Raw genomic sequence first — 56,201 nt, forward strand, 5'->3', positions numbered from 1 at the left:
AGCGGCGGCGGGATCCAGCGGAATGGTGCCCGGGCTCGCCGCGACCGTCGCCAGCGACCAATCGTCCTGGGTCACAGGGGCCTTGCGCCAGATCATGCGGAAGATCGTAAAACCAGCCAACCCCCAGAGGATGAGCGACAGAAAAAGGGCAAATCCCGACGGCCCGGCCGCTTCCATGAAGAAGGAAGCAAGCGGCGTACCGATCACCGAGCCAAAGCTGTAGGTCAGCGATAGCGCCGCGGCGACACCGACAAGCGATGTCTTGGGAAGACGGTCATTCGTATAGGCCAGCATGACGGCGTAAAGCGGAAAAATGCTCGTCCCGATAACCGCCGCCGTCAGCAAGAGAAGCGGCCAGGCGACATCTCCCGGTTCCAAAAGAAACCAGACCAATCCACTCCCTAGGGCGCCGAAAAGAGCAACCGAAAGGATGACGGCTCGCCGGTCGAAGCGATCAGATAGCCAACCGATGGGAAACTGAAAAAGCAGCCCGCAAAACATGGCGACCGACATGAACCCCGCAATGCTTTCCGCATCCAAGCCCATACGCGCGCCAAAAGTCGAACCCAGACCCAAAAAAGCACCCTGCCCCGCACTGATGACACCGATGCCAATCACGCCCAACGGCGTCTCGCGAAACAACCAAATCAACCCGAAGCTGTTCGCCTTTGTTGGCTCCTCGACGACAGGAGCGCTGGCGCGCGTCAGCGTGATCGGCACCAGCGCGAAGGAAAACATGATCGAAGCGATCACGAAGAGGTCGAAGCCCGAGGCCGGCGCGAGTCCCGAGATGATCGGCCCAACGATATAGCCGACAAAGGCGGCGCTGCCGTAAAGCGATAACAAGCGTCCCCGGTAACGGTTGTCTGCCCTGGCGTTCAACCAGCTTTCCACGACGATGTAGAGCCCCGCGAAGCAAAAGCCGGTGACGAAGCGCATCAAAGCCCAGGCATAAGGATCAACGATCAAGGCGTGGGCAAGCGCAATGCCCGAAACAATGGACCCGAAGGCGGCGAAGGTGCGGATATGGCCTGCGATCCAAACCACGCGCGGCGCCAGCAGCGCACCGAGACCGAAACCGGCAAAATAGGCTGCAGAAATCCAACCGATGGTCGGCAGCGAGAATCCTTCCAAATCCGCCCGCAGGCCCAGAACAACGAACTGTAGACTATTGCCCGCCAACAAAAGCGCGAAGCTGACGATAAGCGCCATAACCGAAAGCAGTAGCATACGCATCGCTCTAGAACTCCCATCCGGTTGCGCGATATCGCCGGTGCCGCCTATCCTGGCAACCTCATTGCCTGATCCCTTTGGCTTGAGCAACCACCAAACGACAGGGAGCAACCGAAATGCTGCGCACGACGATTGCGGGAAGCCTGCCAAAGCCGCATTGGCTGGCAGAACCTGAAAAGCTATGGGCCGCCTGGCAGTATGAAGGCGAAGCGCTTGTCCAGGCGCAACGCGACGCGGCCCTGACCTGGGTAAAGCATCAGGAAGATTGCGGCATCGATATCGTGACCGAGGGCGAGCAGTTCCGCATCCATTTTGTCCATGGCTTCTTGCAGCAAGTCGAAGGCATCGATTGGGATAAGAAGACAAAGATGGGAATCCGCGACAATCGCTACGAAGTCGATGTGCCGACGGTCACGGCACCGGTTAAGCGCAAAGGCTCCGTTCATGGCGCCCAGGCCGCGTTTGTACGCAGCCATACCAAAAACGAGCTGAAGTTCACCCTGCCTGGACCCATGACGATCTGTGACACGATCGCGGACGGTCACTACGGCCGTCGCGCGGACATGGCCATGGCCTTCGCGGAAATTCTCAACGAGGAAGCCCGCGAACTCGAGGCCCTTGGTGTCGATGTCATTCAGTTCGACGAACCGGCCTTCAACGTCTTCATGAAGGATGTCCAGGATTGGGGCGTGGTCGCCCTGGAGCGGGCCATAGAGGGTCTCTCCTGCAAGACGGCCGTCCACATCTGCTACGGCTACGGCATCAAGGCCAACATCGATTGGAAGAAGACCCTGGGCAGCGAGTGGCGCCAGTACGAAGAAATCTTCCCGGCACTCAACCGAAGCAAAGTCCAGCAGGTTTCCCTGGAATGCGCCAATTCAAAAGTGCCCTTGTCCCTTCTGGCATTGCTGGATCAAAAGGAGCTGCTTGTCGGCGCCATAGATGTGGCGTCACTGGATGTGGAAACACCCGAGCAGGTCGCGCAAACCTTGCGCCAGGCAATGGCCTACGCGGAGCCTGAACGTATCTTCCCCTGCACCAACTGTGGCATGGCACCGCTGCCCCGCCACGTAGCCGAGGGGAAACTAGAGGCCTTGGGCGCAGGCGCCAAGCTGCTTCGCCGGGACCTCGGCGTGGCCTGATGGTTGCTGAGTCTCAAAGCAACGGTCGACCACAGGGACGCGCCGCTGAAATTATCGAGGCTTTGAAACTATGCCCGCACCCGGAAGGCGGCTGGTTTGTTGAAACTTTTCGAGACACCGCCGCCGACGGACGTCGCGGTACCATAACCCAGATTTACTATCTGCTGGCCGCTGGAGAACGATCCGCTTGGCATCGGGTCACCGATGCCACGGAGATCTGGCACCACTATGACGGCGCGCCCTTGCAGCTATCCCTTGCGGATGAGGCCGCGGGGCGGCGGGTCGTGATACTGGGCAAGGACGTCCAAAACGGCGAGCAACTCAACGCCGTAGTGCCTTTGGGTTGCTGGCAGGCGGCTCACTCGCTAGGGGACTGGACTCTGGTCGGCTGCACGGTCGCACCCGCCTTTGAGTTTGCAGGCTTTGAAATGGCGCCGGACGGTTGGGAACCTTAATGACCGTCACCTTCCTTTTGACCCACTGTTCCGGTCAGTGCACCACACCACTTCCCGAATGACGCAGCACGTTGAACTGACCGTAGCTGTTGTTCAAATCTAGCTTGATCGCGCCGGTGGCCTTGGTGGATGCACTCCCGATCTCCGCCAATTCGAACTCGATCCCGTTGGGTATATCAATGCGCACCCTGTGTTCATCGCCGGTCGCCGGAGAGACTATCGGTTGTCCAACCGATGTGATCACCCCCTCGACGGAGACTTTGGCGCGGCGAGCATCGATATCGATCTCCAACTCTATCGCTTTGAACAGCGGTTCATGGATGTGGCTGGACATTGCGTGAAATACCCACCAGTGCGTTGCTGCTTCCTCGGTTTCACCACCATAAAGTACGGTCTGCAAAGCATGGCGCTGTTGTGCATTAGCGCGCTCGTCAATGATGGCTTGAAGGGTCCCGTTGCCTTCGAAGATCGGACCGGGCCAAGCGTAGAGCATGACCACACGCAGTCCATCCAACTCTACATCGCCATAATGCCCCTTGTTGACTTGCAGCGCTTCGAAACCACGACAATGGCCTTCGTTCGGCAAGGCCTCAAACTGACAGGGGCAACCCCAATCGCAATTGCAGTTTCCGAACTCCAAGCCCTCGATATACCAATCGATCATCTCCCACTCCTCTGACGGCGCCTCCCCCACGCTCCGACAACTCAATATTTCTCTCCAGGGTCGTTTATTGTCATATTATTGCATTTTTTTGAATATCGTGCGAGGCTCGCCGCTTGCCAACCCCAAGCAAGAGGGTGACCGACCGTGAGACCGAGAGGCGGTACGTTTGTCGCACTGCAAGGGAGCTCACCATGTCGAGTACAGATTGGGCTTTAAAGGCCGTTGAAATGGCAACGTGCAACTGCGATTGGGGCTGTCCCTGTCAGTTCAATGCTTTGCCGACCCACGGCGACTGTCGAGCCGTCGTTACCATTCGGATCGAAAAAGGCCACTTCGGTGATGTCTCGTTGGACGGCGTGACCTTTGCTTGCCTTTTCTCCTGGCCCGGACCGATTCACATGGGCCAAGGACAAGGCCAGCTTATCGTCGAGGAATCCGCGAGCCCCGACCAAAGAGCTGCGATCGAGAAAATCTACCGCGGCGAGGATACTGAGCCCGGCGCCACTGTCTTCAATGTTTTTTCCAATGTAATCGATAAGTACCATGAGACACTGACGAAGCCGATCACGTTTACCGCCGATATTGGTGAACGAACCGGAAGTGTTCGAATTCCTGGCATTGTCGAGGCGTCAGGGGAACCGATCCGTAATCCGGTAACCGGCCTGCCACACCGGGCCCGTGTAAACCTGCCACACGGGTTCGAGTACGATGTTGCGGAGTACGCCAGCGGGAGCGCGAAGACATTGAGCGGCCCCATCGAACTGCTTTGGAATTCAAGCCATGCCCATTTCACGCAACTCGATTGGACGCCCGCCGGCCCACGGCACGGATAGGCTTCTGCCACCGATCCAGCACAGGTCGAGCACTGCATGACCGGAATGGTCGCGATCCTCAAGCATGACCGTTGGATCGTTGGGGGTGCGCTTGTCCTTGTGACACTGGGATCCTGGGCCTATTTGCTGACCGGCGCGGGTATCTCGATGACCCCTGCGGATAAGCTCTGGAGCCCAGGCTACTTCCTGGCGATGCTGCTAATGTGGTGCGTCATGATGGTCGCCATGATGCTGCCGAGCGCAGCGCCCATGATCCTGACGTTCGCTGCGATCGGTCGCAAGCAAACCAAGTTTGGCGCGAGAAACCTGGCGTTGGTCCTTTTTACGTCCGGCTATCTTATCGTGTGGTGCGGATTCAGTTTGGGGGCAGTGTTTCTCCAATGGGCGCTGCAACGTGCCGGGTACCCCAGCATGATGCTGGCGGACAACGCGCCCCTTCTAAGCGGCGCGCTTTTGATCGCCGCAGGACTTTGGCAACTCACGCCCATCAAGCAGCAGTGTCTGCGCCATTGCCAAAGTCCGGTGAAATTCCTGATCCTGCGGTATCGCCCCGGTCTACCGGCAGCCCTCAAGATGGGGTGCCAGCACGGCCTATTCTGTCTGGGCTGCTGCTGGTTCCTGATGCTGCTTCTATTCTATGGCGGCGTGATGAACATCGCCTGGATTGGCGGATTGGCGCTGTTCGTACTCGTCGAGAAACTTACGCCTCCGGGACATTGGGTGACAAAAACGACGGGGTGGCTCCTCATAATCTGGGGCGTGATCTGGAGCGCCACCGGAATTCACCTGGTCAGTTAACCCTAGCGACTTTTTTAATGATTTTAACAATAGAGTCTCCTAGGATGCCGCGGGCAACGCAGGGAGTAGGCAGATGGAAAAAGGTAACGGCATTGTTTACGTCATAATCGGGGTCGTCTCCGCCTTGATTATGTATACCGTTGCAGTCCCGGGCGGCTGGGATTGGATCGAAGATGTGCTCTACTTCCAGTACTAACCTCAATCAGGGCGCGCCATGCTGCGCTGAATTCCTGCTGAGCGCGGCTTAATTCCCGCCACCCAGGATTGCGTCCGTCCTCGTATCACATCGCTTTTCGCGTGATGATCTCTACCGGCGTTACGGCACCCCCAGAAAGACCAGCGCGTAAGTTCCCGATTTTTTCCGGCGCCGTTTTACCCATCACAACATGGGCGCCGAGACTACGCGGTAGCTTTCCCTTGGATTCCTCTGCCATCCGCTCGAAGAACGCCAACGCTTCGGCCGTTCGTTCGTGTTCTGCCACCACATTCAAACCGGCGGCCTTCAGGGCCAAACGATACTCTTCCGGCTTTGCCAGAAAACTGATCCGCGCGTGGCTGGCCCAGGGAACCGGGTAGCTGATATCCGCCGTGCCAACCCGCATGACATCGTAAACCCCGAAAGCCGCACCGGGCTTGAGTACCCGCGCGACCTCACGAAACAAGGCCGCCTTGTCGGCAATATTCATCCCCACGTGGAGCATGTAACCACCGTCGAAGCTGTCCGCCTGAAAGGGCATGTCCAGCGCACTACCACAGTGCATTTCCACCGCATCCGTCAGTTTCGTAACCCGGTTTAACGTCTCGGCCACCCTGACGAAATCACCAACGAGATCGATCCCGGTAATGTGGCAGCTCTTTTGCTGCGCAATCGCCCTTGCAGGCCCGCCGACGCCCGCGCCCACGTCGAGCCACCGCTGACCCGCAAGAATGTTCAGGCGATCTGCAAGCTTCAACGTCGCATCGAGGCCGCCGATATGAAACTCATCGACGGGCGCCAAATCAACGGGAGACGGGCTTTGCCCGTCGAATCCCAACTCAGCAAGGGCCCGTCGAAAGCCCTCTTCAAGGTCTCCATGGCTGTAATGTGCGGCGACGTCGCTACTGCTTGATTCTGGCATCAATTCCTTGTCCTTGCCGAAAGGGCTGAGGTCTAAAACAGTGATTTTCGTTGCGTAGAACATAGCACTCAAGCTTAAATATTCGCTCAGTTTCCGAGCGCACGGCGTATTTGGCTTTGTCTAGCCTGGCTAAGTTGCTTAACCCCGTGGAACTCGGCGAATTGACATCCGCCAAGGTAGGGAACCTCGGCGGCTTTGCTATGACGAGGAGGGATTCCCCAATGACTAAAGGAACCGTAAAGTGGTTCAATGCGACCAAGGGATATGGCTTCATTACACCTGAGGACGACACCAAGGATGCATTCGTCCACATCTCCGCAGTTGAGCGCGCCGGACTTACCGGCCTCAAGGAAGGACAGGTCGTTAGCTACGATCTGGAAGCCGGCAAGAATGGTAAAATGTCGGCGCAGAACCTGCGGGTGGAGGAGTAAGCGCGTTTTTGCTTACGAGAATAAAGGCCCGTCGTTTTGCGGCGGGCCTTTATCTTTCAGCATCATTGCAACTCAATCTGCGACGAGCGTTTAGGGAAGAATCTCCGCTGGCGCGGACTTGCGGCAGACATACCAGCCGCCGCCGCTTTGCGTTTCAAACCCCGCCACGCCCCAACCGGTCGCAACTTCCGAACGATCGAAGGCAATGGCATAAAGCTGCACCTGGCCGATCAGATCGCTGCTGTCCATCGCGACGACCCGTTGCGTCGAACCGGACGTCACAACGGCAATCGGCAATCGGTCTACGAGAAATTCCGAACTGTTCTCCCGGTTGATCGTTACGCGCAGCACCGCATCTTTCCCGTCGCGCACGAAAGCGACCACATCGCGCCCAGGACTGATAGGCGAGCCCTCAGGCAGTTGCTTGCTGTATCCGTACAGCTTGCGCGGACCATCGCAGATCAAAGCAGGTCCGGCCGCATTGCGCACCTGGGCCGCTTCATCGGTCTGTGCGCGAAGGGGCGATGCGGTAAGAAAGGCCAGCAAGGCCAGGCCTGATGCCAGAAGGGCCGTCTTTATTCTCTGTCGGGGCCTGCTCATGATTCGATCCTTGCTCAATGATCCAAATACGCCGGATGCACGCTAACCTAGTCGGGAAATGTCCGATCGGCTAGAATAAGTCAGCGCCACAGAAAAAAGCCGTAATAGGCATATGGTGCAAGGTAGGAAAAATGGGGGGCAGGGTTGGACGCAGCCTATATCGCCAACATAGAAATCGTGGGCACGTGTAATCTTCGCTGCCCAGCTTGTGCCGTGGGCAATTACCCCGACGGCCAGCGTCAGCTAGGTAGCCTTGGCGGCACCATGCAGCTCGCCCGCTTCGAAGCCATTCTGGACAAGCTTGCTCTTGAATCGCCGGTTCCAAAAGAACAGCTCTTCGTGGCGCTCTACAGTTGGGGGGAGCCCCTGATCCACCCGAAAATCGACCTTCTCATCCGCGCCACCAAGGAGCGCGGATTCCAGGTCGGCGTTTCCAGCAACCTCAACTATGGCAACCATCTTGAAAAAATGATGTTGGCCGAGCCGACGGAGGTCTGCATCAGTCTCTCGGGTTTTCGGCAAGCGACCTACGGGCGGAGCCACCGCGGCGGCGATATAGAAATTGTCAAATCCAACATGCAGCGTCTCGCCGAAATCCGGGAGGCCAATGACCTCGATACAAAAATTATCGTGGCTTACCACCTCTATCGCCATAACTGCGGCCAGGATCTGTTTGAAATGGCAGAGTTGGCTGATCGGTTGCGTTTCACGTTGAACCCCGTATGGGCCCTGCTGTTACCCCTGGAAAAGCTTCTGGCCGCACGGGACGGAATGATTGCCCAAGCCGACCAGGAAACGGTCGCCAATCTGTTGCTCCACCCCGACGAGCAGTTTGCCATCGCCCGGGAAAATCTCGATCTCAAGGGCGGCTGCGATCTGCAAAGCAAGCGCATTGATGTGGATGTCGACGGCGCCGTGCGCCTGTGCTGCGCTACCTTTGAGCGCGGCACGAACATTGCGGCCGACTTCCTAGACCAGAGCCTGGACGACCTCCACCGGCGCAAAGAGCGCTCCAAACTATGCGACGACTGTATGGGTTGTGGTGCAAACCGTATCTTCATGGCCTCCGACATCGACCGCTGGATGGAGATTGGCGGGCCACGGATCGCTGCGCAAGGTTACCTCAATAACGCCGGCCTGGGCCGTTTGGACGCGCCAGACCTGCCGCGCGAACAGAACCTGCAAGCTGAACTTATCGCGGCCCACCATGCTGACGACAGGCGACGCTATGAAGCAGCCCATGCTGCCCTCGCCCGGCGTTTACGGCTCAAGTACGGATACGATGCCATTGACTTCTCCGCCTTTCGATCCCGCCTCACCCAACGGAGTGATACTGCTAAAGTGTGGCGGCGAGGCTTCCACGGGCCACTGGACCCCCTCCGTCTCTATTTCGTTCAAAACAGAGCGGCGCGGCGCTTTGGCCTAACTCCAACCCTTCATGGCGGAGACGACCTCCACGACCTTCTCGCACTCGCCAGGAATTGGGATGAAGGCGACACCCGATACCATGCGACGGCCCGAGAAATTGGGGATCATTGCCGACGGCTGCTGGATCGCTCCGCCGTCGCTTGATCGTTTGTTACAAATTTAGACATCACTTTAATGGCTTTGTCCCACTGTGTAGGGCCATATTTGTCCGGTATGGCGCTGTGAACTCGGAGACCACAATCCGGCGCGGCGCCAGACCTTGGGGGGCAAGAGTGGAGGCAGCCATGGCTGCGCATTTGGGTCAGAATTTGGTTGGTCAAAGTCTTGTTTGGCGGTTGCGACACCGATCAGGCATGCGTCGCATCATGGTGGGCGAATCTCGACGCTCGCGTTGGCGTCAGCTCTTTAGTGTTGTCACGTTGACATCGCTAAGACGCCCCAACCTGCAGCGACTTACACGACAACCAACGCCGCAAAGCTCAGTTAAGCCGGCTGCTTCCACCTTCTCACTTCTCCGTCAGGCGTGACAAATGGTTCCCGTGGCGTCGGCAGGTATCCTGCGACGCCACGCACGCTCATGAAAATAGAAAACGACCGTGTTGGCGAGCGGCTCCAGCAAGGCAACACCGGTCGCCACTGCGAGTGACCCGGTCAGGGCAAATGTAACCGCGAATCCAACAGTAAAATGCAGGACAGCGAAGGATGCGGTCTTCAGGATATCGCGCGCCATGCTCCTTCTTTCCTTCATTAGAATGATAATGATTCGCAAATATATTGCTAACCTGCGACATTCACAAGCACTTGCTCCAAAATAATCGTGAACGGGTCCGCCTCCAGATGCATAGCTGCTGCGCTTTCGTTTAAAAGGCGGTTTTCCGCCCTTGGCGCGGGCTTTCCCCGTCCCTATGATCGCGCCGAACGCACTCTAGAGATTGGATTCCAATGACGCCGTTTGCCATTGCAGGGATGCAACTGCACATCACCGCCGTGCAGGAGAACCTCAGCCACATGAAACATCAGCTCGATTTGCTGATGCTGCGCTTCCCGTGGGTACAGATGGTCATGTTCAGTGAACTGGCTCCCTTTGGGCCCTTGCAAAGCAATGCGGGATCGTTCGAGCGCACCGAAGAGGTTATGAGCGGTTGGGCGCGCCACCACGGAATCTGGTTGCTTTCCGGCTCCATGTTCGAAGGGACGCTGGATGGCAAGGTCTACAATACCACTAGCGTCTTCAATCCCCAGGGTGAAGTCGTCGGGCGCCATCGCAAGCTCTTTCCCTTTTGCCCTTACGAGCAGGATACCGCGCCCGGCACAGAGTTCCTGGTGTTCGATGTCCCTGAGGTCGGGCGATTCGGCGTATCCATCTGCTATGATATCTGGTTCCCGGAAACCACGCGCACACTGACGTCGATGGGCGCTGAAGTTTTACTGCACCCCGTACTGACAGGAACCCTGGACCGGGAGGTGGAGATTTCGATCGCGCGAGCGACAGCCGCCATGTTCCAGTGTTATGTCTTCGACATCAACGGCATTGGTGCGGGCGGCGTGGGTCGCTCGGCGGTGTTCGATCCCTCGGGCGCACAGATTCATCAGGCCGCCGGCCAGGAGGAGTACATTCCTCTGGAAATCGATCTTGATCAGGTGCGCAGGCAGCGGGAAGTCGGCTTGAAAGGGCTTGGCCAGCCGCTGAAAAGTTTCCGCGACCGTGCTGTTGAATTTGACGTCTACCGGAGAGATTGGACGCAATCTCAATATCTTGCTACGCTTGGTCCCCTAGAAATACCGAAGCGCGGATCACGCGCCGGATTGAACAGGCAGGGAGACACAAGCGATGCGCAAGGATCGGGCGCAAGTGATGCGCTGTCGGAAAATGACGCCCCCTCAACCGTTGGCGCGACTCTCAAAACCGTCGGCGGTTTCTAAGCCAAATCGGGAGAGCCGGCAGGCGCTCCGGCACCGCGTATGAGCAGCGAATTGACTTCCGGCTCAGGCCCGGCGCTCAACGAGTATTACAATGCCTCACAGTTACGCGCAGATTCCTGGAGCCGCTTGAAGGCGGATTCCGCGCGTTTAGCTGCGGCAGCCGCCAGCGCCGATACATCGAGCCTGCAACGCCGGGTCGCTGAAACCATGGCGATGCTCGAACCCATCGAGATTTACTGGGCCTTTCCGGGCCGCCACAACTTCAAGCACTTGCAACGGCTTTTCGAGTTGGGAGAGTACGTCGGCATGTCGCGCAGCATCGCCCGGATCGTGCGATCGCTGATGAGCAATGCCTACCGGCACAAAGCCATCCCACTTGGTCTGAACGGCGAAACCGAGGAGCAGGAGGACGCGGACAGCGTCATTGAATCCGCGGAGGAAGTTGCGCATCAGCGCCCCTACTTCGAGATTCTCGTGGTCGACAACATGACCCTGGGACAGGAACAGGCACTCCGCCATAGCCTGCGGAAGATGCGCCGCAGCGAGGATCAATTCATCTATGAAGCCGTGATCGTGCCCTCTTTCGAGGATGCGGTCATCGCCGTCCTGCAGAACCACAATATTCAGGCCGTCGTCGCCCGCTACGGTTTTTCCTATCGCTCGGTGCATAATTTTGCCCTGCTCCACCGCAGCCTGACGCGCATCGACGAACGGCATATCGCGGACCTGCAGAGCGAGGACTACGGCATCGCCCTGGCCCGTGTTTGCGAAACCCTGCGCCCGGAGTTGGATTTTTACCTGGTAACCGATCAATCGGTGGAAGACGTGGCGGGACGCGTCCCGCAAAACTGCCGCCGCGTCTTCTACAATCAGGAAGACTATGTCGAACTGCACCTCAATATCCTGCGGGGCATCAACAAGCGCTATAAATCGCCATTCTTCAGCGCCTTACGGGAATATGCCAGGCAACCAACCGGCGTGTTCCATGCCATGCCGATCTCGCGTGGGAAGTCGATCACGAAGTCCCATTGGATCAAGGATATGGGCGAGTTTTACGGCCTCAATATCTTCTTGGCGGAAACCTCGGCGACCTCGGGCGGGTTGGACTCGCTCCTCGACCCTCACGGCCCTATCAAAGAGGCACAGGAACTCGCAGCGCGGGCCTTTGGCGCGAAGCAGACTTACTTCGTCACCAACGGGACTTCGACCGCCAACAAAATCGTCGTTCAGTCCTTGATACGTCCCGGCGACATCGTGCTGGTGGACCGCGACTGCCACAAATCGCACCATTACGGCATGGTCCTGTCCGGCGCACAGGTCATCTACCTCGACTCCTACCCGCTCGACCAGTTCTCGATGTATGGCGCTGTGCCGCTTCGGGAAATCAAGCACCAATTGCTGAAGCTGAAGAAGGCCGGGAAACTTGACCGGGTAAAGCTGTTGCTTCTTACAAACTGCACCTTTGACGGCATCGTCTACAATGTAGAGCGGTTCATGCAGGAATGCCTTGCCATCAAGCCCGATCTCGTTTTCCTCTGGGATGAGGCTTGGTTCGCTTTCGCCCGATTTGGACCGACTTATCGCCAGCGCACGGCTATGCATTGCGCCAAGGCCTTGCGTGAACGCTATTGCAGCGACGACTACAGGGAAACCTACGTTGCCTGGAAGGAAGAGTTCGACAAACTCGACCCGGAGGACGAGGCGACATGGCTGGATCGGCCGCTCTTACCCGATCCCGATCAAGTCGTAATCCGGACTTACGCTTGCCAGTCGACGCACAAGACCCTGACCTCTTTGCGCCAAGGCTCGATGATCCATGTCTACGATCAGTCTTTCCGGACGAAGGTCGAAGATGCGTTCCACGAAGCTTACATGACCCACACCTCCACCTCGCCCAACTACCAGATACTGGCCTCGCTGGATGTCGGTCGCCGCCAGGTCGAGCTGGAAGGGTTCGAACTGGTCCAAAAGCAAGTCGAGATGGCGATGGTCTTGCGGCAAGCCGTGGCCAGCCATCCCTTGCTGCGCAAGCACTTCCGCTTCCTGACGGTGCAGGACATGATTCCCGAGGAGTACCGCAAATCCGGCATCAAGAAATACTATGATCCCGAGGATGGCTGGACGCGGATTTGGGAAGCCTGGGCTGAAGATGAGTTCGTTCTGGACGCCACACGCCTGACACTCTATGTCGGCGACATCGGGATCGACGGCGATACCTTCAAAAATCGTTACCTGATGGAAAAGTACGGGATTCAGGTCAACAAGACCTCGCGCAATACGGTCCTGTTTATGACCAACATCGGCACCACGCGCAGTTCTGTTGCATATCTGATAGAGGTACTTGTCAGCATTGCGCATGAATTGGAGGAAGAGTCCGCAGATGCCAATCAGGCCGAACAGCGCGTGCATGCCCGCAAGGTACATTCCCTGACCAAGGAATTACCCCCGCTACCGGATTTCAGCCGCTTCCACGGCACTTTCCAACCGGGAGGCGATGACAGTACGGGTGAAGGCGACCTGCGAACCGCTTACTTCCTGGCTTACGACGACAGTAAGTGTGATTTTCTCCCGATCGAAGACGATACGATCGACAAAAAGCTGAAGGCCGGTGAAGACGTGGTTTCCGCCATGTTTGTCATTCCCTACCCGCCCGGCTTCCCGATCCTAGTTCCCGGTCAGGTAGTCAGTCCGGAGATTCTGGAGTTCATGCGCAAGCTGGACGTTAAGGAAATTCACGGCTACAGGCCGGAAATCGGGTTGCGCGTCTTCACCAAGGAAGCACTATCCGAGGAAGCGCAGAAGAATTAGCGCTCCCGAAAAGCCAAGAAAGAAGGAACGCCCACAAGACCAAAGCACCATGACATTGAACTGAGGGAGGCACCCCGTGGCCACAAAGAAAACCGCAGGAAAGAAGAAGCCCGCCGCCAAGACAGCCAAAGCAAAACGCGCGCCCGCGAAGAAATCCTTGGCCGGCATGTCCGATATCAGGCGCTATTTTCACCGAAACGACACACCGATTTTCTTTATCAGCGCCACGAACTTCAACCTGCTGGGTATGGATGAATGGTGCAAGAAGTTCAAATTCATCAACTACTTGGACTGTTACGACGGGCGCCATCCCAACACCTTTGTTCCGCAGGAGATTCCCCACCCTGAGTTCGAGTCCATCGAGGACATCAACAACTATCTGCTGCAGCACAAGGAGGTGCTGGACTACATCAAATCCTTTGGCGGCAAGCCAAAGGCCTGCTTCCTCATGTTCGACGAGAAAACCGAGGAACTGGCGAAGAAAGCCGGTTTGCAAACTTGGTTCCCCAAGGCCAAGTTGCGGAGCCGGATCGACGATAAGATCGAAACTGTGCGTATCGGCAATCGCGCCGGCGTTCCCAGCGTTCCCAACGTCTTGGTCAAAGTGAAGTCCTATGAGGACATGCGCGCCAAGACAAAAAAGCTGGGACCCGACCTAGTGGTTCAGACCGCCTATGGCGATTCCGGACATACCACCTTCTTTATCTCAACCGAGAAGGATTGGAAGAATCACGCCGAAGAGATCATCGCCGGTGGCGAAGTAAAAATCATGAAGCGCATCAACTGCAGGGGTGCTGCGATTGAGGCCTGCACAACGCGTGCCGGCACCATCGTCGGCCCCTTGATGACCGAGCTTGTTGGGTTCAAGGAACTGACTCCTTACAAGGGCGGCTGGTGCGGCAACGAGATTTTCGCCGACAGCTTCACCCCGGAGCTTCGGGAGAAAGCCAGGGACCTGACCTTCCGTTTCGGCGAGGAACTTCGCAAAACCGGCTATCGCGGCTATTTCGAGCTGGATTTCCTGATCGATCAGCAAAGCGGAGATATTTGGCTGGGTGAGTGCAATCCGCGCGTCACGGGCGCCAGTTCTATGACCAATCACGCGGCTTTCGCGCATGCCGATGCCCCCTTGTTCCTGTTCCATCTGTTGGAATTCAGCGGCGTTGATTTCAAACTCGACGTCGATGAAATCAATGCCCGTTGGGCCGATTCCGATAACATCGACAGTTGGAGCCAAGCAGTCATCAAGCATACCGACGACTCAGTCGATATCCTGGTCGATGCGCCGGAATCGGGCATCTGGCGGATGAATGACGATGGTAGCCTGGACTATTCACGTTTCGACTATCACCGACGGGCTGTGGCCAGCGAAAACGAGGCCTTCTTTTTAAGGATCGCTAATACCGGCGACTATCGCTATGAAGGGGCCGACCTTGGGATCCTGATCACACGCGGGCGCCTGATGACCAAAAACTTTAAGCTGAACGACCGTGGCAAAAAGTGGATCGATGCCTTCCGTGGCCGCTTCGTCGGTCGCTCGCTGACACCGCACTTTTCGCCCGGATCCTTCAAGATCATGTAGGCAATGCGTTTCGAGTTCCAATCCATCGACGAGGCCTATCCGGGCACCAAGTGGCAGACGGTCTTCAACAGCCTCTGGCCTGCCTATAAGGCTTGGTTCCTGTCGCAAGGATTGGAGCAGCGCGCGACCTATCTGGAATGCCGGGAGGCCGTACAGCGATACCTGCCGCGCTTTCTCGGCACCTATGATCTGCTGGTCGAACTGGCGGGCGGCAGCGACCTTGTCGCCCGTTTCCTGAGTCTTTGGAAACCGCCCGCCTATATCGCCGGCTGCTCCCAGGTGGTATGGCCCGGTGACGAACCTGTTCTGATTCGCAATTACGATTACGCCCCGCAGGCCTGCGACGGCATCATCCTGAGATCGGCCTGGAACGGCATGAGGGTCATAGCCATGCTGGATTCCATGTCCGGCACGCTGGATGGGGTGAACGAGGCGGGCCTGGCGGTCAGCCTGACTTTCGGCGGCAGGCGCGTCGTAGGCGAGGGCTTCGGCGCCCCGATGATCGTACGCTACATTTTAGAGTTCTGCGAAACGGCGGAGGAAGCCCGCCGGGTTCTGGAAGCCGTGCCCTCCTTCATGGCGCACAACGTCACGCTGGTGGATCGAAAGGGCCGTTTCCTGACCGCCTTTCTGTCGCCGGACCGCCGGGCCGTCATTCGGCAGGTTCCCATTGCGACCAATCATCAAGGCGAGGTCGAGTGGCATAACCACGCCCGCGCAACGGCTACCCTGCAACGGGAGAACTTCCTGTCGTTTCGCCTGTCGGAGCCCGACACCACGCCGGAAAAACTGGCGGATGCCTTCCTGCAACCGCCACTCTACACCCGTGCCTACGACGAAGGCTTCGGCACCATATATACGGCCGTCTACTACCCGCAAAGAGGCAAAGCGCTCTACAAATGGTGGGACGCAACCCTGGAGTTATCCTTCAACCGCTTCAGTGAAACCATGGTCCCGATCATCTTTCAAAAACGAGCCTAGCCTCTTACTCCGCCGCCTGACGCAAAACCTCTCCATCGGTTCGTCGGTCCAGCGCCACGCGGCCGTTCTTCATGATCAGCAGATGGTTGGATTGATCGGCCGCGCGGTTGATATCCGATAGCGGGTCACCGCTCACCAGCAGCAAATCGGCCGCGAATCCCTCCGCCAAGCGGCCCCGGTCTTCCAACCGCATCAACTCGCTGCCGTTGCGGGTGCCGATCAACAAGGCGTCCTTGGGTGAGATGCCGATCGTCTCGACCATGTACTTCAACTCCTGAGCATTTTCGCCATGTCTGTTAAAGGGCGTGCCGGCATCGGTACCCATGGCGATCTTGCCGCCCGCGGCGTAGTAAGTCTTGATCGATTCTTTTTGAGTTTCCGCCCACTTGCGGGCTTTCTCCAGCGCATAGGCGGGAATGCCGCGGTTGTCATTGCTGACGATGTTCCAAAGCGCCGCTAGCGTCGGCACGACGAAGGTTCCACGTTCCAACATCAGCTCAATGCAGGTCTCGGTCAGGCAAAAGCCGTGCTCGATGGAATCAATACCGCCCCTGACCGCATTGAGAATGCCCTGCTCGCCCTGGGCGTGGCTGGCGCAATGGCGATGGAAGCGATGCGCCTCGCCAATTCCGGCAGCCATCTCCTCTTCTGTGTAGTGGGCATCTTCGGGGTTAACCCCTGGCGTCATCACGCCGCCGGTCGCCATGATCTTCACCAGATCGCTACCTGCGTGAATCTGTTCACGCACCGCCTTGATGACCTCGTCCACACCGTCTGCGATACGGCCCCAACGGTTTCCGTGTCCGCCGGTCATGCAAATGATGCGACCGGACGCCATGATCGTCGGCCCAAGCTGAATGCCTGAGTTACAGGCATCACGAACCGCGAACTCCAGAAACTCTTTGCCGCCGCAGTCACGGATGGAGGTGATACCACCCTTGAGCGTCGCTTGTGCGTGCTGCAATGCGCGCATGGTCAATTGCCCGGGCTTCAGTTTCTCTGCCGCGGTACCGGGGTCCGCCTCGCCACCCAAACAGAGATGCACGTGACAATCGATCAATCCGGGCAGCAAGCTTGCATCCTTTGTATCGACCCGCTGCCCAGCAAAGCCTTCGAACTCCGCCAAGGGTGCGATACGCACGATTCGACCCCTGTCGACCAACAACCCGTGGCCGCTCAACATTTCGCCATTCGGCGCAAAGACATTGCCGCCGCTAAATAGTACGCCGCTCATCGCCAGCTCCTTGGAAATCATCAAACCGATTCTGAAACTATGCCGCGCCCGGCACCGCTTGGCAAAGCGATCAGAAAGTCATGCAGAGTCTAAGGCCATCGTAGATGGCAGCATGGATGTTGCGGCTGGCGACGGCATCGCCGATACGGAACAACTGAAAGTCGCCGTCCGGGTTGCGGGTCACGCACTGGGGTTGGATAGCGACAAAGGCAGCCATATCGAGCTCCCCCAGATTGCGGGACAGCGGCTTCAACTCAAAATAGAGATCTTCAAGCGGCAAGGTCCCGTGCTCGACCACGACTTGGTCCACCTCGCGCTCGACAATCCGGTCAGAGTAGTCGCTTCCCAACGACGCTAGTAGCCCGTTGCCCGAACGCCGAACGGCGATCAGACGCGTGTTGATGGTGACACGCACGTCGCACTCGGAAAAACAGCGGGCATAAGGAACGTGATTCAGGCCGCCAATCTCGGGCGCGAAAAAGCGCTCCGGGCTGACCAACTCCAGTTTGGACCCTGCTTGGGCTATGAATTCCGCCGCTTCCATGCCCGGGTGCCCACCATTGTCGTCGAACAGCAGCACTCGCTCGCCCGGCTTCACGTCACCCGCCAGGATATCCCACGACGTGACGACCAGATCTCCACCTTCCGCCAACCAACCGGTGTCGGGCAAACCGCCTGTGGCGATCACCACAATGTCCGGCGTCTCACCCAGCACATCCTCGCGCTCGGCCCAGGTATTGAAACGAAAGGTAACCCCGAGACGTTCGCATTGGGCCAGACGCCAGTCGGCAATGCCGATCAGTTCCGAACGGCGTTTGAGTTGCGCGGCCAGGCGCACCTGGCCGCCCGGTTTGTCGGCAGCCTCAAAGACCACCACTTCATGGCCACGTTCGGCCGAAGCACGGGCCGCCTCCAATCCTGCCGGACCGGCGCCGACGATCACGATTTTCCTCTTTGGCCCATCCGATCGCCTCAGAACGTGGGGCAGACTCGCCTCGCGTCCCGTCGCTGGATTGTGGATACAAAGCGCCTCGTGCCCCTCGTAAATGCGGTCCAGGCAATAGGTGGCGCCGACGCAGGGACGAATTTCCTCCTCACGCCCTTCCGCCACCTTCCTGGCGATATGCGGGTCGGCAAGATGCGCGCGGGTCATGCCAACCATGTCAAGTTTGCCCTCGGCGATGGCATGACGGGCGGTGGCCACATCGGCGATACGAGCGGCGTGGAAAACCGGGAACTTGGTAATCTCCCGCACCTCTCCCGCGAAATCGAGATGGGGGGCCGAAGCCATCCCCTGAATCGGAATCACCTTTGAAAGCGCGGCATCTGTCTCGATGTGCCCCCGGATCAGGTTCAGAAAGTCGATACGGCCGCTGGCAACCAGCCGCTGCGCGATCTCCACGCCCTCTTCCCTGCTGAGGCCCTTGTCCCAATCCTCGTCGGCAACCAAGCGCAGGCCGACGATGAAATCCGTCCCAACGGCCGCGCGAATTGCCGCCAGGACCTCATGCGTAAATCGCAAGCGATTATCCAGGCTGCCGCCGTAGGCATCGTCACGCTGGTTGGTTGCCGGAGACCAGAAGCCGTCCATCAGATGACCGTAGGCTTCCAGTTCGATGCCGTCCAAGCCGGCTTCCTGCATGCGCTGAGCCGCGGCTGCATACTCCTTGGTAATGCGTTCGAGGTCCCAGTCCTCCGCAGTCTTGGGAAAGGCCCTGTGGGCGGGCTCGCGAATTGGCGACGGCGCCAGAACCGGTAGCCAATCCGAATGGTTCCAGTTGGTTCGGCGGCCAAGATGCGTCAATTGAATCATGACGGCAGCGCCTTCGGCATGACAGTCATCCGTCAGGCGTTTCAGCCAAGGTACTATCTCGTCCTTGTAAGCATGAAGATTTCCGAAGGCTGCCGGGCTGTCCGGGGACACAATGGCAGAGCCCGCCGTCATCGTCAGGGCGATCCCGCCTTTCGCTTTTTCAAGATGGTAGAGTCGGTAACGGTCGGTCGGCAAACCGTCTTCGGAATAGGCAGGCTCGTGCGAGGTGCTCATGATCCGGTTGCGCAGCGTCAGGTGCTTTAGTTGATAGGGTTGCAGCAGCGGGTCGTTCTCACGCATGCCGTCCTTCTCCTCCGTGTCGTTAAAGTTCTAGCGCCAGCTTGCGACCTTCGTAGATGGCCATCACAGCCAATCGAGGGGCAACAGCATCGCCGATGGAATGGATTTCGTAGTCGCCACCTTGCCCCACCAAGGCATCGCCTAACCAGCGTTGCGATTCGTTGGTGCAACCCAGCACCAGCGCATCGGCTTCGACAACCTGACGCTCGGTATCACGCAAATCCATGATCTCGACGGCATCACCACGCCACTCGGTGATAACTGAATCGCCCAGCGTTTTCACACCCAATTGCTTCAGGCGCTGGCGCAGCGGCCAGTCTGTCGCGGTCCGCACCAGTTCCCATCCCGTCATGGCATGGCGCGTCACAATAGTGACCTCATGCCCCTGTTCGGCTAGATGCCAAGCCGTCCCGGCGGCGTGCCAGTGGCCGATATCGTCCAGCACAACAACGTGCTTACCGGGCCGTGCATTGCGGCTCATTACATCCTCGACCGACCAGACGTTCCCCTTTTCAATGCCGGGGATGCGCTCGACATCCGGTATACCGCGCTGAAAACCGCGCTCATCGGGCAACGATCCAGTCGCCAGGACCACGACATCCGGTGCAAATCCATCTATATCGTCTGCATCGATGAAACAGTTGCGGCGCACCTCGACCTGCAGCTTGGCAAGCTGCGTCTCATACCATTGTAAATAATCCAGTATCTGCGCCCGGCGCGGCTGCAGGCCGGCTAGACGGAAACGACCGCCCAGTTCCGGCGCAGCCTCGCAAAGGGTCACCGAATGACCCCGCTCGGCTGCAACGCGCGCCGCTTCCAGCCCGGCGGGGCCGCCGCCGACCACCAGGACCCGTTTTGGGTTCTCGGCCGGCGTAAAGCGGTCGCCACCCCACTCGAATTCACGGCCTGCCGAAGGATTGATGAGACAGGAAATCCAATAGTCCTTGGATCGTCTTCCCCAGCACATCTGATTGCAGGAGAGACAGGGGCGGACATCCTCCGGCCTGCCTTCACGCGCCTTGTTGGCCATATGGGGATCGGCGATCTGGCCGCGCACGATGGAAACCATATCGGCCTGGCCCGAGGCGATCACGTAGTCCGCGTTCTCCGGTGTTCGGATATGGCTCTCTGCCTGGATACGGGTATGCTTGACGACCTGCTTGAGCGCCTCCGCATAGGGTACACCCAGCTTGTCTTCATAGAGCACCGTCGGCATGAGAGGATAAAAATCGAAATAACTACCAGTGCCGCAGGTCATATAATCGATCAACGCTCTCTCGTCGTGGTAAGCGGCGATTTCCTGCATAGCTTCAACCGATAGCGAAGCTTTGATGACCGGGTGCATCGATACTGCCATGCCAATGATAAAATCCTCGCCTGTCGCCTTGCGGATGCGGCTGGTGATCTCCGTCGAAAAGCGCATGCGGTTCTCGAAAGAGCCGCCCCAGCGATCGTCGCGCCGGTTGGACCAAGGCGTCCAGAACTGGTCAATCAAGGCATGGTAGGCGGCAAAAAGCTCTATTCCATCGAAACCGCAGACCTGCGCCCTGACGGCTGCATCGACGTAGCAGCCGATAACCTCCTCGATTTGTGCCCCGGTCATGGCATGACTGCCGTCTGAATCATGGAAGGACGGTAGGCCCGAGGGGGACCAACTGGCATGAAAGGAATTATCGAAGTCGCCATGCTGGCCGACGTTGTAGAGCTGGTGAATCATCACCGCTCCTAGATCCTTGCAGGTCTCGGTGATGGCCCTGAAGCCCGGTATGACGGCATCGTCACCCTGGCGAAAGTTACCTCGGGTCAGAATGCCGGAAGCGTGCACCGGCATGGGCTCCACGACGATCATCCCGGCGCCGCCACGCGCGCGCTCCGCGTAGTAGCCAAGGTGCCGCGCTCCAGGCAGGCCCTCCTCCGACATGTTCGCCGTGTGAGCGCCGAAATTCAGCCGCCCGCGCAGTGTCTTGTGGCGTAGTTGCAATGGCTCGAATAGATGAGGAAAGTGCTGGGTCATGACGTCGGTGAACTCCCCGCCCAATCAGTACCAGGCTTCCGGCAGGTCGGCCTTTCGCCGCGCCACGAATTCCCTCAGGGCCTCGTCGACGGCCGGATCTATGGGAGGAGCCTCGTAAGCAGCCAGTATCTCCTTGCAGCGCCGGGCCGCACGGGCCTCTGAACTCAGCGAACCGGCCTCGGCCCACTGCTCAAAGGAATCGTTGTCGGCCATCTCTGCGTCATAGAAGGCGGTACGATAATTACTCAACGTGTGCGCACAGCCCAGGAAATGCTTGCCTACCCCTACTTCGCGAAATGCGTCCAACGCTAGCGCATTATCATCGGTCGCCAAGCCTTTCATCAGCACGTGCATCATGCCGACATGATCGCAGTCGATGATGAACTTCTCGTACCCCATAGTCAGGCCCCCTTCGAGCCAGCCCGCCGCATGCAAAATGAAATTGGCGCCCGACAGCATCGAAGCCATGAGCGAGTCCGAGCTCTCCTGCGCCGATTGGGCATCGGCGACCTTGGATGCGGTGAGCGATCCGCCCAAGCGCAGCGGCGCGCCCAAACGGCGGGCCAGTTGGCCGACGACCATGTAACCAAGCGTCGGCTCGGGCATCCCGAACGTCGGAGCACCGCTCTTGAGGGACATGGATGACAGGAAGTTGCCAAAAATTACCGGCGCCCCGGGCCGCACGAGTTGCGTCAGGGCAACCCCTACCATCGCCTCCGCCAACGCCTGGGCGATTGCGCCCGTCGTCGTCACCGGCCCCATGGCACCGCCCAGTATGAAAGGTACGACCACGGTGCATTGATTGGCAGCGGCATAAGCCCTGAGCGCGCCAGTCATAGCGCTGTCATATACCAGCGGCGAGTTGACATTGATGTTGCCAAGGATAACGCAGTTCTGGTCTACAAAATCCTCACCGAACGCGAGCTTCGCCATGGCGATGGAATCCGCGGCGCGTTCTGGAATCGTCACCGACCCCATGAAGGGCTTGTCCGAGTAGCGCAGATGCGCATAGACCATGTCCAGGTGCCGGGTGGAAACCGGGATATCAACCGGTTCGCAGATCGTACCGCCGGAATGATTGAGCCATGGAGACGCATAGGCCAGCTTTACGAAGGCTTCGAAGTCCTCCAGCGTGCCGTAGCGCCGCCCGCCATCCAAATCGCGCACGAAAGGCGACCCATAAGCCGGGGAGAAGACCACGTGATCACCGCCGATGATGACGGTGCGCTCCGGGTTGCGCGCGTGCTGTTTGAACTGCCGCGGTGTGCTTGCCTGGATAATACCGCGCACCAAACCACGCGGGAACCGAACCCGCTCCCCCTGGACATCGGCCCCCGCTTCGCGCCAAAGACGCAAAGCCTCTTCATCGCCGCGAAAGTCGATCCCGATCTCCTGAAGAATCTGGTCAGCCGCGCCTTCGATCGCGGCCAGCCCTTCCTCTCCCATCAATTCATAGGTGGGAATCTGCCGGGTCAATATGGCCGGAGCCGCAACATCGGCTGGACGCGCCGCCCTTCCCGCTCGACCGCCACCCTCTCGTCTGCGCGCACGCGTTTCACCCATGATCCGGCATTCCCTCTGGCTTAATGCATTGCCCTTGTTTGTTTGATGCTATAGCTGTCCTGCTGCGCTGTAATCTTGGAAAATTCTGATCTTTCAGATAAAAATGCTTTATGAATAACTTACGTCGGCTTCTTCCCTCCGCCAATGCGTTGCTATCCTTTGAGGCCGCAGCGAGAGCGGGCAGCTTTACCAAAGCCGCAACGGAATTGGGTGTCACACAGGCTGCGGTCAGCTACAGCATACGCCAGATTGAGACGGCGTTGGGCGTCAAACTCTTCACCCGGCAGCACCGGCGTGTCGCGTTGACCGAGACCGGAGAACGCTTCTACCAGGACGTTTCGCTGGGACTGGCGCATATCCTTCGCTCGGCGGAGGACATTCGGCGTCAGCACGACGATCGCCACATCACCATCTCCGTCTCTACGGCCTTCGCCAGCCACTGGATGGTGCCTCGCCTGGCCGCCTTTCGTCAGGCGCATCCAGACATAGATTTACGTCTGCAAACAACCGACAAGGACATCGATCTGGTCGCAGAGAGCATTACTTTGGGGGTCAGACGCGGATACGGCCAGTGGCCCGGCTGCGGTACGGCATACTTCGCCGACGAGGAGATTCTTCCGCTGTGCAGCCCCGGATACCTTGAGGAAGCAGGCCCCTTCAACTCACTGGATGAACTGGCGGCGGCTAAACTAATTCACCTGGACGAACCTTTTCGGCCACGGCCGAGCTGGCAGGATTGGTTCGCCAACCTTGGTGTTTCCTACCAGGATCGTGGCGATGGACTCCGGTTCAACGACTATGCCCTGGTCATCCAGGCAGCACTCGAAGGACAAGGCGTTGCAATTGGGTGGCGGCACCTGACCGGTAACCTCATCGCACAAGGCAACCTCGTTCCGGCCCGACCGGAGAAGTGGTTGGGCGAACAGGGATTCTATGTGGTTTGGCCGCTCGGCCCATTGGAGAATGAGGATTGCAAGCGCGTACGTGACTGGTTGCTGGACCAGTCCCGTCCCTATCGGAAATGACGCTATTTCGGTTGACGCTCATGCGGTGTCGGTAGGTATTCGACACTGGCGCGGCTACGAACCGGCTGCGGAAACAGCTCCATTAATTGGAAAACCTCATCGGGCATGTCATTGGCAATGAGCAGGCCCAACCTTCGCGCTTCGGCCTCGGTGATTGGGTAGTCGTGCGTCCAGCGGCCGCTTGTCAACGTATCGGCAAGCTGCTCGGCCTGTTCAGGCGGCATCTTACCAAGCAATAAATCGAGGACAGACTCGCGGAGTTGGCGAACCGCCTTTTCGGCAATATCAGCCAAAATCAAGGTCTCGTCGTCGACCTCGTCGATCGACTTTGACTGGACCACATTGAGAATGGAAACGGCAGGTTTACCAGCAATCTGTGGATCAACCGGGCCCAACACGGAATGGTGGCACATGACAATCTCGTCCGCTGCCAGAGCCAGGAGCGTACCGCCTGACATGGCGTAGTGCGGCACGTAAACCCGCACCTTACCCTGATGGCGTTGGAGCGCCCGGGCGATCTGCAGCGCTGCCAGCACCAAGCCCCCTGGCGTTTGGAGAATTAAATCGATAGGCATTTTCGGATCGGTAAGATGGATCGCTCGCAAGACCTGCTCAGAATCCTCCACATCGATGTAACGCACCAAGGGAAAGCCCAGGAGACGCATGGTCTCCTGCCGGTGCACCAGAAGGATCACACGTGAGCCGCGCTTCTTTTCGAGTTGGGAAATCTTACGTTGCCGCAGAGCCATCAGGACACGTTGCTGCAATACCGGCTGCAGCATGATGACGAGCAGTACGATCCAGAAAAAACCTCCGTCCACACGCCCCTCCGCCGGTTGTTGTCCAAGACAATCAAAACTCTAGGCGAATGACGGCGAACCTGCCAGTCAATGACAGGACGGTCACCAATAACCCGGTTTGATAGGTGTTAGAAAAATTAGCTCTGGCGCGCTGCGTAAGCGGTATCGGCGACGGCGTGGCGCGCCCGATTGCGCACCATGCGGTCATGCAGCTCATTGATCATGTGGCTGCCGGTTTTCTCGAACAGAAACGGCAAGACCGCATGGACTGCACAAGCCAGGGACGCCAAGAACAACTTCAGCGCAAAACCGGATGCCGTGCCGAAATGCTCACCATAGGATTCGCTGACGGCGGCTGGATGTGCGGTGAAAAGGCGTCTGATCATCTTCGTGCTCCCCTTGATACTGAAAACAGCTTAATCAAAAATCCCAGAAAACACTTTCCTATTTTCCTCTATTTTTACTGCTTATATAGAATATTTTTCCCTTCTTGTTTCATAATATGATAATTTTTCCCAATGGATGCCACAGATAAGAGAATCTTGAACCTTCTGCAGCGCGATGCCTCGTTGTCGCTGGTTGAATTGGCCGACAGGGTCGGTCTTTCGACTTCGCCATGTTGGCGCCGCATTCAGGCTTTAGAGAAGAGTGGTGTTATAAGGCAGCGCGTAGCCCTGCTGGACCCGGACCGCCTCGGTCTTGGTTTGGCGGCTTTTGTGCGGGTGCGGACGAACCAGCACAACCAGGCTTGGTTTGACAGCTTCGCGACGGCCGTGGAAAAGATCGATGAGATCGTTGAATTCTACCGGATGAGCGGCGATTTGGATTATCTGCTGAAGATCGTCGTGCCGGATATTGCAGGTTACGATGCTGTCTACAAACGACTGATAGCGAGCGTGGACCTGACTGATGTATCCGCCTCCTTTGTTATGGAGGAGATCAAGGCGACGACCGAGTTGCCGCTGGACTATGCCGGTACAAACAACCCCCCAAGTTCTGGAAGTGGAAAAAGACGATGACTAGAGTGCGACGGTTCCTGATGATGCTGGGTCTGATCAGTCTGGTAGCGCTGCCGGGCGTTGCAATGGCGCAGACCAGCGACGCGTCCCAAGAACCCGCGACCGATGACGGCACCTACTCGGAAAACGAAATACTGGAGGAGGCGCGCGGCTTCTTCGGCGCGACGACCGAGGGCCTTGCCGAGATCATCGAGAAAGCTTTCGAGGATAACGGTCGTCCAAACGCCTACATCGTCGGCGAGGAAGCCAGCGGCGCGATTGGCGTCGGTGTTCGCTACGGCGAGGGTACCTTGAACAGCAAGCTACACGGCACCCGCAAGATTTACTGGCAGGGTCCGTCTATCGGATGGGACCTGGGCGGCAATGCCTCACGAGTGTTTACCCTGGTCTACGATCTGCCCAGCTCAGAAGCCATTTTCCAGCGCTTTCCGGGTGTGGAGGGCAGTTTCTACTTCATCGCCGGGTTGGGTGTGAATTATCAACGGGCAGCCGGCATCACCCTGGCGCCGATCCGCACGGGCGTTGGTCTGCGGGCCGGAGCAAACGTCGGCTACCTTCATTACACCAAGGAAAGCTCCTGGATCCCCTTCTGATCGAGGCGTGCCCAACTTAAGGGTGCAGTAAGCGCCCCGTTCCTTTATAAGGCCCGGCGGACCCAACCGCCGGGCTTTATGAATTTAGGAGGGAACATGGAATCCGAAATCAAAGCGGTCGTGGACGAGGTAATCAGCCTGGTCACGCTCTATGGCCTCGACGTCATTGGCGCCATTGTCATCCTTATTGTCGGCCTATTCCTTGCTGGTCGAGCCGACAAGCTAGTACGCCGCATGCTGTCTCGCAGCCCGCGAATCGATGACATGCTACGCAGCTTCTTCGGCAGCCTCGCAAGGTACATCATCATTGCGATGACCGTGATTGCGGTGCTGAATCAGTTTGGCGTACAGACCGCCAGTCTGATTGCGGTTGTCGGTGCTGCCGGTCTGGCCATTGGCCTGGCGCTACAGGGTACGCTCAGCAACGTTGCCGCTGGTGTGATGCTCCTGATCTTCCGGCCTTTCAAGGCGGGTGATTATGTCGAGGTCGGCGGCCGCTCTGGGACGATCAAGGCGCTAGGCCTTTTCGTCACCGAGATGGCGACGCCGGATAATGTCCAGATCATCATTCCAAATAGCCAGGTTTGGGGCTCGGCTGTCGTCAATTACTCTTATCACAAGACCCGCCGGCTGGACCTCGCCCTAGGCATCGCCTACGAGGCCGATATCGGCAAGGCCAAAGCGGCGGTGGAGGACCTGATTGTCGCCGATGCGCGCTGTCATAATGACCCAGCCCCATTGGTCGCGGTCGGCAATTTGGGTGATAGCTCCGTTGATTTCGTGATCCGCATCTGGTGCGACGCCGGTGACTACTGGCCCCTGAAATGGGATATGACCCGGGCACTTAAGGAGCGCATGGACAAGGAGGGCATCAGCATTCCCTACCCGCAGCGCACCATCCACCAGGCGGCCGAATAACAGGCGCTATGGCGTAAAGAAAAGGGCGGCTCAGGGAAACCGGGCCGCCCTTTTTCGTTTCGATTACCGATCGGCGCCGTCAGGCTGGCTCTTCCAAGCGCAGGCGCGCCGGATAGTAAGTGACGATCAGGCGGAAGACGGGCAACAACGTCGCCGCCATGAAGAGTTTTGCGCCGAAGTCGCCCCAGGCCCAGGTGATCCAGGGCAGACCCGTTCCGGCAAAGGCCAGCGAGAAAAACAACGCTGTATCAACGGCCGAACCGATTACGCTGGAAACCAAAGGCGCTTTCCACCAGACGGCGCGGCGCAACTGGTTGAACACAGAAATATCGAGCATTTGGGCTACAAGGAAGGCGCTTCCCGACGCGATCGCAATGCGCACGTCAACCAGAAGCGAGAGCGCTACGCCGATCACAAAACCCAACGCCACGACCCAACGGGCATTCTTGGTCCCCAGCAGGCGGTTGGTCGTATCGGTGACCAGGAACGCTATCGGATAGCTGATTGCGCCCCAGGTGAGCCAGTCGTTGATCGGATGCTGTACCAATTCGTTCGACAGCACGATGACCAACGCCATCGCAACAAGCGGCGGCAACAAGAGACGGAAGGGAATCCCGGTCGGGTTCATGCCGGATTTGATTGTCACGGTTCTTTGCTCCTGGTTACCCATAGACGCATTTGAATGGATGCGGGGCTATAGGCCCCTACCCCAATCTCTGTCAAGTAAACCTATGACGGCCTCGCGCAACCGTGCCTCATCAAAATCCATAGAGTCGCGCTGGATTGTCGGTGAAGAGGGCCTGCCGGATCGCCGCATCGGGGCACCAACCCAACACCTCGTTCAACAGCGCGCCGGTGTCCGGCATCACGTCATAGAGCGAAACGTGCGGCCAGTCCGAGCCCCAGACAACACGACTGGGGATTCGCGTTAGAAGCGCTTCGGCCAAAGGTCTGACCTCATCGTGCGGAAGCCCCTTGTCGGTCAGCCGGAAAGCGCCGGATACCTTGACCCAGGCACGTTCCTCCTCGGCCAACGCGATCATTGATTGGAAAAAGTCCTGATCGGGGCCGAGCGCGGCAGGGAAATGCCCCATATGGTCGAACACTGCTTCGACCGGCAGGCGTCGAATTACCGGCAGAATTTCAGGCAGCATGCGGATATCGATCAGGAACTGCGCGTGCCAACCGAGAGGGGCGACCTTTGCCGCCAGCCGCTCCAGAGCTTCCATATGCACGCCGCCCTTGAACAGCAGATTGATTCTGAAGCCCCGCGCACCCGCTTCGTGCATGCGCTCCAGTTCGGCTTCGGAAATATCGGCGGGAATCACCACAACGGCGCGCAAACGGTCCTGGCGGGGCCCGACGGTCTCCAGTAACAAGCGGTTATCGGTCCCGTGTACGCTGACATTCACCAATACGCCGCGATCCATCTGCAAGCGATCAAGCATCGCAAGATAGGATTTGGGCGAGGCGACCGGCGGTGTGTAGGTGCGGTCCTCCACCATGGGGAATCGGTCGAAAGGACCGATGACGTGGCAATGGGTGTCGCAGGCACCCTTGGGAAGGGCGATCTTGGGAGCCTCGAGGGCGGTTAGCGGTCCGAGGCATAGAGGCGCGGGCTTTATCGCAGGCAAGGGGCCGATCTCTCCTGAAGTCGTCAAAGATTCCGCCTGAGCGGGAAAGCAGGAAGTATGACAAGGACGAAAGCGGGAGAGAAGCATGAGCCACGCATGGCAGCCCTTCCCACAGGCTGCAATCGGCCAGGACCGTGGCCGCAGCCCACCACGGTCCCACAGCCGATCAGATCAAAGGCCGCTCAACAGGTCGCTGAAAACCTGCTTTGCCTTTCCGGGCGCGGCGCCAGTTTCGGCTTTAACGGCCTCCAGGTTGGAGATGTCATCACCAACGACTACGACACCGACCATGCCCAGCGCATAGTGTGGAAGACACTTGTAGGTATAGACGCCAGGTGCTTCGAAGGTTACCTCCTCGGTCTTGCTGAGTTTGGTCTTGAAGGGCGTGGCGCCATCCGGCAGCGCGTCGTCCAGCGACTGTGCATTGTGTCCCTTGCTGGTGGCCACGAAGCGGATGGTGTCGCCTGGCGCAATCTTGATAACCGCCGGCGAGAAAACGTTGCGGGCGCCATCCGATCCCTTGTTCAACATCTCCACCTCGTAAGTCTCTGCAAGGGCCGGGCCTGCGAGGGCAACGGCAAACACAAACGCCAAACTCAGTTTCTTGATCATGGCAAAGCTTCTCCTCTATGGGTCATTTGCATGGCTGACATAGGCGGTGGAATCCCAGGACCAAGGCTGGCGAGGCGATCCGCCGCAGCTCTGCCGGTCCTGGCGGCAGGACGGCGAATCCTCTAGTCTGTAGAAATCTATTCAAGGGGTTGAAGATGCCTGTCGAAACGAGACTAAGACAACGGCTGGCGCCTTTGGCAGCGATCTGTGTTCTGCTTCTAACGGCAGCCTGCAGCACAACCACTGAATCCGTGATCATGCCCGGAGCCGAAGAGCTGGAGCCTTCGCTAACGGCCAAACTCCTATGCAACGGAAACTGCAGCCTGCTGGTGCGCCTTGAAGACCGAGCAAAGCTGTCGGGAGAGCCGCTATGGGATAGCCAGGGCGTGGTGCTCGTGCCTGGTGGTTACAATTTGTCGGTCCTGTGGAAGCCAAGGGGATACTTCGGTGGCGAGGCCTACACCACGGACTTCGGAAGCTTCTGGATCGAGGTCGGCGAGACCTTTGTGGTCAAGCGCTGCGACTATGAGGAACGTAGCGACAAAGAGTCAGCCTCGTTCGTGGCTTACCGGGTCTTCTGGATAGAAAACGCCGACAGTGGTGAGGTCATACGTGACTGGCCGGGGCACGGCACCAGCGAAGGGTGCAGGTAGTACTGCACACTCGGTAGCGTCTTAGAAACCGCCCAAAAGCCCGCCAGCCTTGGCGAACCCGATCGTGAAGGTCAACAGGGTCGAGAGGCACACAAGCGTTGCAATCAATAGCGCACCCACGCCCTTGTACCGGATTTCGAGGCGTTGAATGCGGGTTGCACGCGCCACTTCCTGATAAATCTCACTTCGCATTGTCATCTCCATCAAACCGACGAAATCGCCGATAGACACAATTTGAAGCGAAAATATTTAAGAATTTCCTAAAACACCGCCGGTATGCTGTTCTCTGTAAGGTTTTCCGCTCATCCCTACAGCAAAAAGGCGGCCGGGCAATCGCCCGTGCCGCCTTCGCTCTTGCTGGCCGCGGGGCCCCCCTTAGCTGTAACGATAAGGGCGACCGGCCTTTTCCATGGCGTCGTTGTATTCGCGGATGATCTTGATAACCCGCGCGTTTCGCTCGCTCTCCGCGGCAATCTCATCCCAGAAATTACGCGCCTCGGCTTCCACCTTCGCCCATTCGGCATCGGGGATGGTGGTAAGCTTCAACTTGTCACCGAAAACGCGCAGCTTGGCTTCGCCGCCCCAGTACCAGTACTGGCGATAGTAGTGCGAACTGTCCATGCAGAGCTTGAACAGCTCCTTCAGGTGGTCGGGCAGCTCTTTCCAACGGTCGCTGTTGGCGAAGTACGAGCCGACCCAGGCCCCCGAGATATTGTTGGTCAGGAAGTAGTTAGTTACGTCCGCCCAACCGACCGTGTAGTCCTCGGTGATGCCGGACCAGGCGATGCCGTCCAGTTCACCGGTCTGCACGGCAACCTCGATATCCTCCCAAGGCAGCGTCACCGGGACCACCCCAAAGCGAGACAGGAAGCGGCCGGCCGTCGGGAAGGTGAAGACGCGCTTGCCTTTCAGATCCTCAAGGCTGTTGATCGGGTCCTTCGTGTTGAAATGGCAAGGATCCCAGGCGCCCGCCGACAACCAGGTCACGCCTTCGACCTCGCTATAGGCCTCCTCCCAGATCTCGCGCAGGCCCCACTCGTTGAACAGCACGGGTACGTCCAGGCTGTAGCGGGTCGCGAAGGGGAAGTATCCGCCGAACACCGAGATATCGACCGGTGCGGCAATCGAATCATCGTCCGACTGCACCGCATCGATGGTGCCGTTCTGCATGGCGCGGAACAGCTCGCCTGTCGGAACCAACTGATCGGCGAAGTAAAGCTCAATCTCCATCTCGCCGTTCGCCACCTTGTTGAAGGCATCAATCGACGGTTTGATGACGTGCTCGGCCAGGGCAGCACCCGCGTAGGTTTGCAAGCGCCACTTGATCTTGCTTTGCGCCCTTACCGCAGGTGCGGGAAAGCTGGAGGCCGCGGCGACCGCGCCGACGGCACCTGCCGCACCTGCTTTTTTGAGGAAATCGCGTCTATTCGTCATGTTTTATCTCCCTTGTCCAATGAGCGGCCTTGTGATCAACCGCTTGGTTTGAAGATCTTTCCACCCCTTTCGATAGGCCTCACGCGAAGCGGTTTCGTCAGGGGGGCCGCAACGTACTCTACAGTTTTGCCTCCTATACCCTTGAACCACCAGAAAAATGATTTCGCCTGCGACCAAACGGCCTGCCCTAATAGCCGTAATGCTGCCCGGGCAGCCAAAGTGCGATCTGCGGGAACAGCATTACCAGCGCCAGCGCCAGCATCATCACGAACACGAACGGAATGATGGATACGTAGATGTCCTTCAAGCCGATTTCCGGCGGCGCCATGGCCCGCATCAGGAAGAGGTTGTAGCCGAAGGGCGGCGTCATGTAGGCAATCTGGCAGGTGATGGTGTAGAGCACCCCGTACCAGATCAGATTGAACCCCAGCGCATCGACCAGCGGCACATAAAGCGGCGCCACGATCACCAGCATCGCCGTATCGTCCAGGAAGGTCCCCATCAGGAGGAAAGAAAGCTGCATCAGGATCAAGACTTCCCAGGGACCCAGCGCCAGTTGGCCGATGAAGAAACCCTCGATGGCCTTGACCGCACCCAGGCCGTCAAAGACAGCACCAAAGCAGAGCGCGGCCAGGATGATCCACATGAACATGCAGCTGATGCCCAGCGTCTTGCGCAGGGTCGCCTCCATGACCGTGTAATTGAGACGCCCCTTGATCAGGGCCGCCAGCGTGGCCGTCACCGCCCCCACCGCCGAGCTTTCCACAAGACTGGTGACGCCCATCAGGAACAGGCCGGTCATGCAAAAGAAGATCAGCAGCGGCAGGATGCCCGCCCGCAGCAGGCGCAGCTTCTGGGCAAAGGGGATATTGCGTTCCTGCTCGGCCAACGCGGGTCCAAGCTGCGGCTGGAACCAGCAGCGCACCACAATGTAGAGGATGAACAGCCCGGCCATCATCAGGCCCGGGAACACGCCTGCCAGCCAGAGCTGACCGACCGGCTGGCGCGCGATCATGCCATAAAGCACCAGCACCACGCTGGGCGGCACCAGGATGCCCAGCGAACTACCGGCCTGGATAACGCCGGTCACCATGATCTTGTCGTAACCCCGACGCAAAAGCTCCGGCAGGGCGATACTGGCGCCAATGGCCATGCCCGCCACGCTCAACCCGTTCATGGCCGAGACCGCGACCATCAACAGCACCGTACCGATGGCAAGGCCGCCGTTCAGCGGCCCCATCCAGACATGGAACATCTGGTATAGGTCGTCGGCGATCCCCGATTCCGACAGCATGTAACCCATGTAGACGAACAGCGGCAGGGTCAGCAGCGGGTACCACTTCATCAGCTTCATGGCCGCCGAGAAGCCCATCTCGGACCCACCCTCGCCCCAAAGCGCCAAGGCCGCCACCACGGCGATGAAGCCGATGGCCGCGAAGACGCGCTGGCCGGTCAACAGCATCAGCATCATCGAGGAGAACATTAGCAAAGCGATCACTTCGTAGCTCATCAGAGCTCTTCCCCCCGCAGCTTGGCGATGTCCTTGATGAACATGGCAATGGCCTGCAGCAACATCATGAAGATGCCGATGCACATGATGATCTTGATGGGCGCCATGTAAGGCCGCCACGCTGAATAGCTGCGCTCGCCGTACTGGAGCGCATAACTGCTGCTCGACAGACCGCCCCACAGCAGCAGCGCCAGATAAAAGATCAGAAACAGGATGGTGATGACGTCGACCTGGGTCTTGGTGCGGTCGGACCAAGCGCCATACAGAAGGTCCATGCGAACATGTTCGCCAAGCTGCATCGAATAGGGTCCGCCCAGCAGGAAATAACCGACCATCAGGAACTGTGCCATCTCCAGCGTCCAAAGTGGCGGGATGGCGACCGTCTTCATGATCGAGGAGTAAAGCAGGACCCCCATCATCGCAAAGATCAACAACATCGTGATGCGCCCGACGATGCGGTTGACCGCTTCGACGTAGCGCACGAAGAGTCTGACAGCTTTCGGCATTCACGCTCCCTTTGACCGGCCTCGGCCGCCCGAAATCCGTGGCAAACCTGGCCTAAAGCGAAACCCTGTTCCTTCTACCTCTTTTCGATGGGCGAGCCCCGTTCAAGCGGAGCCTCCCGCGGACGCTACCCGGCCTCCCCCCTTCCCGCTCCAACGCGCCGCGCGGCGAAACTTTGCGGCCATGAAATCAGTTCGCGTCAAGCGCCAACAGGTGATCCGGGTACCGTCTGAATCCCAATCGTGATGACAGGTTAGTTTCAAAGGCTCGACGGGTCGAGACTCAAAACCGATCGCAACCGCGCCACTGCGACGATCAGACCACGAAGGCACCTCAATTACATTCTGGTACACACTCTAAGGTCGTAGTATTTTGATTTGCTACACGCTTAACTTGGGTTTTTCTGAATGCGATCGATACGGTGCGGCGCGCGGGTGGCGCGCTCTTTCCTGTCAGCTTTAGCGCTGGCGTCTCTCTTGATGGGGTTGGCGGCAACATCCGGCGTCGCCCGGGCGGGCGATCCGCCGGTGGGAACCCCCAGCCGTATTTCCGGGTATGTCACCCATGTGCGCGACGGCGACACCATCGAGGTGGCGCGAGTACCCGTCCGCTTCAGCGGCATTTCCGCACCGGAGCTTTCCGAGCCATATGGCCAGCAGTCCAAGAACGCCATGCGCGGTCTGGTCGCGGGCCAGCGGGTGATCTGCGATCTTACCGGGCGCAAGACCTATGACCGCTGGGTGGGAAATTGCTTCCTGGCCGACGGCACGGACCTCTCCGTCGCCGTCGTGGCGCTTGGCCTTGCCCGCGACTGTCCGCGCTATTCGGGCGGCCTCTACGAGCCCTTCGAAACCGAACGCAGCAAACGCCTCCCCTTCCCGGGGTACTGCAAACCAAAATGACGATGGATTCCTCTCACACCCGCGCTTTGGCAGAGTGCGGAATGGGGAAGATCACGTCGTAGGCCCAGTTGAAGACGAAGGCGTAAACCAGATAGAAAAGGGCAAAGGAAACGTCCATCAGGAAGGCCTGCAGCAAGGTGATGCCCAGGTACCAGGCGATGAAAGGCAAGAGAACCAGTAGCATTCCGAACTCGAACAGCACCGCGTGGAAGACGCGGATCGCCACCGATTTTCGCGGGCTGCCGGTGAGCCGCAACATGGCGTGGTCAAACAGCAGGTTGTAGAGGTAGTTCCAGGCCGTCGCCAGCAGCGAGCTGACCAACGCGACGAGGCCGATGGCATGCATCGGTTGGTCAAAACCCCAGGCGGCTACGGGGGTCACGATGATAAGGCCGATGACCTCGAAACACACGGCATGGCGGATACGGTCGCGGACGCTGCGCAAAGGGGGCTCTCCCACTCTTTCCTACGGGTCGTCCCGTCTTCAGTTTCCCGGGCCGGGGGAGGTCGTCCTCGCTTTGGGCCCCGTTGATATAAGATAGCACCCACTATTGGCAAGCATCCGGCCGCGATCAGGGCGCCGTTCTTGGTGCATGAAGGCACTATAGCGCCAAAATTACCGGGGGAAGAGGTGGATGGTGGGCGCGGCTGGGATTGAACCAGCGACCCCTACGATGTCAACGTAGTGCTCTCCCGCTGAGCTACGCGCCCGTTTCCGGTTCGGGATGCCTGGGGGCGGTAAGAGCCAACGAATGCGGCCTTTCCTGTCCAAGCGAGAGGCGGATACCATGCCCCTTGCACCTTTTCAAGGCTCCATTTTCTATAAAGCTGCACCAAGCCTGCCTCTTGCCCCGCCGCAAGGAAGCCAGTACCTAGGAATAGGGGCTGAAAATCACCGCCAAAGGGCGAGCAGCGAAGGCAGTAACCAAAAGGCGGGCCCGACGGCTATACTCCAACGGCAGCCTTAACGTCAGCCTCACGACAGGACCGATGAACCGGTGAAGAGACAACCAAAGCAGAGCGTTAAAGTAGCCCGAAATGCCGTACCGGACGGTCACGACGCTGCGGTCCTCAATCTGCCGGATCCGTCTCACATCGTCCTGCGGCCGGCACGCCAGACATTGCCCCTCGTCCTGGCTTCACCGCACAGCGGCCGCTGCTATCCACCCGAATTCATCGCTGCATCACGGCTCGATGCACAGGCGCTGCGCCGCAGCGAAGATTCCTTTGTCGACGAGCTATTCGATTTCGTCACTGCGGCGGGCCCCAGCGGCGACCCCGATGATCCCGATAGCCCGGGCAATATCCCGGCTCTTGGAGCGCCCCTGCTCTGCGCGCTGTTCCCACGCGCCTACATCGATCCGAATCGCGAAGCCTATGAGCTTGATCCCACGATGTTTTGTGACAGCCTGCCGGACTTTGCGAACACCCGCTCGCCCCGTGTAGCGGCTGGGCTTGGCACCCTGGCGCGCGTCGTCGCCGGTGGCGCGGAAATCTACCGGACGAAGCTGCATTTCGCCGAGGCGCAGGCCCGGATTGAAAAGCATTACCGTCCCTATCATGCGACCTTGCGCCGTTTAATCGACGAAACCCGGGAAGCGTTTGGTTACTGTATCTTGTTGGATTGCCATTCCATGCCATCGGTCGGCGGTCCCTCGCCACGGGGCTCAATAGGCAAACACAAGGAGCCAACCGCAGGTGGTCATGATCCGGGCCCGGAGGGGGCTGCCTTCGTCCTTGGCGATTGCCACGGCAGTTCCTGCGCCGGTCCGGTCATCGAAGCGGTGGAACAGAACCTGTCCAACGCAGGCTACAAGGTTGCTCGCAACGTGCCCTACGCGGGCGGGTTCGTTTCGCGGCACTACGGCCGACCCGGCGAGGCCGTGCATGCCCTGCAGATCGAGATCAACCGCGCGCTTTATATGGATGAACGCAACTTCGCGCGTGGACCCGGCATGGCGAGCCTGCGCGCCGATTTGCGCCGCGCGGTTGCAGCACTGTCGGATCTCGACCCAGCGCAGCTAATATCCGGAGACAACCGCTATGGGTAAAGAAAAAGCAGGTATCGTTTTTACACTGCGCGCGGCGGCGAGCAGCGATCTGGAGGCCTTGCTCGCCATCTACGCGCACCACGTGCGGCACGGCACGGCATCCTTTGAACTGGAACCGCCGACGCTGGAGGACTTCAGCGGACGCTTCAAGGCGCTACAGATGGCGCGATACCCCTATATCCTTGCCGTGACTGATGACGGCCGGGTCCTGGGTTACGCCTACGCCGGTCCCTACCGGCCTCGACCGGCCTACCGCTATACAGTGGAGGATTCTGTTTACGTTGCGCCCGAGGCTGCGGGGAAAGGCGTAGGAGGCGCGCTCCTCGATCGCCTGATAGAACTCGCCGATGAGCAGGGATATCGCAAAATGGTGGCTGTGATCGGCGACAGCCTCCAGGTCGCCTCGATCGCCTTGCACGCAGGCCGAGGCTTCGTTTTCGCCGGAACAGTGCGTGGCGTTGGCTACAAACACGGACGCTGGCTCGATCAAGTACTGATGGAACGCGACCTTGGCCCCGGAAATCTGACGCCACCGGACGAGGGCCCAAACGCCCCGACTCTCGGATAAAAAAAGGGCCACACCCAAAGGCGCGGCCCGAGTTTAGGGAGGAAACGCTCAAGAAGTGCGTTACGGCCACCTGGCAGACGCCAGATCATTGCCGCACTGCAAAATTTAAGCATGATTTGTGTGCAGTGCAATATCTAATGATTAGTTTTTTGATTTTTTTAACTATTTCCCATTATCTCTTTGGGAAAATTCTCGGCTACCAAGAGAAAAAACAGATATATGCTGCATCGCAATAGCGCTGGGGATCAAGAATCCACGGCACTTAGCACAAGACCGGTCATAACATCGGCGTTGCTGGGCCACTGTGCCCAATCACGCGCGCCGAATCCCCACTTGTTCTTGTGCTCGCTCGAGGCGCCGGCCGCCAGCAAACGGCGAACAACTTCCTCGTGCCCCCGGGCCGCGGCGATCATAAGCGGTGAATTGCCCGCATCGCTGGTTTGTTCGACCGAAGCCCCAGCGGAAAGAAGAAACTCCACGGTTTCAATCCGCCCGGAAGCAGCAGCCAGGTAAAGAAGGGTTGCGCCGTAGCGATCACAGCCATCAACCGGTTCGCCGGCGGCAAAACCTGCCTTCAGCGCCTCGATATCGCCTTTCTGAGCGGCCTTGAGCAGTTCAGGTGTCGTCTTGCGGTACATGTCGGCGCCTTTCCATGGATTAAAGCCAGGGCGGAAGTGTAAAGATCAAGAACGCTGGCCGCCAAGGCTTTTGCATGGAGGCATCCCGCACTTTGCATGGCCTGAGACAAAATGCCCGTGATAAGAAGAGCGCCATGACCGAACAAAGCTTTCAGCCGATCCATAGCAAGGAAGCCGACGCGCCGAGCAACCGCTTCTGGCAGAGCGGTGATCGCTTGGCGCGGATTTTGCTGTTCATCAACCCAGCCTTCTTTGCCGGGAACATGTTGATGGCTCGAGCAACCGCCGATCTGGTACCGCCGATCGCGTTGGCCTTCTGGCGCTGGGCCATAGCCGTTTCGATCCTCCTGATGTTTCTGGGTGGACCGGTTTGGCGCGCCCGCGCCGATATCCTGGCTGAATGGCGAGATCTGACGATCCTAGGTGCACTCGGCATGGGCGTCTGTGGCGCGTTTGTCTATATCGGGGCGGACACCACCACGGCGATGAACATCGGTCTGATTTATGCCTATTCCCCGGTGCTGATCATTCTGCTGGATCACTTTTTCTACGGGTCCGTCATGATCAAAAGGCAGTGGCTGGGCGCGGGACTCGCACTGGCCGGTATGCTGCTTATCGTGTTTCGCGGGAATCTCGATTCGCTGCTCAGCCTGTCCCTTTCGCCCGGCGACCTCTGGATCCTGGCAGCAGCGACCGGCTGGGGTTTCTACTCTATTCTGCTGAAACATCGGCCGAGCAAGCTGAAACCCAATGTCCGCTTTGCAGCCATCATGCTTTACGGCACGGCGGTTCTGGCGCCCTTCCACATTTGGGAAAGTGTCTGGATCGAAGCGCCAACCCTGGATGCGCTCAGCATCGGCGCGGTTCTTTTCCTAGCGCTCGTTCCGGCATTGGGTGCTTACGGAACCTACGGGTACATGCAGCGCTACCTGGGCGCCTCCACCACCAGTTTGATCCTCTACCTGATCCCGGTTTATGCGGCCTCCCTAGGCTACATATTGCTTGGCGAAAGCCTGGAATTCTACCATCTGACAGGCGCCGCACTGGTGTTGCCTGGTATTTGGCTGGCGACCCGCCGCAGACGTCAAAGCGAGGACGCCGAGCGCGCAGCCTGATCGTAAAGCCCCGAGAGGGCCCGCAAAAGCTCCGCCACCTCGCCGAACTCGGCATTGAGCTCATCGCGCCGGATACCGGCAAAGGCAGAAATCGCCTCCAAGAGACAGGTTTCCCGCACCTCGCGGTAGCGTTGGCAGGCAGCAGTTCCTGCTTCCGTTGCCTGCCAGAGCGTTTCCTTGCCAACCCTCTCCCCGGCCACGAGATCGGCGCGCGACAGCTTCTTCAGGGAATAGGTAACCGTGTGGGTGTCCTCGACATTCAGCACGAAACAGATGTCATTCTGCTTCTTGGGCCGCCCGCGGTGATTGACTGAATGCAGCACCATCACGTCCAACGCCGAGAGGTCCGGGCAACCGGCCGCCGCCATGCAGCGCACGATCCATCGCGAAAAGGCGTTGCTGACGGTAATCAGGCCAAACTCCAGTTCCGACAGTTCGGCGGCCGTTTCCGACACCAGGTGCGAGGAGGAGACGATGCGTTGCCCCTTGCGGCCGCGTTGCAACCCGGGGGGTTGCTCGCCCTGGGCCGATCCCTTGCTCATTCCGCCGCCTCCCGCCGTTCGGAAACCGGACCGAACCCGCCACCGGTCGGGCTCTGCACCACGAAGACATCGCCCGGCTTCATCTCGGTGCGGTCGGTGCCACTCATCGGATGGATGGTGCCATCGGCCCGCTCGACCCAGTTCTTGCCGCACTGGCCGTTTTCGCCACCGGCAACGCCGAAAGGCTCAATAAGACGATGACTGCTGAGGATGGCGACAGTCATGTCTTCCAGGAACCGCAGGCGCCGCAGCGTGCCATCGCCGCCACGGTGGCGGCCCTTGCCGCCACTGCCCCGCCGGATCTCAAAGGATTCCAGCAAGATTGGAAAGCGGAACTCCAACACTTCCGGGTCGGTCAGGCGCGAGTTGGTCATGTGGGTGTGAACCCCGTCGCAACCGTCGAAATCCGGCCCGGCGCCCGATCCGCCGGCGATGGTCTCGTAGTACTGATAGCGTTTGTTGCCGAAGGTGATGTTGTTCATCGTCCCCTGCGCTGCCGCCAGCACACCGAGCGCGCCATATAGCGTATCGGTGATGATCTGACTGGTTTCGACGTTTCCGGCCACAACGGCTGCGGGATAACGCGGGTTCAGCATCGAACCTTCGGGGATGATCAGGTCGAGAGGCTTGAGACAGCCTTCGTTCATGGGAATCTCGTCTTCGACCAACGTGCGGAAAACGTAGAGCGTGGCCGCCCGGCATACCGCCGAGGGCGCGTTGAAATTGCTCGTCAATTGGCCGCTGGTGCGCGAAAAATCGATGGTTGCGCGTCGCGCCTTCTTATCGATGGTGATATCGACCGCCACCTGATTGCCATCGTCCATCGGGCAGGTGAAGCTGCCGTCGGTCAACACATCCAGCACACGGCGGACCTGTTCTTCGGCGTTGTCCTGCACGTGCCCCATGTAGGCGATCACGACGTCGAGGCCGAAGTGATCGACCATCTTGCGCAGTTCTTGCACCCCCTTCTCGTTGGCGGCGATCTGCGCCTGCAGGTCCGCGATATTCTGGTCGGCGTTTCTTACCGGGTAAGGGCCCGAGGTCAGCAATTCGCGCAACGGACCTTCGCGGAACTTGCCCTGATCGACCAGCTTGAAGTTGTCGATCAATACGCCTTCGTCCTCGACGGTGTGGGAATCCGGTGGCATTGACCCCGGTGTGATTCCGCCGACGTCGGCATGGTGGCCGCGGCTGGCGACGTAGAAGAGGATATCCTTGCCCGCCTGATCGAAGACCGGCGTTACAACGGTGATGTCCGGCAAGTGCGTGCCGCCGTTGTAGGGTGCATTCAAAACATAAACGTCACCCGGCTTGATGTGCCCGGCGTTCTCCCGAATCACAGCCCGAATCGACTCGCTCATCGACCCCAGATGAACCGGCATGTGTGGGGCGTTGGCGACCAAATGGCCGTTCAGATCAAAGACGGCGCAAGAGAAATCCAGCCGTTCCTTGATGTTGACCGAGTGCGCCGTCTTCTCCAGAACCGAGCCCATTTGTTCGGCAATCGACATGAAAAGGTTGTTGAAAACCTCCAGCATGACGGGATCGACCTTGGTGCCCACGGCCTCCTGGCGTTTGATGGCCTGATATCGGTCCATGACCAGATGATTGCGCTCGGTCAGCTTGGCGCGCCAGCCTTTCTCAATCACCGTGGTGCTGTTCGGCTCGATCAGCAACGCCGGGCCTTCCAAGTGATCGCCAACCAGCAGATCGTCCCGGTCGTACACCGGCGCCTGGACCCATGCGCCTTCGACGTACATCGGCGCCTGCGCGCGCGGCACCAACGGCGAGGTGCGTTTTTCCATTTCAAGCAACGGATCGTCTGACACACCGGTATGACCGATGCCCTCGACGGACACCAACTCGGCGATCAAGGGCTTGCCTTCCAGCCCGAAGCCGAAGCGCTGCCGATGCGCCTCCTCGAAAGTTGCCCGGAGCGCATCCAGGTCATCCAGATTGTCGGGCACCCCAAACGAGGTATCGCTACCTTGGTAGCGCACGTAGATTTCGCGCTTGAAGGACATGCTGTCCTCGGAGATACCCTGGGCCTTCAGGTCCTGGCGGGCTTCCTCGGTCAAAGCAGCCGACAACCGCTTCAATTCCCCGCGCACCGCAGGGTCATCCAGACGACCCTCGACGCCCTGCTGGGCGAAGGTGCGCAGATCGGCCAGCCCCATGCCATAGGCCGATAGTACACCGGCATAGGGGTGGAGGAAGATGCTGGTCATTCCCAAGGTATCGGCAATGTCGCAGGCATGCTGGCCGCCGGCGCCGCCGAAACAGTTGAGCGTATACTCGGTTACGTCATACCCGCGCTGGATGGAGATTTTCTTGATGGCGTTTGCCATATTCTCCACGGCAATGCGCCGGAACCCCTCGGCAACCTCTTCCGGGCTCCGTTTGTCGCCGGCTTCCCGTTCGATCCTCTGGGAAAGCTCTTGGAATTTCTGCCTTACAACATCGATATCCAACGCCTCGTTGGCGTCGGGCCCGAAGACCTTCGGGAAAAACTCCGGCACGATACGGCCCAACATGACGTTTGCATCCGTGACTGCCAAAGGTCCGCCGCGCCGATAGCAGGCGGGGCCGGGATTGGCGCCGGCGGAGTCAGGGCCGACCCTGTAACGGCTGCCATCAAAGTGAAGAATCGAGCCGCCACCTGCCGCAACCGTATGAATTTGCATCATGGGCGCGCGCATCCGAACACCTGCGACCTGCGTCTCAAAGGCCCGCTCGTATTCCCCCGCATAGTGGGAAACATCGGTGGAGGTGCCGCCCATATCGAAGCCGATAATTTTTTCGAAACCACCCATGGTTGCCGTGCGAACACACCCGACGATGCCGCCGGCCGGGCCGGAAAGGATGGAGTCCTTGCCTTGGAACCGCCGCGCGTCAGTCAGACCGCCGTTCGACTGCATGAACATCAAGCGCACATCGCCGAGCTCGCCCGCGACGCGGTCCACGTAACGCCGCAGAATCGGCGAGAGATAAGCATCGACAACGGTCGTGTCGCCACGCCCGACAAACTTCATCAGCGGGCTCACTTCGTGGCTCACCGAAACCTGAAGAAATCCGATTCGGCGGGCTATTTCGGCAACCAGTTTCTCGTGGTCGCTGTAGCGGTAGCCATGCATGAAAACAATGGCACAGGACCGGAAGCCCTGCTCGAAAGCCTCCCGCAACTGACGCTCCACAAGGCTCTCATCAGGGGCGGCCAAGACCTTTCCATCCGCCATGACACGCTCGTCAATCTCCACCACCTGCTCGTAAAGCTGTTCGGGCAACTCGATCTTGCGCGTGAAGAGGTGCGGCCGATTCTGATAGGCGATACGCAAGCCGTCCTTGAAGCCCTTGGTTACGACCAGCAAGGTGCGCTCACCCTTCCGCTCAAGCAAAGCATTGGTGGCCACCGTGGTGCCCATCTTAACGGCGTCGATAATCTCCGCAGGTATCGATTCCTGCTTGCCGATGCCCAACAGGTTCCGAATGCCTTGAATTGCGGCATCGGGATATTGCTCCGGGTTCTCACTGAGCAATTTGTGGCTCCGCAAACTGCCGTCCGGCTGGCGTGCAACGACGTCCGTAAAAGTACCCCCACGGTCGATCCAGAACTGCCAGGTACCCGTCGTCGTTACTTGATGCTCGGCCATTGCAACCCCCAAAAGCAATTTATCGATAATTTATCGACGAAACCTAGTTCAACACACCCCGCCACGCAAGCATCCAGCGATGTGCAGACGCACTTTCTGGCGCGCCAAACACTGCAATCAGAAGAGATTACGGCTTTCTTCGCCATTGGCACCCCCATTCTATGATCGCTTCATCTGGTCGGGGGAGGGTTGTTCTTTCCGCATAGGCAAAGCGGACGGTTTCCCTTTCAATAACCATAGTCCCAAGGTATCAAAGACTTATGAGCATCTGGGGAAAGATTGTCGGCGGCGCTGCCGGATTCGCGGTGGGGGGGCCACTGGGGGCGATCCTCGGTGCGGTGGCCGGTCATGCCGTGGACAAAATGGCCGAAGACAGCAAACCACCCGGCGATGATGGCGGTACGGGCGCCAGCAATGATCCAACCCGCAGAATCGCCTTTACCATCGCTGTCATCGTGCTGGGCGCCAAGATGGCCAAGGCCGACGGCCATGTCACCAAGGATGAGATCGCCGCCTTCCGGCAGGTGTTCCATATTCCTCCGGAAGAGGTGAAGAACGTCGGCCGTCTGTTCGATCAGGCCCGCCGCGATGCCAATGGATTCGAGCCCTACGCCAAGCAGATCGCTCGGTTGTTCCGGGATCGCCCGGCAGTGCTCGAAGAACTGCTGGACGGCCTGTTCCACATCGCCCGAGCCGATGGCCATGTAACCCCGGAAGAACTGGACTATCTGCAAGCCGTTGCCAACATCTTCGGCCTGGACGAAGCGGCATGGCATCGTCTCAAGGCAGCCAACCTGGGTCCCGACGCCGAAGATCCCTATCATATTCTAGGGGTTACTCGGGAAACCGTCCCCGAAGCCATAAAAGCCGCCTATCGAAAGCTTATCCGTGAGAATCACCCTGATCGTCTGGTAGCCGAAGGCATGCCGCAGGAGTTCGTCGCGATGGCCAACGAAAAGATGGCCAAGATCAATGTGGCCTACGACCGCATTTGCAAAGAAAAGGGCATTTCATAATGGCGTTGGATCGCTGATGCTTTCCATTCGACCCCTGCATCTCATGTTGTTTCTCCTGGTCATGTGCCTGTGGGGTTTCAATTTCGCCGTCGTCAAGATCGGCTTACGGGATTTGACGCCCTTGATGCTAACGGCCCTGCGCTTCGGGCTGGTTGCAGTGATCTTGCTACCGTTTGTCAAACCGCCCAAAGGACGATGGCTGGACATTGCAATTATCACGATCCTGCTTGGTGTATTGCACTTTTCGTTGAACTTCACGGGGCTGGCGGGTCTGAATGCCTCGACTGCGGCAATTGCCATTCAGCTCCAAGTCCCCTTCGCCTCAATACTGGCGGCCATCTTCCTCAATGATAAACTTGGCTGGCGGCGAGGCCTTGGCATGACCATCGCATTTGTCGGGGTCGCGGTGATTGCTGGCGAACCGCGCGTCGAAGGTCAGTACTTTTACCTAAGCTTGGTCATCCTCGCCGCTTGCATATGGTCGGTCGCCAATCTTGTGATTAAGATCCGCCCCCCAATTGACGGGCTGTCGCTTCTTGCCTGGATGTCGGCCTTTTCCGCGCCTGCGTTGTTCCTCTGCTCGCTCGCTTTGGAGACCGGCCAGATGGAGGACTTGAGGGCCATCGGTTGGGAGGGCGTTACATCGGTAATTTATCAAGCCGTCTTCGTTGTGGTGATTGGCTATGGTATCTGGTACCGGCTTTTACCGCTCTACGATATGAACATCACCATGCCCATAACGCTGTTGATCCCGCCCGTGGGGGTGCTTTCCGGCGTTATCGTCCTGGGCGAAAGCCTCACGCTCACCTTCATAACAGGCGCTGCCATTACCATCGTGGGCGTCGCCATTATCCTGGTGCGCAGGCCAACGACCGCCGCCCCGGAAATCGAGCGGGTGTAGGGACGCCTATGATTATCGAGCAACGCCCCTCCCCGAACCAGGAAGACCGGCCGGGCACGGGGCTGGTCGATTTTCTGATTCTGCATTACACCGGCATGCGATCAGCCCAGGAAGCGCTTGATCGTTTGTGCGATCCGGCAGCCAAAGTCAGCGCCCACTACTGCATCGACGAAGACGGCCGCACCTGGGAACTGGTGCCGGAATCCAGGCGCGCCTGGCACGCTGGCGTTTGCTATTGGGACGGCATCACCGATATCAACAGCCGTTCTATCGGGATCGAACTGGTCAATCCGGGACACGCTTTTGGATACCGCCCCTTCCCGCAAGCGCAGATCGAAAGCCTGGAAAACCTTTGTCGGTCGGTTCTGGAGCGTCATAACATCGCACCGCAACGGATCCTTGGCCATTCGGACCTCGCTCCCCTGCGCAAGGAAGACCCAGGCGAGTTATTCCCTTGGCGGCGCTTGGCGGAGAACGGGATCGGCCTTTGGTGCGATGAACCACTGGATACCGACAGGGATTTGGTCGGCGTCCTCCAAGAAATCGGATATGGATATCTGGACGAAGACGCCGGCAAGGTCATTGCGGCGTTTCAGCGCCACTGGCGGCCCGCGTCGGTAACAGGTAAAGACGACCCGGAAACCCGTGGTTTGGCTGCCGCATTGCTTCAACGGATAGAGCAATCTTTCGCCTGAGCCTTGCAGGCGAACGTCCGGGCCCTTACGTTGCCTTCACGGATTGCAATTCAACAGGAGACCAAGCATCGCCATGATCGGCCATCACGAAGCGCTCATCTACACCATGGTCATGATGTCGGCCGCCGACAACGACATGACTGACAAGGAACTCAGCACAATCGCCGATATCGTGAGGCATCTGCCAGTGTTTGATGATTTCAAGGTGGACGATTTGCCGGCCCTGGCAAACCGTTGTTCCGACCTTCTTGCCGACGAGGACGGGCTGGACAAGGCACTGGAAATGATCGCGTCCGCGCTGCCCGCCCAACTTCGCGAAACCGCTTACGCCGTCGCTTGCGACGTTGCAGCCGCCGACGGCCTGGCATCGCAGGAGGAACTGAGGCTTTTGGAAATGTTGCGCTTTACGCTGCCTGTCGGCCGCCTACCCGCCGCGGCAATCGAGCGCGGCGCGCGAGCGCGCTACACCCGGATGACCTGAGCCACCTGGGGATCGCCGACCAAATTTACTAAACGTCGAGGTTTGCAACTTCCAACGCGTTGGTTTGGATAAACTCGCGGCGCGGCTCCACCACGTCCCCCATCAAGGTTTCGAACACCTGTCCGGCTTCGTCCAAATGGGCGACTTTGACCTGAAGCAACGAGCGGGCATCCGGATCCAAAGTGGTTTCCCAAAGCTGCTCCGGGTTCATCTCGCCCAAGCCCTTGTAGCGGGCAATGGCAAGGCCTTTGCGGCCCAACTCCATGATAGCCTCGGCAAGGGTTGCCGGGCCGAATATGGGAAAGCTTTTCTCCTTGGACTTCAGCTCCCCAGGCAAGCGGTAGGATTCCTGTAGTTCTCCAGCTATCGAGTCCAACCGCCGCGCCTCGACACTGCGCAAGGCCGCCGCATCGATCACGCGGCGCTCCGTAACGCCCTGCAAGGTGCGCTGGAAGGCCAAACCGCCGTCCTCGGCGACATCGCCTTGCCAACCCTTCTGGTTTTCTTCCTCCATAGCATTCAGGCGCTTGGCGATGTAACGCGCTGCTTCCGCAGCTTTCTCCCGGTCGGCAAGCAAATCCGCATTCAACGCGCCCGCAATGGCCGCTTGGCCCACGATCCGCACGTTTCCTACCTTTCGGATCAAAGGCTGGAGCCACTGCTTGGCGAGATTGGCCCGTTCCACCAGCGCTTTAAGCGCCTGCCCGGCCACTTGACTTCCACCGCCCAGCGTCAAGACGCTTTCCTCGACGCCTTGGTCGATCAGGTAGCTGTCCATTTCCCGCTCGCCCTTGATATACACCATCGAATTCCCACGCTTGGCGCGGTAAAGCGGTGGTTGGGCGATGTAGAGGTAACCGCGCTCGATGATTTCCGGCATCTGCCTAAAAAAGAAGGTCAGCAGCAACGTCCGGATGTGTGATCCGTCAACGTCTGCGTCCGTCATGATGATAATCTTATGATAGCGCAGCTTGTTGATATCGAACTCCTCGCGCCCGATACCGGTACCCAGAGCGGTGATCAGCGTGCCGATCTCCTGGCTGGATAGCATCTTGTCGAAACGCGCGCGCTCGACATTCAAGATCTTACCCTTAAGCGGCAAAATCGCCTGGTGCTTGCGATCACGCCCCTGCTTGGCGGAGCCGCCTGCGGAATCACCCTCGACGATGAAGATTTCGGACAGCGCCGGATCCTTTTCCTGGCAGTCCGCGAGCTTGCCTGGCAGCGAGGCAATGTCCAGGGCCGACTTACGGCGCGTCAACTCTCTGGCCTTGCGAGCGGCCTCGCGTGCCGCGGCGGCTTCAACCACCTTGCCGACGACGCGCCGCGCCTCGTTGGGATGCTCCTCGAAGTAGCGCTCCATCGCCTCCCCCACCAAGCTCTCGACGACAGGGCGGACTTCGGAGGAAACAAGCTTGTCCTTGGTCTGACTGGAGAACTTTGGATCAGGCACCTTGACCGACAGCACGCACGTAAGACCCTCTCGGGCATCGTCGCCTGTCAGGGCCACCTTCTCTTTCTTTGCCAGGCCAGAACTCTGGGCATAAGCATTGATCTGACGTGTGAGCGCAGAGCGGAAACCGGCCAGATGCGTACCGCCATCACGTTGCGGGATGTTGTTGGTAAAGCACAAAACCTGCTCGTGATAGGCATCCGTCCATTGCAAGGCACACTCGACGGAAATTCCCTCGCGCTCGGCTTGAACATGGATCGGTGGCTGAAACAACGGCTGGCGGGATCGGTCCAGATAAGCGACGAAAGCCAGCAAACCGCCTTCATAGAACAACTCAACCGACTTCGGTTCCGCCGGACGATCGTCGGTCAACAGGAGCTTAACCCCGGAATTCAGGAAAGCCAGTTCACGTAGACGGTGTTCGAGACGATGAAAGTCGAACTCCAACATCGTAAAGGTCTCGGATGAGGGCAGGAAGGTGATCTCCGTTCCCGTCTTGCCCCCGGCATCCCCAACGATCTTCAAGGGCTCCACGGCTTCGCCATGTTCGAAAGACATCGCGTGTTCCTTGCCACCACGCCAGATGCGTAGATCGAGCCGTTTGGACAGCGCATTGACGACCGACACCCCGACGCCGTGTAAGCCGCCGGAGACCTTGTAGGAATTCTGGTCGAACTTACCGCCTGCATGCAGTTGGGTCATGATGACCTCGGCGGCGGAAACGCCCTCTTCCTTGTGAATATCGATGGGTATTCCACGGCCATTGTCCGTAACCGTCACCGACCCATCGCCGTTCAAGACGACATTGACGGCATCGCAGTACCCGGCCAAGGACTCGTCAATCGCATTATCGACCACCTCATAGACCATATGGTGCAGCCCCGAGCCATCGTCCGTGTCGCCGATGTACATACCCGGGCGTTTGCGAACCGCTTCCAGTCCGCGCAACACCTTGATCGATTCAGCGAGATACTCTTCCGCCGCGTCGTTCGTACGATTGCTCTTTTCGTCACTCATGTTTCAGTCCGCCTTCGAATACCGGGAGGGGGTTTCCGTGAACTCACGAATCGGGCGCAATGCGCCCTTCCCGGACAGAGAAAAACTCGGCGTTGCCGCCAATTCCATCAAACAGCGACGGGTCCGTGCCCGTCAGCCAGCTTTGGCCCTCAAGAGCCAACAACTCGTCGTACAGCGCGCGCCGACGTTCCTCGTCCAAGTGCGCGGCCACTTCGTCCAACAACAACAGCGGCGCCGCACCACGCTCACTGGCAATCAGCCGCGAGTTCGCCAGCACGATCGCGATCAACAGCGCCTTTTGTTCGCCGGTCGAGCAAAGTTCCGCCGGCATGGCTCGCTGCAGGTGGCCTACCCGCAGGTCGCTACGATGTGGACCAACCGCCGCTCCGCCCTGCTCCGCATCCCCGCTTCGCGAGGCACGGAGATGCTCCCGCAGGCGATCTTCGACGGCGAGCGCGGGCATATCTGCTAGCCAGGCCTCCACGTCTCCCGCCACCGCCAGAGATGCGCGTGGAAAGGCGCCCCCGGCCAGGGCACAGGCGCTGGCCAAACGCTCCGCTAGCGCGCAACGGGCTGCCGCAATCGCCACACCCTGCTCCGCCAGTGTTTCCTCCAGCACCGTCAACCAAGCCGGGTCTGGGGTTCCCTTTTCCCAACGCAACAGGCGTGATCGCTCTCGCAAGGCCTGTTCGTATTTCGCAATCCGGCCCGCATGTGCCGGATCACTTCCAAAAACCAAGCGATCCAGGAACCGCCGTCGCTCGCTCGGCCCCTCCTGAAACAGGCGATCCATCTGTGGCGTCAGCCATACGACCGACAAAACCTCGCCGAGAGCCTGCTGACTGCTGGCGAAAGCGCCATCCAGTTTCACGGCCCGCTTGTCGCGCGGACTGGCTGGATCACGTCCGGTTCCAAGAGACCGCCGCTCACCGGCAACCACCACCTCCGCGGCAACCGCCCACGGTTGAGAAGTTTCGCCACCCTCTGTCCCGTCACCGCCGACGCGCCGGTCCACCTCCGAGAGGCGCGCCCCGCGCAAACCGCGTCCCGGCGTCAGGAAGGAGAGCGCCTCCAGCAGATTTGTCTTACCAGCGCCGTTAGGGCCGGTCAGAATCACGGGCCGCCCATTCGTTTCCATTCCGGCCTGCCGGTAAGAGCGAAAGGCGTTGACCTGTAAACGCGCCACCCAGACGGTCGGCTGCCTCACTCCCTCTTTCGCCACCTCATCCGGGCCATCAAGGGATGCTGTTGGCATCTGGTTGGCTTTCAGGTGCTGCAAAGCGGCCAAAAGGCCCTCCTCAGACCCGCATCGGCATCAGGACATACAGCGCGGACTCATCACCGACGTCGCGCACGATCGTTGGCGATGTCGCGTCGGAAAGCTGGAACAGCGCTTCAGAGCCCTCGATCTGCTCGGCGATATCCAGCAGGTATCGTGAGTTGAAACCGATCTCCAGCGTCTCGCCCTTGAAAGCAACTTCAATCTCTTCGATCGCGCTACCGTTCTCGGGGCTGGTGGCAGACAAGGTCAACAGGCCCTCGCTGAACGAAAGCTTGACCGCGCGGCTCTTCTCCGAGGAAATCGTGGAGACACGATCGACCGCCTCGCGGAAGGCCTTGCGATCGACTTCCATCGTACGGTCGTTGCCGCTGGGGATGACTCGCTCGTAATCGGGGAAGGTTCCGTCGATCAGCTTCGAGGTCAAGACGGTCGAACCGAAGGAAAAACGAATCCTCGTGTCGGAGAGGGCGATTGCGACGCTGTCGTCGGACTCGTCAAACAGCTTGCGAAGTTCACCGACGGTCTTTCTGGGCACGATCACCCCTGGCATGCCTTTAGCACCCTCGGGCAACGGCATCTCAAAGCGCGCCAGACGGTGGCCGTCGGTCGCGACCGCACGCAGTACCGGGACGCCACCGCTCTCAGCGGCATGAAGGTAGATGCCGTTGAGGTAGTAACGGGTTTCCTCAGTCGAAATGGCAAACCGGGTGCGATCCACCAGGCTGCAAAGCTCTGGTGCCGCGACCTTGAAGGACTGCGGCAGATCAACCTGATTGGAAGCGGGGAAATCTTCGCGCGGCAGCGTCGTGAGCGTAAAAGCGGACCGCCCCGCGGTCAGGGTCATCTGACCGCTGTCACCCGCGAGCGATAACTCAACCTGCGCCCCGTCGGGAAGCTTGCGAACGATATCGTAAAGCGTATGCGCAGGAACCGTCGTCGCCCCCTCTTGCAACACCTCGGCCGCGACCTCTTCGATGATCGTCAGGTCCATATCGGTTGCCGTTAGCGACAAATTTCCGTCACCTGCGGCCAATAAGACGTTCGAGAGAATGGGAATGGTGTTGCGGCGCTCTACAACGCTTTGCACGTGGGCCAGGGATTTCAGCAGCGCCGCGCGTTCAATGGTCAGTTTCATGGCAGTCCCAATGGCTTGATTTCTAAGGCGTTTTCTATGACTTATGCCTTCACAGCGGAAGGTACATCCAACTTCATCCGAGCCACTATCTGACGATTGTTCGAGGGGGCGAATCGACCCCTTACGGCACGGATGCATAATATAGACCATACTGCCCGGAATCGTAAGGGTTTTCGCGCTTTTTACAGGCCTATTTTGGGCTCCGTGGTGATCGACCTTACAGGGTCGTCCAAACTACAGATTTCCAGACCGATGGAACCAGTCCAAGCACACCGGCTAAAGCTTCAGCATGGCCAACTTCGCGCCAAAACCGATGAAGACGACACCGGTGATGCTCTTGAGCCACCGTTGGAAGCTTTGGTTCCGGGTTGCGCCCGCCAATCGCGCAAAAAGCATGATAATCAACGAGAACCAGACCAGGTTCAGCAGCGAATGGATGAAAACGAGCGTGAAAGACGCACTCAAGGCGCCATCCGTCCGCGAAATGAACTGTGGAAAGGCCGCGAGGTAAAACATCGACACCTTTGGGTTCAATGCATTGGTCAAGAACCCCTCGGAATAGGCCTTAAGGAGCGTTCTGCGCCTTTTCGCAGGCGCGACGTCCGCGACGGCGGGTGCAACCCCACGCCATGCCTCCAGCAAGGCCTTTAAACCGATCCAGCACAGATAGGCTGCACCCAGCATTTTAACGATGAAGAATGCTTGCGCCGATTGAACGAGAATAATTGAAATACCCAGGATCGACAGAGCACCGTGAAGATAGAAAGCCGACACAAATCCGGCAACGTTGGCGAAACCTGCCGCTTTTCCCGACGTGGGGACGGTCCTTGCGATCAAAACACCATTCGGTCCCGGCGACATCACCAGCAGTGCCGCAATGAAGGAGAAGCTCAGGACCGTTGCGAAATCCATTAGTTCTCCAGCATACGGCGCAACAGGTCGACTTCGTCGGCAAACCCGGCATCCAGACCACGCAACTCATCGATCTTGCGCACCGCATGCATCACGGTTGTGTGGTCGCGACCGCCAAATCGCCGACCGATCTCCGGCAATGACCGAGAGGTCAGCTGCTTGGAAAGGTACATGGCGACTTGACGCGGACGCGCAACGGCGCGCGCGCGGCGCGCGGAAAGCATGTCGGCGTGGCGAATGTTGAAATGCTGCGCGACCTTGCGCTGTATCTCCTCGATCGTCAGGCGCCGTGCATTGGCGTGCAGCAGATCGTGCAACACTTCCTGCGCAGTCTCCAATGTCACCGGCCGCCCGACAAGCGTCGCGTGTGCGGTGATGCGGTTGAGCGCCCCTTCAAGCTCACGCACGTTGGAGGTAATCTTGTGCGCCAGGAACTCCAAAACCTTCAAGCTGACATTGCACTTCATCTGTTCGGCCTTGGATTGGAGAATTCCAAGCCGCAGCTCATAGTTCGTCGAATCGATTTCCGCGACTAGGCCCCAACCCAACCGCGAACGCATGCGCTCCTCGACCCCTTCGAGGTTTGATGGGCTCTTGTCGGCCGACACCACGACCTGACGGCTCTGATCGACCAGCGCATTGAAGGTATGGAAAAACTCTTCCTGGGTGGACTCACGACCACCGATAAACTGAACATCGTCGATCATCAAAACATCTACCGAACGGAACTGGTCCTTAAAGGCTACCGTATCCTTAGTGCGTAGCGCTCTGATGAACTGGTACATGAATTTTTCCGCAGACAGATAGATAACCTTCTTCTGCGGACTGCGCTGGCGCACATGCCAAGCGATCGAGTGCATCAAGTGCGTTTTCCCAAGGCCAACGCCGCCGTAAAGAAACAAGGGATTGAAAGCGACGGATCCTGCCTCCGCAACGCGCCGCGCCGCCGCGTAAGCCAACTCGTTTGGCTGGCCGACGACAAAACTCTCGAAAGTCGAGCGCGGGTCCAAAGGTGCGGAAATATCGTCATAACCATCCCGCTTGGCTTCGGCTACCGGCGTGATATTGCCTTGCGCCAACGCATCTGCGTCATCATCTGCAGGTTCCTCATTGAATGCTTTGCCCGCACCAACAAGTGGCGCACGCGTCGGGGAGGAACGGACGACGATCTCCACACCCTTAAGAGCGCCATCCTCGCTTGCCCACAGCGCCCGCAGACGATCCGAATAGTTGGAAATCACCCAGTCGCGCATGAAGCGGGTCGGCACGGCAAGGCGAACCTGCCCGTTGTTCAGTCCGACAAGCGTGAGAGGCTTAAGCCAACTCCGAAAAGCCGCCTCTCCTACTTCGTCGCGAAGCCGTCCTCGAACTTTGGCCCAGGCTTCGCTAACATCTCGTTCGCTTGCCGAATTACCCATTCCCCTTTTCTCCGCCCTCTCTTGCTCTCTCCGACCGATCTCGAACGAGATCGCCTCACCCCGCGCATCTAACTCTGCTACGAAACCATCAGGACTAGCTCATCCGGAGAACAAAACCCTTCAACCAAAGGCGACAGAATATCGCCTCAGTTTACTTGCACTGTTTTGTTACTTTCCCAGGACTATTGAAGTAGACCCGAAACACCTCACGACTAATACTCCCTGATTTTTATTTTTTTCTTGTAATTCTAGTTTTTTATTTGCACCCGCCGAACGGGAAGTAAAGAGTACCGCCGCAGCAACGGTCATGCAATGAGACTGAATCCAGAACGCGCGAATTTCTTCCATCAAAATTTATGGATTCGCAATCGGAGGCACGGCTCCAAGTCACCCGAGCCTCAGACATGCAAAAAGCCGCAACGGATATCCGTTGCGGCTTCAAGCCGTTAACCCAAGGCTGGGATCAGCCGAGCGCCTTTACCCGAGCGGAAAGCCGCGAAAGCTTACGCGCCACCGTATTTTTTGGCATCACGCCGGCGCGCACGCCACGGTGCAGCTCCGGCTGCGCCTCGCGCAGTGCGGTTTGGGCGGCAGGCTTATCGCCGGACGCCAGAGCAACCTCGACCTTCTTCAGGAAGGTACGGATGCGATTCACACGCGTGCCATTGATCTCGGCGCGGCGCTCGTTTCTGCGTATCCGCTTTTGGGCGGATTTATGATGGGCCATGTCAGACGACCTTTTTAAGAATTCCGGTGTTCAGAAGGCCGGGGTTATAACCGCAGCCAGACCGGGCGTCAAGCGCCGGTGGCATGGAAAGTCCAGCCATTACTTCATCGGCCCGATGCCTGCTCAACGATGCTTCCAGGACGGCTTCCGCTTTTCAGCGAAGGCATTCATCCCCTCCTTTTGATCTTCAGTCGAGAAAGTTGAGTGGAAGACCCGCCGCTCGAACAAGACCCCTTCGGCGAGAGATGTTTCATAAGCGCGGTTCACTGCTTCTTTGCACATCATGGTGATCGGGCGCGACATCCCGGCGATTTTCGCACCGATCCGCAACGCCTCATCCAACAATTCGGCATTCGGCAGCACCTTGGCGACGAGACCGCTGCGCAGGGCCGTGTCCGCATCGATGAATTCGCCGGTCAGGTTCATGTACATTGACAAAGACTTGCCAACGAAGCGGGTCAACCGCTGGGTCCCGCCGGCCCCTGGAATAGTGCCGATTGTGATCTCCGGTTGTCCGAACTTGGCGCTCTCGCTCGCTATGATCATGTCGCACATCATAGCCAACTCGCAACCGCCGCCCAGGGCGAACCCTGATACTGCGGCGATGGTCGGCTTGCGGGTGGTGGCAAGGCGCCCCCACCCCTTGGTGATGAAATCCTGACCGTAAACGTCCATGTAGGTCCGGTCTTTCATCTCCTTGATATCCGCACCCGCGGCAAAAGCCTTCTCGGATCCGGTGACGACGATAGCGCCGATGTCGTCGTCTGCCTCGAAATCGTCCAATGCATGAGCTAGTTCATCGATCAACGCGGCGCACAACGCATTGAGCGCCTGTGGGCGATTCAAGGTAATGAGGCCAACGCCTCCTTTTTTCTCAGCGATGATATTCTCGTAGGCCATGGTCCTCAGACTCTCCTTATGGAAATAGTGGGCCGACGGTCGTGCAGGCGCCCTTCGCCGGAAGGCTGCATTATCCTGGCTGCAGTGTAAATCCGACGACCAGATGGCCGCCCGACCGTTCGAAACTGATGCTCAACACCTCACCTTCCCGGTGGAAGGTATCTCGTCCTGCCGATCGCCACCCCAGCTGCGAAAGCGTTCTCTCGTAAAATCGCCGAACCTCCGCTTCCTCCAAATCGCCAATTGCGTGCGCTTCGACAATGCGTCCTGACGGTTTGTCAAAGGCCATCCCTTGGCCTTGGATCTCCTCGAGGCCGCGCATCAGTGGAAGATCCTGGATATCGGACAGGAAGGCCTGTCCATCTTGAGCCAGACTCCCACCCGCCAGTAAGGCCGACAGGCAAACGGCGGCCAGAAAAATAGAGCGCAGGGTGCGGGACAAGCGGTTCATAACCTTCTTCCTACCCTAGCGTTGGCGGCTGGGACAATAGAAAGTCGAACGGCCCGATTGTACGATTCGCCTAATACCGACCCCGGAGACGTCGCCCGGCTCCAGACAATCGCAATCCGGACAGCGTTCGCCTTCTCGACCATAGACCGCCCAGGCGTGCTGAAAGTATCCCAATTCTCCATCCGCCTGAACATAGTCGCGTAGTGACGATCCGCCGGCTGCGATCGCACGGGTCAGCACATCCCGGATCGCTAGTGCCAGACGTTCGGCCCGCGCGCCCTGAACCGTATGGGCTGAGCGGCGTGGAGACAGGCCCGCATGGAAAAGCGCTTCCGAAACATAAATGTTACCCAGCCCGGCGACCACACGCTGATCTAGCAGCGCCGCCTTTATCGGTGAGCGCCTGCCCTTCAATCCAGCCGCTAACACTGGACCGCTGAAAGCGTTGCCGAGAGGTTCCGGACCCAATGCCGCCAACAGCGGATGGCTGGTCAAGGCCGCCTCGTCCGGCAGAATATCCATGATCCCGAAACGTCGTGCGTCATTGAAACGCACCTGCAGGCCTGCCTCTGTCTCGAAGACCACATGATCGTGCTTGCCCAACGGTAAATCGGGATCATCGACCATAAGCATTCGCCCCGACATGCCCAGATGACAGAGCAGATAGGCGCCGTCATCGAGCCTGAACAGAAGATACTTGGCGCGCCGCTCAATGGCCACCACGC

55 protein-coding genes and 1 tRNA gene (2 of these 56 only partly in view) are annotated in these 56,201 nt (G+C 58.7%); 24 read left to right on the forward strand and 32 right to left on the reverse strand.

Features of this window, described 5'->3' with window-relative positions:
• On the reverse strand, positions 1-1,236 hold the 5' portion of the coding sequence (locus ABIE63_RS08980) for an MFS transporter (protein ID WP_354504102.1). 39 nt of this gene lie to the left of the window's left edge; only the first 1,236 of its 1,275 coding nucleotides appear in the window; it begins with the start codon at positions 1,234-1,236; its stop codon lies off the left edge, out of view.
• A 113-nt stretch (positions 1,237-1,349) separates the two neighbouring features.
• On the opposite strand from ABIE63_RS08980, the gene ABIE63_RS08985 reads away from it, so the two are divergent.
• Positions 1,350-2,375: a methionine synthase gene (locus tag ABIE63_RS08985; RefSeq protein WP_354504103.1), complete on the forward strand. Its 1,026-nt coding sequence runs from the start codon at positions 1,350-1,352 to the stop codon at positions 2,373-2,375.
• On the forward strand, positions 2,375-2,830 hold the full coding sequence (locus ABIE63_RS08990) for a cupin domain-containing protein (protein WP_354504104.1): 456 nt from the start codon (positions 2,375-2,377) through the stop codon (positions 2,828-2,830). The genes ABIE63_RS08985 and ABIE63_RS08990 overlap by 1 nt, the downstream gene beginning before the upstream one ends.
• A gap of 34 nt (positions 2,831-2,864) precedes the next feature.
• Here ABIE63_RS08990 and ABIE63_RS08995 read toward each other — a convergent pair whose 3' ends face one another.
• A complete protein-coding gene (locus ABIE63_RS08995; RefSeq protein ID WP_354504106.1) occupies positions 2,865-3,494 on the reverse strand; it encodes a DUF1326 domain-containing protein in 630 nt (209 codons plus the stop codon).
• Positions 3,495-3,685: 191 nt separating this feature from the next.
• On the opposite strand from ABIE63_RS08995, the gene ABIE63_RS09000 reads away from it, so the two are divergent.
• From ABIE63_RS09000 to ABIE63_RS09010, 3 genes are all read left to right on the forward strand, one after another.
• Complete coding sequence (locus ABIE63_RS09000) at positions 3,686-4,327, forward strand: DUF1326 domain-containing protein (protein WP_354504108.1); 642 nt, start codon at positions 3,686-3,688, stop codon at positions 4,325-4,327.
• Positions 4,328-4,363: 36 nt separating this feature from the next.
• Positions 4,364-5,125: a DUF2182 domain-containing protein gene (locus tag ABIE63_RS09005; RefSeq protein WP_354504110.1), complete on the forward strand. Its 762-nt coding sequence runs from the start codon at positions 4,364-4,366 to the stop codon at positions 5,123-5,125.
• A 73-nt stretch (positions 5,126-5,198) separates the two neighbouring features.
• A complete protein-coding gene (locus tag ABIE63_RS09010; protein WP_281369925.1) occupies positions 5,199-5,321 on the forward strand; it encodes a hypothetical protein in 123 nt (40 codons plus the stop codon).
• An 85-nt stretch (positions 5,322-5,406) separates the two neighbouring features.
• Here the strand turns inward: ABIE63_RS09010 and ABIE63_RS09015 are convergent, their stop codons facing one another.
• Positions 5,407-6,243 carry a class I SAM-dependent methyltransferase gene (locus tag ABIE63_RS09015; RefSeq protein ID WP_354504112.1) on the reverse strand — a complete coding sequence of 279 codons (837 nt, stop codon included), beginning with the start codon at positions 6,241-6,243 and terminating at the stop codon, positions 5,407-5,409.
• A 221-nt stretch (positions 6,244-6,464) separates the two neighbouring features.
• Between ABIE63_RS09015 and ABIE63_RS09020 the strand changes: the two genes are divergently transcribed.
• Entirely contained in the window at positions 6,465-6,674 is a 210-nt protein-coding gene (locus ABIE63_RS09020) for a cold-shock protein (protein ID WP_183416017.1), read from the forward strand.
• Between the two features lie 90 nt (positions 6,675-6,764).
• Here ABIE63_RS09020 and ABIE63_RS09025 read toward each other — a convergent pair whose 3' ends face one another.
• A complete protein-coding gene (locus tag ABIE63_RS09025) occupies positions 6,765-7,274 on the reverse strand; it encodes a hypothetical protein (RefSeq protein ID WP_354504113.1) in 510 nt (169 codons plus the stop codon).
• A gap of 144 nt (positions 7,275-7,418) precedes the next feature.
• Between ABIE63_RS09025 and ABIE63_RS09030 the strand changes: the two genes are divergently transcribed.
• Complete coding sequence (locus tag ABIE63_RS09030) at positions 7,419-8,846, forward strand: radical SAM protein (protein WP_354504114.1); 1,428 nt, start codon at positions 7,419-7,421, stop codon at positions 8,844-8,846.
• Between the two features lie 373 nt (positions 8,847-9,219).
• Here the strand turns inward: ABIE63_RS09030 and ABIE63_RS09035 are convergent, their stop codons facing one another.
• On the reverse strand, positions 9,220-9,432 hold the full coding sequence (locus ABIE63_RS09035; protein WP_183416020.1) for a DUF2061 domain-containing protein: 213 nt from the start codon (positions 9,430-9,432) through the stop codon (positions 9,220-9,222).
• A gap of 212 nt (positions 9,433-9,644) precedes the next feature.
• On the opposite strand from ABIE63_RS09035, the gene ABIE63_RS09040 reads away from it, so the two are divergent.
• From ABIE63_RS09040 to ABIE63_RS09055, 4 genes are all read left to right on the forward strand, one after another.
• Entirely contained in the window at positions 9,645-10,625 is a 981-nt protein-coding gene (locus tag ABIE63_RS09040; protein ID WP_183416021.1) for a carbon-nitrogen hydrolase family protein, read from the forward strand.
• Between the two features lie 39 nt (positions 10,626-10,664).
• Complete coding sequence (locus tag ABIE63_RS09045; protein ID WP_354504115.1) at positions 10,665-13,433, forward strand: aminotransferase class I/II-fold pyridoxal phosphate-dependent enzyme; 2,769 nt, start codon at positions 10,665-10,667, stop codon at positions 13,431-13,433.
• A 76-nt stretch (positions 13,434-13,509) separates the two neighbouring features.
• On the forward strand, positions 13,510-15,015 hold the full coding sequence (locus tag ABIE63_RS09050; protein WP_354504116.1) for a biotin carboxylase: 1,506 nt from the start codon (positions 13,510-13,512) through the stop codon (positions 15,013-15,015).
• Positions 15,016-15,018: 3 nt separating this feature from the next.
• Positions 15,019-15,996: a C45 family peptidase gene (locus ABIE63_RS09055; RefSeq protein WP_354504117.1), complete on the forward strand. Its 978-nt coding sequence runs from the start codon at positions 15,019-15,021 to the stop codon at positions 15,994-15,996.
• A gap of 4 nt (positions 15,997-16,000) precedes the next feature.
• On the opposite strand, the gene ABIE63_RS09060 is transcribed toward ABIE63_RS09055, so the two are convergent.
• The 4 genes from ABIE63_RS09060 to ABIE63_RS09075 all read right to left on the reverse strand — a co-directional run bounded on the left by ABIE63_RS09060 (position 16,001) and on the right by ABIE63_RS09075 (position 22,920).
• Complete coding sequence (locus ABIE63_RS09060; RefSeq protein WP_354504119.1) at positions 16,001-17,230, reverse strand: amidohydrolase family protein; 1,230 nt, start codon at positions 17,228-17,230, stop codon at positions 16,001-16,003.
• Between the two features lie 70 nt (positions 17,231-17,300).
• Positions 17,301-19,343, reverse strand: a complete 2,043-nt coding sequence (locus ABIE63_RS09065; RefSeq protein ID WP_354504120.1) for an NADH:flavin oxidoreductase — start codon at positions 19,341-19,343, stop codon at positions 17,301-17,303.
• A gap of 22 nt (positions 19,344-19,365) precedes the next feature.
• Complete coding sequence (locus tag ABIE63_RS09070; protein WP_354504121.1) at positions 19,366-21,357, reverse strand: FAD-dependent oxidoreductase; 1,992 nt, start codon at positions 21,355-21,357, stop codon at positions 19,366-19,368.
• Between the two features lie 24 nt (positions 21,358-21,381).
• A complete protein-coding gene (locus ABIE63_RS09075) occupies positions 21,382-22,920 on the reverse strand; it encodes a trimethylamine methyltransferase family protein (protein ID WP_354504122.1) in 1,539 nt (512 codons plus the stop codon).
• Between the two features lie 110 nt (positions 22,921-23,030).
• Between ABIE63_RS09075 and ABIE63_RS09080 the strand changes: the two genes are divergently transcribed.
• On the forward strand, positions 23,031-23,945 hold the full coding sequence (locus tag ABIE63_RS09080; protein WP_354504123.1) for a LysR substrate-binding domain-containing protein: 915 nt from the start codon (positions 23,031-23,033) through the stop codon (positions 23,943-23,945).
• Positions 23,946-23,947: 2 nt separating this feature from the next.
• Here the strand turns inward: ABIE63_RS09080 and ABIE63_RS09085 are convergent, their stop codons facing one another.
• Together ABIE63_RS09085 and ABIE63_RS09090 are read right to left on the reverse strand one after the other, a co-directional pair.
• Entirely contained in the window at positions 23,948-24,766 is an 819-nt protein-coding gene (locus ABIE63_RS09085; protein ID WP_354504124.1) for an ATP-dependent Clp protease proteolytic subunit, read from the reverse strand.
• Between the two features lie 116 nt (positions 24,767-24,882).
• Complete coding sequence (locus ABIE63_RS09090) at positions 24,883-25,131, reverse strand: DUF6356 family protein (protein WP_354504125.1); 249 nt, start codon at positions 25,129-25,131, stop codon at positions 24,883-24,885.
• A gap of 132 nt (positions 25,132-25,263) precedes the next feature.
• Here ABIE63_RS09090 and ABIE63_RS09095 point away from each other — a divergent pair, with 132 nt between their 5' ends.
• The 3 genes from ABIE63_RS09095 to ABIE63_RS09105 all read left to right on the forward strand — a co-directional run bounded on the left by ABIE63_RS09095 (position 25,264) and on the right by ABIE63_RS09105 (position 27,275).
• Positions 25,264-25,764, forward strand: coding sequence for an Lrp/AsnC family transcriptional regulator (locus ABIE63_RS09095; protein WP_354504126.1), 501 nt, complete (start codon positions 25,264-25,266; stop codon positions 25,762-25,764).
• On the forward strand, positions 25,761-26,357 hold the full coding sequence (locus ABIE63_RS09100; RefSeq protein ID WP_354504127.1) for a DUF1134 domain-containing protein: 597 nt from the start codon (positions 25,761-25,763) through the stop codon (positions 26,355-26,357). Before ABIE63_RS09095 ends, ABIE63_RS09100 begins: the two co-directional genes overlap by 4 nt.
• Positions 26,358-26,453: 96 nt before the next feature.
• The gene (locus ABIE63_RS09105) at positions 26,454-27,275 is read left to right on the forward strand and encodes a mechanosensitive ion channel domain-containing protein (protein WP_354504128.1); all 822 of its coding nucleotides are present in this window, start codon (positions 26,454-26,456) and stop codon (positions 27,273-27,275) included.
• Between the two features lie 79 nt (positions 27,276-27,354).
• Here the strand turns inward: ABIE63_RS09105 and ABIE63_RS09110 are convergent, their stop codons facing one another.
• The 3 genes from ABIE63_RS09110 to ABIE63_RS09120 all read right to left on the reverse strand — a co-directional run bounded on the left by ABIE63_RS09110 (position 27,355) and on the right by ABIE63_RS09120 (position 29,521).
• Positions 27,355-27,921, reverse strand: a complete 567-nt coding sequence (locus tag ABIE63_RS09110; RefSeq protein ID WP_354504130.1) for a VUT family protein — start codon at positions 27,919-27,921, stop codon at positions 27,355-27,357.
• A 112-nt stretch (positions 27,922-28,033) separates the two neighbouring features.
• Positions 28,034-28,909, reverse strand: a complete 876-nt coding sequence (locus ABIE63_RS09115; protein ID WP_354504131.1) for an amidohydrolase family protein — start codon at positions 28,907-28,909, stop codon at positions 28,034-28,036.
• Positions 28,910-29,080: 171 nt separating this feature from the next.
• Complete coding sequence (locus tag ABIE63_RS09120) at positions 29,081-29,521, reverse strand: pseudoazurin (RefSeq protein WP_354504132.1); 441 nt, start codon at positions 29,519-29,521, stop codon at positions 29,081-29,083.
• Between the two features lie 155 nt (positions 29,522-29,676).
• Between ABIE63_RS09120 and ABIE63_RS09125 the strand changes: the two genes are divergently transcribed.
• Positions 29,677-30,174, forward strand: a complete 498-nt coding sequence (locus ABIE63_RS09125; protein ID WP_354504133.1) for a hypothetical protein — start codon at positions 29,677-29,679, stop codon at positions 30,172-30,174.
• 21 nt (positions 30,175-30,195) lie between these two features.
• Here ABIE63_RS09125 and ABIE63_RS09130 read toward each other — a convergent pair whose 3' ends face one another.
• From ABIE63_RS09130 to ABIE63_RS09145, 4 genes are all read right to left on the reverse strand, one after another.
• Positions 30,196-30,366 (reverse strand): hypothetical protein, encoded by a 171-nt coding sequence (locus tag ABIE63_RS09130; protein WP_183416044.1) that lies wholly within the window; start codon positions 30,364-30,366, stop codon positions 30,196-30,198.
• A 183-nt stretch (positions 30,367-30,549) separates the two neighbouring features.
• Complete coding sequence (locus ABIE63_RS09135) at positions 30,550-31,608, reverse strand: TRAP transporter substrate-binding protein (protein ID WP_183416046.1); 1,059 nt, start codon at positions 31,606-31,608, stop codon at positions 30,550-30,552.
• Between the two features lie 187 nt (positions 31,609-31,795).
• On the reverse strand, positions 31,796-33,118 hold the full coding sequence (locus tag ABIE63_RS09140) for a TRAP transporter large permease subunit (protein WP_354504134.1): 1,323 nt from the start codon (positions 33,116-33,118) through the stop codon (positions 31,796-31,798).
• Complete coding sequence (locus ABIE63_RS09145) at positions 33,118-33,624, reverse strand: TRAP transporter small permease subunit (RefSeq protein ID WP_354504135.1); 507 nt, start codon at positions 33,622-33,624, stop codon at positions 33,118-33,120. The genes ABIE63_RS09140 and ABIE63_RS09145 overlap by 1 nt, the downstream gene beginning before the upstream one ends.
• Positions 33,625-34,029: 405 nt before the next feature.
• Between ABIE63_RS09145 and ABIE63_RS09150 the strand changes: the two genes are divergently transcribed.
• Positions 34,030-34,524: a thermonuclease family protein gene (locus ABIE63_RS09150; protein WP_354504137.1), complete on the forward strand. Its 495-nt coding sequence runs from the start codon at positions 34,030-34,032 to the stop codon at positions 34,522-34,524.
• Between the two features lie 13 nt (positions 34,525-34,537).
• Here the strand turns inward: ABIE63_RS09150 and ABIE63_RS09155 are convergent, their stop codons facing one another.
• Together ABIE63_RS09155 and ABIE63_RS09160 are read right to left on the reverse strand one after the other, a co-directional pair.
• The gene (locus ABIE63_RS09155; protein ID WP_183416050.1) at positions 34,538-34,969 is read right to left on the reverse strand and encodes a PACE efflux transporter; all 432 of its coding nucleotides are present in this window, start codon (positions 34,967-34,969) and stop codon (positions 34,538-34,540) included.
• Between the two features lie 191 nt (positions 34,970-35,160).
• Positions 35,161-35,235, reverse strand: a tRNA-Val gene (locus ABIE63_RS09160).
• A 365-nt stretch (positions 35,236-35,600) separates the two neighbouring features.
• On the opposite strand from ABIE63_RS09160, the gene ABIE63_RS09165 reads away from it, so the two are divergent.
• Together ABIE63_RS09165 and ABIE63_RS09170 are read left to right on the forward strand one after the other, a co-directional pair.
• A complete protein-coding gene (locus ABIE63_RS09165) occupies positions 35,601-36,575 on the forward strand; it encodes an N-formylglutamate amidohydrolase (RefSeq protein ID WP_354504237.1) in 975 nt (324 codons plus the stop codon).
• Entirely contained in the window at positions 36,568-37,143 is a 576-nt protein-coding gene (locus tag ABIE63_RS09170; protein WP_354504138.1) for an N-acetyltransferase family protein, read from the forward strand. Before ABIE63_RS09165 ends, ABIE63_RS09170 begins: the two co-directional genes overlap by 8 nt.
• Before the next feature lie 245 nt (positions 37,144-37,388).
• Here ABIE63_RS09170 and ABIE63_RS09175 read toward each other — a convergent pair whose 3' ends face one another.
• Entirely contained in the window at positions 37,389-37,781 is a 393-nt protein-coding gene (locus tag ABIE63_RS09175; RefSeq protein WP_354504139.1) for an ankyrin repeat domain-containing protein, read from the reverse strand.
• Positions 37,782-37,915: 134 nt separating this feature from the next.
• On the opposite strand from ABIE63_RS09175, the gene ABIE63_RS09180 reads away from it, so the two are divergent.
• A complete protein-coding gene (locus tag ABIE63_RS09180) occupies positions 37,916-38,896 on the forward strand; it encodes a DMT family transporter (RefSeq protein WP_354504140.1) in 981 nt (326 codons plus the stop codon).
• On the opposite strand, the gene ABIE63_RS09185 is transcribed toward ABIE63_RS09180, so the two are convergent.
• Both ABIE63_RS09185 and ABIE63_RS09190 read right to left on the reverse strand, forming a co-directional pair.
• The gene (locus ABIE63_RS09185) at positions 38,866-39,438 is read right to left on the reverse strand and encodes a winged helix DNA-binding protein (RefSeq protein ID WP_354504141.1); all 573 of its coding nucleotides are present in this window, start codon (positions 39,436-39,438) and stop codon (positions 38,866-38,868) included. The genes ABIE63_RS09180 and ABIE63_RS09185 overlap by 31 nt on opposite strands.
• Positions 39,435-43,088: a hydantoinase B/oxoprolinase family protein gene (locus tag ABIE63_RS09190; protein WP_354504142.1), complete on the reverse strand. Its 3,654-nt coding sequence runs from the start codon at positions 43,086-43,088 to the stop codon at positions 39,435-39,437. Before ABIE63_RS09190 ends, ABIE63_RS09185 begins: the two co-directional genes overlap by 4 nt.
• Before the next feature lie 260 nt (positions 43,089-43,348).
• Here ABIE63_RS09190 and ABIE63_RS09195 point away from each other — a divergent pair, with 260 nt between their 5' ends.
• From ABIE63_RS09195 to ABIE63_RS09210, 4 genes are all read left to right on the forward strand, one after another.
• Positions 43,349-44,104, forward strand: a complete 756-nt coding sequence (locus ABIE63_RS09195) for a TerB family tellurite resistance protein (RefSeq protein ID WP_354504144.1) — start codon at positions 43,349-43,351, stop codon at positions 44,102-44,104.
• A gap of 16 nt (positions 44,105-44,120) precedes the next feature.
• Positions 44,121-45,005, forward strand: coding sequence for an EamA family transporter (locus ABIE63_RS09200; protein WP_354504145.1), 885 nt, complete (start codon positions 44,121-44,123; stop codon positions 45,003-45,005).
• A gap of 8 nt (positions 45,006-45,013) precedes the next feature.
• Positions 45,014-45,700 carry an N-acetylmuramoyl-L-alanine amidase gene (locus ABIE63_RS09205; protein WP_354504146.1) on the forward strand — a complete coding sequence of 229 codons (687 nt, stop codon included), beginning with the start codon at positions 45,014-45,016 and terminating at the stop codon, positions 45,698-45,700.
• A 73-nt stretch (positions 45,701-45,773) separates the two neighbouring features.
• Positions 45,774-46,181, forward strand: coding sequence for a tellurite resistance TerB family protein (locus ABIE63_RS09210; RefSeq protein WP_354504147.1), 408 nt, complete (start codon positions 45,774-45,776; stop codon positions 46,179-46,181).
• A gap of 28 nt (positions 46,182-46,209) precedes the next feature.
• Here ABIE63_RS09210 and gyrB read toward each other — a convergent pair whose 3' ends face one another.
• The 9 genes from gyrB to mutM all read right to left on the reverse strand — a co-directional run.
• A complete protein-coding gene (gyrB, locus tag ABIE63_RS09215; protein ID WP_354504148.1) occupies positions 46,210-48,651 on the reverse strand; it encodes a DNA topoisomerase (ATP-hydrolyzing) subunit B in 2,442 nt (813 codons plus the stop codon).
• 43 nt (positions 48,652-48,694) lie between these two features.
• Entirely contained in the window at positions 48,695-49,939 is a 1,245-nt protein-coding gene (gene recF, locus ABIE63_RS09220; RefSeq protein ID WP_354504150.1) for a DNA replication/repair protein RecF, read from the reverse strand.
• A gap of 10 nt (positions 49,940-49,949) precedes the next feature.
• Complete coding sequence (dnaN, locus tag ABIE63_RS09225) at positions 49,950-51,068, reverse strand: DNA polymerase III subunit beta (RefSeq protein WP_183416063.1); 1,119 nt, start codon at positions 51,066-51,068, stop codon at positions 49,950-49,952.
• Between the two features lie 276 nt (positions 51,069-51,344).
• The gene (locus tag ABIE63_RS09230) at positions 51,345-51,980 is read right to left on the reverse strand and encodes a LysE family translocator (protein WP_354504152.1); all 636 of its coding nucleotides are present in this window, start codon (positions 51,978-51,980) and stop codon (positions 51,345-51,347) included.
• Positions 51,980-53,398 carry a chromosomal replication initiator protein DnaA gene (gene dnaA, locus ABIE63_RS09235; protein WP_183416066.1) on the reverse strand — a complete coding sequence of 473 codons (1,419 nt, stop codon included), beginning with the start codon at positions 53,396-53,398 and terminating at the stop codon, positions 51,980-51,982. The genes ABIE63_RS09230 and dnaA overlap by 1 nt, the downstream gene beginning before the upstream one ends.
• Before the next feature lie 463 nt (positions 53,399-53,861).
• Positions 53,862-54,125, reverse strand: coding sequence for a 30S ribosomal protein S20 (gene rpsT / locus ABIE63_RS09240; RefSeq protein WP_183416067.1), 264 nt, complete (start codon positions 54,123-54,125; stop codon positions 53,862-53,864).
• Positions 54,126-54,248: 123 nt separating this feature from the next.
• Positions 54,249-55,025 carry an enoyl-CoA hydratase gene (locus ABIE63_RS09245; protein ID WP_354504153.1) on the reverse strand — a complete coding sequence of 259 codons (777 nt, stop codon included), beginning with the start codon at positions 55,023-55,025 and terminating at the stop codon, positions 54,249-54,251.
• Positions 55,026-55,095: 70 nt separating this feature from the next.
• Positions 55,096-55,476 (reverse strand): hypothetical protein, encoded by a 381-nt coding sequence (locus ABIE63_RS09250; protein ID WP_183416070.1) that lies wholly within the window; start codon positions 55,474-55,476, stop codon positions 55,096-55,098.
• 15 nt (positions 55,477-55,491) lie between these two features.
• Positions 55,492-56,201: the 3' portion of a bifunctional DNA-formamidopyrimidine glycosylase/DNA-(apurinic or apyrimidinic site) lyase gene (mutM, locus tag ABIE63_RS09255; protein WP_354504155.1), read on the reverse strand. It continues 145 nt past the right edge of the window; the window shows 710 of its 855 coding nt (coding positions 146-855); its start codon lies beyond the right edge, outside the window; the stop codon is at positions 55,492-55,494.

Source organism: Limibacillus sp. MBR-115, assembly GCF_040549425.1.
GTDB lineage: Bacteria > Pseudomonadota > Alphaproteobacteria > Kiloniellales > CECT-8803 > Limibacillus > Limibacillus halophilus.

Excerpts from the sequence above, each read along its gene's own strand:
- ABIE63_RS08985 (WP_354504103.1), top strand. The coding sequence starts at position 1,350 with ATGCTGCGCACGACGATTGCGGGAAGCCTGCCAAAGCCGCATTGGCTG.
- ABIE63_RS08990 (WP_354504104.1), top strand. The coding sequence starts at position 2,375 with ATGGTTGCTGAGTCTCAAAGCAACGGTCGACCACAGGGACGCGCCGCT.
- ABIE63_RS08995 (WP_354504106.1), bottom strand. The coding sequence starts at position 3,494 with ATGATCGATTGGTATATCGAGGGCTTGGAGTTCGGAAACTGCAATTGC.
- ABIE63_RS09000 (WP_354504108.1), top strand. The coding sequence starts at position 3,686 with ATGTCGAGTACAGATTGGGCTTTAAAGGCCGTTGAAATGGCAACGTGC.
- ABIE63_RS09005 (WP_354504110.1), top strand. The coding sequence starts at position 4,364 with ATGACCGGAATGGTCGCGATCCTCAAGCATGACCGTTGGATCGTTGGG.
- ABIE63_RS09010 (WP_281369925.1), top strand. The coding sequence starts at position 5,199 with ATGGAAAAAGGTAACGGCATTGTTTACGTCATAATCGGGGTCGTCTCC.
- ABIE63_RS09015 (WP_354504112.1), bottom strand. The coding sequence starts at position 6,243 with ATGCCAGAATCAAGCAGTAGCGACGTCGCCGCACATTACAGCCATGGA.
- ABIE63_RS09020 (WP_183416017.1), top strand. The coding sequence starts at position 6,465 with ATGACTAAAGGAACCGTAAAGTGGTTCAATGCGACCAAGGGATATGGC.
- ABIE63_RS09025 (WP_354504113.1), bottom strand. The coding sequence starts at position 7,274 with ATGAGCAGGCCCCGACAGAGAATAAAGACGGCCCTTCTGGCATCAGGC.
- ABIE63_RS09035 (WP_183416020.1), bottom strand. The coding sequence starts at position 9,432 with ATGGCGCGCGATATCCTGAAGACCGCATCCTTCGCTGTCCTGCATTTT.
- ABIE63_RS09040 (WP_183416021.1), top strand. The coding sequence starts at position 9,645 with ATGACGCCGTTTGCCATTGCAGGGATGCAACTGCACATCACCGCCGTG.
- ABIE63_RS09045 (WP_354504115.1), top strand. The coding sequence starts at position 10,665 with ATGAGCAGCGAATTGACTTCCGGCTCAGGCCCGGCGCTCAACGAGTAT.
- ABIE63_RS09055 (WP_354504117.1), top strand. The coding sequence starts at position 15,019 with ATGCGTTTCGAGTTCCAATCCATCGACGAGGCCTATCCGGGCACCAAG.
- ABIE63_RS09060 (WP_354504119.1), bottom strand. The coding sequence starts at position 17,230 with ATGAGCGGCGTACTATTTAGCGGCGGCAATGTCTTTGCGCCGAATGGC.
- ABIE63_RS09065 (WP_354504120.1), bottom strand. The coding sequence starts at position 19,343 with ATGCGTGAGAACGACCCGCTGCTGCAACCCTATCAACTAAAGCACCTG.
- ABIE63_RS09070 (WP_354504121.1), bottom strand. The coding sequence starts at position 21,357 with ATGACCCAGCACTTTCCTCATCTATTCGAGCCATTGCAACTACGCCAC.
- ABIE63_RS09075 (WP_354504122.1), bottom strand. The coding sequence starts at position 22,920 with ATGGGTGAAACGCGTGCGCGCAGACGAGAGGGTGGCGGTCGAGCGGGA.
- ABIE63_RS09080 (WP_354504123.1), top strand. The coding sequence starts at position 23,031 with ATGAATAACTTACGTCGGCTTCTTCCCTCCGCCAATGCGTTGCTATCC.
- ABIE63_RS09090 (WP_354504125.1), bottom strand. The coding sequence starts at position 25,131 with ATGATCAGACGCCTTTTCACCGCACATCCAGCCGCCGTCAGCGAATCC.
- ABIE63_RS09095 (WP_354504126.1), top strand. The coding sequence starts at position 25,264 with ATGGATGCCACAGATAAGAGAATCTTGAACCTTCTGCAGCGCGATGCC.
- ABIE63_RS09100 (WP_354504127.1), top strand. The coding sequence starts at position 25,761 with ATGACTAGAGTGCGACGGTTCCTGATGATGCTGGGTCTGATCAGTCTG.
- ABIE63_RS09105 (WP_354504128.1), top strand. The coding sequence starts at position 26,454 with ATGGAATCCGAAATCAAAGCGGTCGTGGACGAGGTAATCAGCCTGGTC.
- ABIE63_RS09120 (WP_354504132.1), bottom strand. The coding sequence starts at position 29,521 with ATGATCAAGAAACTGAGTTTGGCGTTTGTGTTTGCCGTTGCCCTCGCA.
- ABIE63_RS09125 (WP_354504133.1), top strand. The coding sequence starts at position 29,677 with ATGCCTGTCGAAACGAGACTAAGACAACGGCTGGCGCCTTTGGCAGCG.
- ABIE63_RS09130 (WP_183416044.1), bottom strand. The coding sequence starts at position 30,366 with ATGCGAAGTGAGATTTATCAGGAAGTGGCGCGTGCAACCCGCATTCAA.
- ABIE63_RS09135 (WP_183416046.1), bottom strand. The coding sequence starts at position 31,608 with ATGACGAATAGACGCGATTTCCTCAAAAAAGCAGGTGCGGCAGGTGCC.
- ABIE63_RS09140 (WP_354504134.1), bottom strand. The coding sequence starts at position 33,118 with ATGAGCTACGAAGTGATCGCTTTGCTAATGTTCTCCTCGATGATGCTG.
- ABIE63_RS09145 (WP_354504135.1), bottom strand. The coding sequence starts at position 33,624 with ATGCCGAAAGCTGTCAGACTCTTCGTGCGCTACGTCGAAGCGGTCAAC.
- ABIE63_RS09150 (WP_354504137.1), top strand. The coding sequence starts at position 34,030 with ATGCGATCGATACGGTGCGGCGCGCGGGTGGCGCGCTCTTTCCTGTCA.
- ABIE63_RS09170 (WP_354504138.1), top strand. The coding sequence starts at position 36,568 with ATGGGTAAAGAAAAAGCAGGTATCGTTTTTACACTGCGCGCGGCGGCG.
- ABIE63_RS09175 (WP_354504139.1), bottom strand. The coding sequence starts at position 37,781 with ATGTACCGCAAGACGACACCTGAACTGCTCAAGGCCGCTCAGAAAGGC.
- ABIE63_RS09180 (WP_354504140.1), top strand. The coding sequence starts at position 37,916 with ATGACCGAACAAAGCTTTCAGCCGATCCATAGCAAGGAAGCCGACGCG.
- ABIE63_RS09185 (WP_354504141.1), bottom strand. The coding sequence starts at position 39,438 with ATGAGCAAGGGATCGGCCCAGGGCGAGCAACCCCCCGGGTTGCAACGC.
- ABIE63_RS09190 (WP_354504142.1), bottom strand. The coding sequence starts at position 43,088 with ATGGCCGAGCATCAAGTAACGACGACGGGTACCTGGCAGTTCTGGATC.
- ABIE63_RS09195 (WP_354504144.1), top strand. The coding sequence starts at position 43,349 with ATGAGCATCTGGGGAAAGATTGTCGGCGGCGCTGCCGGATTCGCGGTG.
- ABIE63_RS09200 (WP_354504145.1), top strand. The coding sequence starts at position 44,121 with ATGCTTTCCATTCGACCCCTGCATCTCATGTTGTTTCTCCTGGTCATG.
- ABIE63_RS09205 (WP_354504146.1), top strand. The coding sequence starts at position 45,014 with ATGATTATCGAGCAACGCCCCTCCCCGAACCAGGAAGACCGGCCGGGC.
- ABIE63_RS09210 (WP_354504147.1), top strand. The coding sequence starts at position 45,774 with ATGATCGGCCATCACGAAGCGCTCATCTACACCATGGTCATGATGTCG.
- gyrB (WP_354504148.1), bottom strand. The coding sequence starts at position 48,651 with ATGAGTGACGAAAAGAGCAATCGTACGAACGACGCGGCGGAAGAGTAT.
- dnaN (WP_183416063.1), bottom strand. The coding sequence starts at position 51,068 with ATGAAACTGACCATTGAACGCGCGGCGCTGCTGAAATCCCTGGCCCAC.
- ABIE63_RS09230 (WP_354504152.1), bottom strand. The coding sequence starts at position 51,980 with ATGGATTTCGCAACGGTCCTGAGCTTCTCCTTCATTGCGGCACTGCTG.
- dnaA (WP_183416066.1), bottom strand. The coding sequence starts at position 53,398 with ATGGGTAATTCGGCAAGCGAACGAGATGTTAGCGAAGCCTGGGCCAAA.
- rpsT (WP_183416067.1), bottom strand. The coding sequence starts at position 54,125 with ATGGCCCATCATAAATCCGCCCAAAAGCGGATACGCAGAAACGAGCGC.
- ABIE63_RS09245 (WP_354504153.1), bottom strand. The coding sequence starts at position 55,025 with ATGGCCTACGAGAATATCATCGCTGAGAAAAAAGGAGGCGTTGGCCTC.
- ABIE63_RS09250 (WP_183416070.1), bottom strand. The coding sequence starts at position 55,476 with ATGAACCGCTTGTCCCGCACCCTGCGCTCTATTTTTCTGGCCGCCGTT.